The sequence below is a fragment of the Nostoc cf. commune SO-36 genome, from assembly GCF_023734775.1.
Taxonomy (GTDB): domain Bacteria; phylum Cyanobacteriota; class Cyanobacteriia; order Cyanobacteriales; family Nostocaceae; genus Nostoc; species Nostoc commune_A.
In genome coordinates this window covers 1742501-1800171 of the sequence record NZ_AP025732.1, presented here as the reverse complement: position 1 = coordinate 1800171, position 57671 = coordinate 1742501, and the positions used below count along the sequence as shown (strand labels likewise).

The 57671-nt window shown below is 42.1% G+C and carries 54 protein-coding genes and 5 pseudogenes (2 of these 59 running past the window's edge); 37 read left to right on the top strand and 22 right to left on the bottom strand.

From position 1 onward, the window contains the following. The 4 genes and pseudogenes from ANSO36C_RS07915 to ANSO36C_RS07900 all read right to left on the bottom strand — a co-directional run. Window positions 1-509: the 5' portion of a hypothetical protein gene (locus ANSO36C_RS07915; RefSeq protein WP_251959079.1), read on the bottom strand. Its footprint begins 52 nt before the window's first position; the window shows 509 of its 561 coding nt (coding positions 1-509); its start codon is at window positions 507-509; the stop codon falls past the left edge of the window. 114 nt (window positions 510-623) lie between these two features. Continuing rightward, window positions 624-1846, bottom strand: a pseudogene (locus ANSO36C_RS07910) (type II secretion system F family protein). Window positions 1847-1950: 104 nt separating this feature from the next. Continuing rightward, the gene (locus ANSO36C_RS07905) at window positions 1951-3078 is read right to left on the bottom strand and encodes a type IV pilus twitching motility protein PilT (RefSeq protein WP_251959078.1); all 1128 of its coding nucleotides are present in this window, start codon (window positions 3076-3078) and stop codon (window positions 1951-1953) included. Between the two features lie 125 nt (window positions 3079-3203). Then, window positions 3204-5210 carry a GspE/PulE family protein gene (locus ANSO36C_RS07900; protein WP_251959077.1) on the bottom strand — a complete coding sequence of 669 codons (2007 nt, stop codon included), beginning with the start codon at window positions 5208-5210 and terminating at the stop codon, window positions 3204-3206. Window positions 5211-5637: 427 nt separating this feature from the next. On the opposite strand from ANSO36C_RS07900, the gene grpE reads away from it, so the two are divergent. After that, a complete protein-coding gene (gene grpE, locus ANSO36C_RS07895) occupies window positions 5638-6384 on the top strand; it encodes a nucleotide exchange factor GrpE (protein ID WP_251959076.1) in 747 nt (248 codons plus the stop codon). Window positions 6385-6611: 227 nt separating this feature from the next. Beyond that, window positions 6612-8567 carry a molecular chaperone DnaK gene (gene dnaK / locus ANSO36C_RS07890; RefSeq protein ID WP_251960278.1) on the top strand — a complete coding sequence of 652 codons (1956 nt, stop codon included), beginning with the start codon at window positions 6612-6614 and terminating at the stop codon, window positions 8565-8567. 195 nt (window positions 8568-8762) lie between these two features. Here the strand turns inward: dnaK and ANSO36C_RS07885 are convergent, their stop codons facing one another. Further along, window positions 8763-8969: a hypothetical protein gene (locus ANSO36C_RS07885; RefSeq protein WP_251959075.1), complete on the bottom strand. Its 207-nt coding sequence runs from the start codon at window positions 8967-8969 to the stop codon at window positions 8763-8765. A gap of 236 nt (window positions 8970-9205) precedes the next feature. Here ANSO36C_RS07885 and dnaJ point away from each other — a divergent pair, with 236 nt between their 5' ends. The 6 genes from dnaJ to ANSO36C_RS07855 all read left to right on the top strand — a co-directional run bounded on the left by dnaJ (window position 9206) and on the right by ANSO36C_RS07855 (window position 14280). Then, on the top strand, window positions 9206-10336 hold the full coding sequence (gene dnaJ / locus ANSO36C_RS07880) for a molecular chaperone DnaJ (RefSeq protein ID WP_251959074.1): 1131 nt from the start codon (window positions 9206-9208) through the stop codon (window positions 10334-10336). Further along, a complete protein-coding gene (locus ANSO36C_RS07875; RefSeq protein WP_190939555.1) occupies window positions 10336-10593 on the top strand; it encodes a sulfurtransferase TusA family protein in 258 nt (85 codons plus the stop codon). Before dnaJ ends, ANSO36C_RS07875 begins: the two co-directional genes overlap by 1 nt. Continuing rightward, window positions 10590-11729 (top strand): small ribosomal subunit biogenesis GTPase RsgA, encoded by a 1140-nt coding sequence (gene rsgA / locus ANSO36C_RS07870; protein WP_251959073.1) that lies wholly within the window; start codon window positions 10590-10592, stop codon window positions 11727-11729. Before ANSO36C_RS07875 ends, rsgA begins: the two co-directional genes overlap by 4 nt. A gap of 470 nt (window positions 11730-12199) precedes the next feature. After that, window positions 12200-13789 carry a glycoside hydrolase family 57 protein gene (locus tag ANSO36C_RS07865; protein ID WP_251959072.1) on the top strand — a complete coding sequence of 530 codons (1590 nt, stop codon included), beginning with the start codon at window positions 12200-12202 and terminating at the stop codon, window positions 13787-13789. Window positions 13790-13955: 166 nt separating this feature from the next. Further along, complete coding sequence (locus ANSO36C_RS07860; protein WP_181985179.1) at window positions 13956-14099, top strand: DUF6888 family protein; 144 nt, start codon at window positions 13956-13958, stop codon at window positions 14097-14099. Then, window positions 14083-14280: a DUF6887 family protein gene (locus ANSO36C_RS07855; RefSeq protein WP_109011583.1), complete on the top strand. Its 198-nt coding sequence runs from the start codon at window positions 14083-14085 to the stop codon at window positions 14278-14280. The genes ANSO36C_RS07860 and ANSO36C_RS07855 overlap by 17 nt, the downstream gene beginning before the upstream one ends. A gap of 82 nt (window positions 14281-14362) precedes the next feature. Here the strand turns inward: ANSO36C_RS07855 and ANSO36C_RS07850 are convergent, their stop codons facing one another. After that, window positions 14363-15049, bottom strand: coding sequence for a Uma2 family endonuclease (locus tag ANSO36C_RS07850; protein ID WP_251959071.1), 687 nt, complete (start codon window positions 15047-15049; stop codon window positions 14363-14365). Between the two features lie 482 nt (window positions 15050-15531). Between ANSO36C_RS07850 and ANSO36C_RS07845 the strand changes: the two are divergent. Together ANSO36C_RS07845 and ANSO36C_RS07840 are read left to right on the top strand one after the other, a co-directional pair. Beyond that, a pseudogene (locus tag ANSO36C_RS07845) lies at window positions 15532-16428 on the top strand (protein kinase domain-containing protein); the annotation flags it as partial. Between the two features lie 45 nt (window positions 16429-16473). Further along, window positions 16474-17016, top strand: a complete 543-nt coding sequence (locus tag ANSO36C_RS07840) for a GUN4 domain-containing protein (RefSeq protein ID WP_323374599.1) — start codon at window positions 16474-16476, stop codon at window positions 17014-17016. Between the two features lie 171 nt (window positions 17017-17187). On the opposite strand, the gene petA is transcribed toward ANSO36C_RS07840, so the two are convergent. Both petA and petC read right to left on the bottom strand, forming a co-directional pair. Then, entirely contained in the window at window positions 17188-18189 is a 1002-nt protein-coding gene (gene petA, locus ANSO36C_RS07835; protein ID WP_251959070.1) for a cytochrome f, read from the bottom strand. 107 nt (window positions 18190-18296) lie between these two features. Next, window positions 18297-18836 (bottom strand): cytochrome b6-f complex iron-sulfur subunit, encoded by a 540-nt coding sequence (gene petC, locus ANSO36C_RS07830; protein ID WP_229558806.1) that lies wholly within the window; start codon window positions 18834-18836, stop codon window positions 18297-18299. Between the two features lie 228 nt (window positions 18837-19064). Between petC and ANSO36C_RS07825 the strand changes: the two genes are divergently transcribed. Then, a complete protein-coding gene (locus tag ANSO36C_RS07825) occupies window positions 19065-19373 on the top strand; it encodes a DUF3067 family protein (RefSeq protein ID WP_251959069.1) in 309 nt (102 codons plus the stop codon). A gap of 54 nt (window positions 19374-19427) precedes the next feature. Here the strand turns inward: ANSO36C_RS07825 and ANSO36C_RS07820 are convergent, their stop codons facing one another. Beyond that, the gene (locus tag ANSO36C_RS07820; RefSeq protein ID WP_251959068.1) at window positions 19428-19763 is read right to left on the bottom strand and encodes a tRNA-binding protein; all 336 of its coding nucleotides are present in this window, start codon (window positions 19761-19763) and stop codon (window positions 19428-19430) included. Between the two features lie 53 nt (window positions 19764-19816). Beyond that, a complete protein-coding gene (tatC, locus tag ANSO36C_RS07815; RefSeq protein WP_251959067.1) occupies window positions 19817-20611 on the bottom strand; it encodes a twin-arginine translocase subunit TatC in 795 nt (264 codons plus the stop codon). A 142-nt stretch (window positions 20612-20753) separates the two neighbouring features. Here tatC and ANSO36C_RS33840 point away from each other — a divergent pair, with 142 nt between their 5' ends. From ANSO36C_RS33840 to ANSO36C_RS07780, 8 genes are all read left to right on the top strand, one after another. Further along, on the top strand, window positions 20754-20888 hold the full coding sequence (locus tag ANSO36C_RS33840) for a hypothetical protein (RefSeq protein WP_267145360.1): 135 nt from the start codon (window positions 20754-20756) through the stop codon (window positions 20886-20888). Between the two features lie 30 nt (window positions 20889-20918). Continuing rightward, complete coding sequence (locus tag ANSO36C_RS07810) at window positions 20919-21149, top strand: hypothetical protein (RefSeq protein ID WP_251959066.1); 231 nt, start codon at window positions 20919-20921, stop codon at window positions 21147-21149. A 191-nt stretch (window positions 21150-21340) separates the two neighbouring features. Further along, a complete protein-coding gene (locus ANSO36C_RS07805) occupies window positions 21341-22198 on the top strand; it encodes an SDR family NAD(P)-dependent oxidoreductase (protein WP_251959065.1) in 858 nt (285 codons plus the stop codon). 195 nt (window positions 22199-22393) lie between these two features. Beyond that, on the top strand, window positions 22394-24820 hold the full coding sequence (locus ANSO36C_RS07800; protein ID WP_251959064.1) for a GH116 family glycosyl hydrolase: 2427 nt from the start codon (window positions 22394-22396) through the stop codon (window positions 24818-24820). Window positions 24821-25165: 345 nt separating this feature from the next. Beyond that, a complete protein-coding gene (locus tag ANSO36C_RS07795) occupies window positions 25166-25432 on the top strand; it encodes a cysteine peptidase family C39 domain-containing protein (protein ID WP_323374573.1) in 267 nt (88 codons plus the stop codon). 1309 nt (window positions 25433-26741) lie between these two features. Next, a complete protein-coding gene (locus ANSO36C_RS07790) occupies window positions 26742-26951 on the top strand; it encodes a hypothetical protein (protein ID WP_251959063.1) in 210 nt (69 codons plus the stop codon). 225 nt (window positions 26952-27176) lie between these two features. Further along, on the top strand, window positions 27177-27647 hold the full coding sequence (locus tag ANSO36C_RS07785) for a HetP family heterocyst commitment protein (RefSeq protein WP_251960276.1): 471 nt from the start codon (window positions 27177-27179) through the stop codon (window positions 27645-27647). 327 nt (window positions 27648-27974) lie between these two features. Further along, complete coding sequence (locus tag ANSO36C_RS07780) at window positions 27975-28160, top strand: hypothetical protein (protein ID WP_251959062.1); 186 nt, start codon at window positions 27975-27977, stop codon at window positions 28158-28160. A 358-nt stretch (window positions 28161-28518) separates the two neighbouring features. Here ANSO36C_RS07780 and rpe read toward each other — a convergent pair whose 3' ends face one another. Continuing rightward, the gene (gene rpe / locus ANSO36C_RS07775) at window positions 28519-29226 is read right to left on the bottom strand and encodes a ribulose-phosphate 3-epimerase (protein WP_251959061.1); all 708 of its coding nucleotides are present in this window, start codon (window positions 29224-29226) and stop codon (window positions 28519-28521) included. 152 nt (window positions 29227-29378) lie between these two features. Between rpe and ANSO36C_RS07770 the strand changes: the two genes are divergently transcribed. Next, entirely contained in the window at window positions 29379-30974 is a 1596-nt protein-coding gene (locus ANSO36C_RS07770) for a S8 family serine peptidase (RefSeq protein WP_251959060.1), read from the top strand. 442 nt (window positions 30975-31416) lie between these two features. Then, on the top strand, window positions 31417-32748 hold the full coding sequence (locus ANSO36C_RS07765; protein ID WP_251959059.1) for a serpin family protein: 1332 nt from the start codon (window positions 31417-31419) through the stop codon (window positions 32746-32748). Between the two features lie 21 nt (window positions 32749-32769). On the opposite strand, the gene ANSO36C_RS07760 is transcribed toward ANSO36C_RS07765, so the two are convergent. Then, a complete protein-coding gene (locus tag ANSO36C_RS07760; protein WP_251959058.1) occupies window positions 32770-33936 on the bottom strand; it encodes an AI-2E family transporter in 1167 nt (388 codons plus the stop codon). A 223-nt stretch (window positions 33937-34159) separates the two neighbouring features. On the opposite strand from ANSO36C_RS07760, the gene ANSO36C_RS07755 reads away from it, so the two are divergent. Continuing rightward, complete coding sequence (locus tag ANSO36C_RS07755) at window positions 34160-34501, top strand: hypothetical protein (RefSeq protein WP_251959057.1); 342 nt, start codon at window positions 34160-34162, stop codon at window positions 34499-34501. A 285-nt stretch (window positions 34502-34786) separates the two neighbouring features. Then, entirely contained in the window at window positions 34787-36211 is a 1425-nt protein-coding gene (locus ANSO36C_RS07750; protein ID WP_251959056.1) for an LCP family protein, read from the top strand. On the opposite strand, the gene ANSO36C_RS07745 is transcribed toward ANSO36C_RS07750, so the two are convergent. The 6 genes from ANSO36C_RS07745 to ANSO36C_RS07720 form a co-directional block, all read right to left on the bottom strand. Then, window positions 36183-37277, bottom strand: a complete 1095-nt coding sequence (locus ANSO36C_RS07745; RefSeq protein WP_251959055.1) for an anthranilate phosphoribosyltransferase family protein — start codon at window positions 37275-37277, stop codon at window positions 36183-36185. The genes ANSO36C_RS07750 and ANSO36C_RS07745 overlap by 29 nt on opposite strands. 194 nt (window positions 37278-37471) lie before the next feature. Then, on the bottom strand, window positions 37472-38116 hold the full coding sequence (locus tag ANSO36C_RS07740; protein ID WP_251959054.1) for an FHA domain-containing protein: 645 nt from the start codon (window positions 38114-38116) through the stop codon (window positions 37472-37474). Continuing rightward, window positions 38094-40226: a substrate-binding domain-containing protein gene (locus ANSO36C_RS07735; protein WP_251959053.1), complete on the bottom strand. Its 2133-nt coding sequence runs from the start codon at window positions 40224-40226 to the stop codon at window positions 38094-38096. The genes ANSO36C_RS07740 and ANSO36C_RS07735 overlap by 23 nt, the downstream gene beginning before the upstream one ends. 43 nt (window positions 40227-40269) lie before the next feature. Next, window positions 40270-40950, bottom strand: a complete 681-nt coding sequence (locus ANSO36C_RS07730) for a response regulator transcription factor (protein ID WP_251959052.1) — start codon at window positions 40948-40950, stop codon at window positions 40270-40272. A gap of 21 nt (window positions 40951-40971) precedes the next feature. Continuing rightward, window positions 40972-42093: a sensor histidine kinase gene (locus ANSO36C_RS07725; protein WP_251959051.1), complete on the bottom strand. Its 1122-nt coding sequence runs from the start codon at window positions 42091-42093 to the stop codon at window positions 40972-40974. Between the two features lie 381 nt (window positions 42094-42474). Further along, window positions 42475-42714: a hypothetical protein gene (locus ANSO36C_RS07720; RefSeq protein WP_251959050.1), complete on the bottom strand. Its 240-nt coding sequence runs from the start codon at window positions 42712-42714 to the stop codon at window positions 42475-42477. Window positions 42715-42976: 262 nt separating this feature from the next. On the opposite strand from ANSO36C_RS07720, the gene ANSO36C_RS07715 reads away from it, so the two are divergent. The 11 genes and pseudogenes from ANSO36C_RS07715 (at window position 42977) to ANSO36C_RS07665 (ending at window position 52601) form a co-directional block, all read left to right on the top strand. Continuing rightward, entirely contained in the window at window positions 42977-43255 is a 279-nt protein-coding gene (locus tag ANSO36C_RS07715) for a hypothetical protein (protein WP_251959049.1), read from the top strand. Beyond that, window positions 43224-43817: a Pvc16 family protein gene (locus ANSO36C_RS07710; RefSeq protein ID WP_251959048.1), complete on the top strand. Its 594-nt coding sequence runs from the start codon at window positions 43224-43226 to the stop codon at window positions 43815-43817. Before ANSO36C_RS07715 ends, ANSO36C_RS07710 begins: the two co-directional genes overlap by 32 nt. Before the next feature lie 30 nt (window positions 43818-43847). Then, window positions 43848-45509, top strand: coding sequence for a phage tail sheath family protein (locus tag ANSO36C_RS07705; protein ID WP_251959047.1), 1662 nt, complete (start codon window positions 43848-43850; stop codon window positions 45507-45509). A gap of 124 nt (window positions 45510-45633) precedes the next feature. Further along, entirely contained in the window at window positions 45634-46089 is a 456-nt protein-coding gene (locus ANSO36C_RS07700; RefSeq protein WP_251959046.1) for a phage tail protein, read from the top strand. A 192-nt stretch (window positions 46090-46281) separates the two neighbouring features. Next, entirely contained in the window at window positions 46282-46776 is a 495-nt protein-coding gene (locus ANSO36C_RS07695) for a phage tail protein (protein WP_251959045.1), read from the top strand. 11 nt (window positions 46777-46787) lie between these two features. Then, window positions 46788-47135: a hypothetical protein gene (locus tag ANSO36C_RS07690; RefSeq protein ID WP_251959044.1), complete on the top strand. Its 348-nt coding sequence runs from the start codon at window positions 46788-46790 to the stop codon at window positions 47133-47135. A gap of 374 nt (window positions 47136-47509) precedes the next feature. Further along, a complete protein-coding gene (locus ANSO36C_RS07685; RefSeq protein ID WP_251959043.1) occupies window positions 47510-47893 on the top strand; it encodes a phage tail assembly protein in 384 nt (127 codons plus the stop codon). Then, window positions 47836-48039 (top strand): DUF6760 family protein, encoded by a 204-nt coding sequence (locus ANSO36C_RS34180; protein WP_323374572.1) that lies wholly within the window; start codon window positions 47836-47838, stop codon window positions 48037-48039. Before ANSO36C_RS07685 ends, ANSO36C_RS34180 begins: the two co-directional genes overlap by 58 nt. Then, entirely contained in the window at window positions 48036-50228 is a 2193-nt protein-coding gene (locus tag ANSO36C_RS07680) for an FHA domain-containing protein (RefSeq protein WP_251959042.1), read from the top strand. Before ANSO36C_RS34180 ends, ANSO36C_RS07680 begins: the two co-directional genes overlap by 4 nt. A gap of 193 nt (window positions 50229-50421) precedes the next feature. After that, a pseudogene (locus ANSO36C_RS07675) lies at window positions 50422-51374 on the top strand (CHASE2 domain-containing protein); the annotation flags it as partial. 3 nt (window positions 51375-51377) lie between these two features. Then, window positions 51378-52601 (top strand): serine/threonine-protein kinase, encoded by a 1224-nt coding sequence (locus tag ANSO36C_RS07665; protein ID WP_251959040.1) that lies wholly within the window; start codon window positions 51378-51380, stop codon window positions 52599-52601. Between the two features lie 66 nt (window positions 52602-52667). Here ANSO36C_RS07665 and ANSO36C_RS07660 read toward each other — a convergent pair whose 3' ends face one another. From ANSO36C_RS07660 to ANSO36C_RS07650, 3 genes and pseudogenes are all read right to left on the bottom strand, one after another. Beyond that, complete coding sequence (locus ANSO36C_RS07660; RefSeq protein WP_251959039.1) at window positions 52668-53414, bottom strand: creatininase family protein; 747 nt, start codon at window positions 53412-53414, stop codon at window positions 52668-52670. A 459-nt stretch (window positions 53415-53873) separates the two neighbouring features. After that, window positions 53874-54146 (bottom strand): annotated as a pseudogene (locus ANSO36C_RS07655) (cupin domain-containing protein). A 22-nt stretch (window positions 54147-54168) separates the two neighbouring features. Next, on the bottom strand, window positions 54169-54528 hold the full coding sequence (locus tag ANSO36C_RS07650) for a Mo-dependent nitrogenase C-terminal domain-containing protein (protein ID WP_251959038.1): 360 nt from the start codon (window positions 54526-54528) through the stop codon (window positions 54169-54171). An 821-nt stretch (window positions 54529-55349) separates the two neighbouring features. On the opposite strand from ANSO36C_RS07650, the gene ANSO36C_RS07645 reads away from it, so the two are divergent. The 3 genes from ANSO36C_RS07645 to ANSO36C_RS07635 are packed head-to-tail and all read left to right on the top strand — an operon-like array spanning window position 55350 to window position 56669. Next, a complete protein-coding gene (locus tag ANSO36C_RS07645) occupies window positions 55350-56054 on the top strand; it encodes a DUF6444 domain-containing protein (protein ID WP_251955366.1) in 705 nt (234 codons plus the stop codon). A 16-nt stretch (window positions 56055-56070) separates the two neighbouring features. Then, entirely contained in the window at window positions 56071-56520 is a 450-nt protein-coding gene (locus tag ANSO36C_RS07640; protein ID WP_251959037.1) for an IS66 family transposase, read from the top strand. Beyond that, window positions 56517-56669 carry an IS66 family transposase gene (locus ANSO36C_RS07635; protein WP_251960275.1) on the top strand — a complete coding sequence of 51 codons (153 nt, stop codon included), beginning with the start codon at window positions 56517-56519 and terminating at the stop codon, window positions 56667-56669. Before ANSO36C_RS07640 ends, ANSO36C_RS07635 begins: the two co-directional genes overlap by 4 nt. Before the next feature lie 130 nt (window positions 56670-56799). Here ANSO36C_RS07635 and ANSO36C_RS07630 read toward each other — a convergent pair. Next, window positions 56800-57671: pseudogene (locus tag ANSO36C_RS07630) on the bottom strand (protein kinase domain-containing protein) (it continues 576 nt past the right edge of the window).

The following is a 57671-nucleotide window of genomic DNA, read 5'->3' as shown; positions in this document are numbered from 1 at the left end:
AGCGAATCTGGTGTTTGCATAATAAATGGGAGTTCAGCTCCCACAAGTCCTCTTTGGATGTGTTCTAAAGTCTCACTAAAAATGACAAACAAAGGATATATAACATTAGCTCCCTCGCTTAAAATATGACTGTGACGGAGAGGCATCAACCACTCATAATCATTGTCTAGGCAAACTTGGGTTTGTCGCCAACGTCCTAACAAATCAGAAAAGTCTTCATCAGCACGATGAATAAAGATTAAAATTTCGGCTCCAGTTTTGACTTTCCACTCTGGATCGCACATTAAAATTGCCACATCACAGGGTAAGCAAACTGTTTGTGGCGCTGTTGTGGCAGTGTTGCGAAGCCGGACAATTGGCAAGGGTATAGTGATAACACTTTCATCTGGACGGCGCAGACTGGGAATCATCTCCAAGTATGGCCGATATTGCTTTAGTAAGGCGATCGCAGCTAAATGATTGCTGTACTCTGCCAAACTCGCTTCGTAGTGAGATTTTTGCACAGTCATAGTTGATTAAATAGTGACGAATTAAGAATAAAACTAATCAGTTAGAAGTTAAAAGTTAGAAATAAAAAGTTTTAATTTCTAACTTATAGCTTATGGCTCTTAACTTTTAATCCTCTATCCCATCTTTTCAAATACTGCAAACATAGGCAGATACATCGCTAGCAAAATCGTTCCAACCATTCCCCCTAAAACTACAATCATCACTGGTTCTAAAATACTGGTCATTGCTTTTACAGCTTGCTCGACTTCATCTTCATAGAAATCAGCAACCTTCATTAACATTGCATCTAATTCTCCAGTTTCTTCTCCAATACTAATCATCTGAATTGCCATAGCTGGAAAAACTGCATCTTGTTGTAAAGCAAGGCTAATCATACCTCCTTGTTGAATCTCCATACGGGCTGCGTCTATGGCATTGGCAATTACTTGGTTCCCTGATGTATCTCGACAATTTCCAAACAAGTTAAAATTGGTACACCTGAACGAGTCAAAGAACCAAAAGTCCGGCTAAACCGGGCAACTGAAGATTTTTGAATTAAGTCACCAAACAATGGCATTTTCAAGGAAAAACGATCAATTGTGATGCGGCCAACAGGAGTTTTACCATATTGTGTAAAACCAAATTTAAATCCTACAAGACCAGCGAGAAGGAGTAAAGCACTCGGACTTCTCAAAAATTTACTAGCATCCATCAAGAATTGCGTTAGAGGCGGTAATGATATTCCAATTTCTGTAAAAATCTTCGCAAAAATGGGAATGAGAAAAATGGTCATGCCAAGAAAGATAGCAACTGCGATAAAACCCACGACCACTGGATAAGACAATGCTGATTTAATTTGGTTTTGTAGGCGGGCAACATCTTCTAACAACTTAGCTAAACGATTCAATACTTCGTCTAGAACACCACCAACTTCGCCAGCTTGAATCATACTCACATATAATCCATCAAAACAGTCAGGATGCTTCCGCATTGCGTCTGAAAGATTCATTCCGCTTTGAACATCGTTGCTAATTTCCACAAGGGCTTGTTTCAGTTTGGTATTACTACACTGTTCAGAAAGTACACCTAGGCTTCTAACGATCGCAACTCCCGCATTCATCAAAACGGCAAATTGACGCGAAAAAACTGCTTTGTCTTTCACAGAAACCTTAACTAAGGAATTCTGGAATTTTTTGAAGGCAACATCTGGTTGAAATCCTTGAGATTGCTTGAGTTCTTGGATTACAAAACCTTGATCTCTGAGATTAGTACGAGCTTGTACTAAGGATTCGGCAACAATTTTTTCTGTTCGAGATTTTCCTTGCGAATCCCGAACACGGGCAACAAAGTTTGGCATAAATAAATTCAAAATAGTTGTTATTTATTGGGCATGAGACATAAGGGAAAGATTTACTGCAACTTTATCTTTAGTTCCTCATCTCCCTTATTTCCCCAGTTCTTTTAATGCGCTTTGGCAGCCGCCCCAGCTTTCGCACCTGCGGCTGCTTGCGGTGTAGAATTACCAATCAGACGCTGGATTTCATCTGGCTTAGAAGTTTTAGACATCGCCGCTTCAAAGGAAATGGTTCCATTTTTGTAAAAATCAGCTAAAACCTTCTCCAGAGTTTGCATTCCCAATTTGCCGCCCGTTTGAATAGCTGAGTAAATTTGAGATGTTTTGCCTTCTCGAATCAAGTTGGAAATAGCGGGAGTGACAATCAGAATTTCTTGAGCCATCACCCGACCATATTCACCGGGTTTCGGGTTTTTCTTGGACACCAAAGTTTGGCTAAATACAGCCACTAACGAGTTAGATAACTGCACCCGCACCTGGGTTTGTCTTTCATGGGGGAAAACGTCAATAATCCGGTCAACTGTCTGTGCCGCAGAACTGGTATGGAGAGTGCCAAATACCAAGTGTCCTGTTTCTGCTGCGGAAATCGCCAAAGAAATTGTTTCCAAATCGCGCATTTCTCCCACCAGAACAATATCTGGATCTTCCCGCAAAGCTGCTTTCAAAGCATTAGCAAAACTCTTGGTATCTTCACCCAATTGCCTTTGGTGAACCAAGCTTTTAATTGGTTCGTAGACAAATTCAATTGGATCTTCCACCGTTAAAATATGCTCTGCCTTGGTGCGGTTAATCAAGTCAATCATTGCCGCTAGGGTAGTTGTCTTCCCGGAACCTGTAGGGCCTGTCACCAGAATTAGCCCTCTGGGTTTATCTGTCATTTCCCGCACGATATCTGGCAAACCTAATTTTTCAAAGTTAGGAATCTTAGAACTTAATGCTCGTAAGCAAGCAGCATAAGAACCACGTTCTTTATAGACATTGACTCGAAAACGTGCCAAACCCTTAACACCATAAGAACAATCCAACTCCCAGTTCTGCTCTAAGGTTTTACGCTGGGTGTTGTTGAGCATACTAAAAATCAGTCTTTGACATTGATCGGCTGTCAATACATGCTCACCGATGGGGGTGAGTTTGCCACTGATACGGAAGTAGGGAGGCAAACCTGCGGATAAATGCATATCCGAGCCACCCAATTCAATCAATTGCTCCATCAAGTCTTCAATCATCATTTCCATAGTTCTGCTTCCTTTTAATGTTTTATTTGTCCTTTGTCCTACCCTGCGGGAAGCCGCTAAGGCGTCTATGTCATTTGTTTAAAGTTACTAAGCGTCAACTAGTGACCAATGACCAATGACTAGCCTTAAAACCGAGATGTCATACAGTAGGGGCAATCCAGCCATTCTTGTTTCAATGTGGCATCGCAACTCCGGCAGGTAAGACCAGTCTTGCGTTTGGCTTTTAACTCGGCTTCCAAACCAGTATCAGTAAACGTTACTCGTTCTACTTCTTCTAGGGTGGTAGAACCTTCTCGCACTAAGTCCAAACTGTAAGCCAGTAAGGTTTTCATGCCCTCTTCTATTGCCACTTCCTTGATTCGTTCTGTGGGTGCATCTTCGTTGATGAGAGTTTGCAGGTTTTCGGTGACTCGCATAACTTCATAAACACCACAACGCCCTTTGTAGCCGACCCCATTACATTTTGAGCAAAGCTGATTTTTGCCTTTGGCTTCTGCGATCGCATCTAATGTCAAGGTGTTAGCTTTGTAAAAGGTGACTCCTACATCTGAGGAAGCTGATAGACCATAACGAGCTAGTTCCTCGGTTGTGGGAGTGTAGGCAATACGACATTCAGAACATACACGCCGCACCAAACGTTGAGCTAAAACGCCAATTAGGGAACTAGAAACCATGAAAGGCTCAATCCCCATTTCTCCCAAACGAGCGATCGCTCCTGGGGCATCATTGGTATGTAAGGTAGTTAATACCAAGTGACCCGTCAAGGCAGCTTCAATTGCTGTTTTTGCCGTTTCCTTATCCCGCGTTTCACCCACCAGTAGCACGTCTGGATCTTGTCGCAAAAAAGCCCGCAACGCGGTAGCAAAATCTAGCCCTTTTTCCCGAATCACCTGTACTTGAGTAATCCCTGGAAGACTGTACTCAATTGGGTCTTCCACAGTACTGATATTAATTCCGGGATCATTCTTTTCTGAGAGTGCAGAATACAACGAAGTTGTTTTCCCAGAACCAGTTGGCCCAGTCACCAAAATTAGACCAAAGGGACGACTTACCATATCCTTGACAATATTTAAAGTCTCTGGATCGGTAATTAACTTATTTAATCCCAGTTGGGTGGAGGAGTTATCCAAAATCCGCAGCACTACCTTTTCCCCGTAGCGACTGGGTAAGGTATTTACCCGGAAATCCACCTTACGTCCCTCAAACATCCGGCGAATGCGTCCATCTTGGGGCAAACGGCGTTCCGCAATGTCTAGATTGGAGATGATTTTAAATCGGGCTGTAACTGCCGGGATGATTTTTTTCGGTAGGGGATCGAAAGCTTCGCGCAGTACGCCATCCTTGCGAAAGCGAATGCGTAAGTTTTCTTCTTGCGGTTCGATATGTATGTCAGAAACGCCCTCATGTAAGGCTTTAGCCAGGATTCTGTTAACTAGGTTGATGACTGGGGCATCCTCTGCACCCTTCATCGCCGCCCCTAGATCAGCCTCCATTTCTTCAGGAGCATCGGAAAGATCGAGATTTCCGAGGTTTTCTAAATCCTGATTAATATCTGTAAACTTTTCTTGTTCTAGGTGCTTTTGCTTAACAGCCATTTCATCCAGATATTGGTTGATTAGCTGTTGGTAATCTTCCTGGGTAATCACCATGCGCTGCAACGCCAAGCCTTGGGGGCGCAAGATGCGGTTCAGGTCATCGGAAGCCTCTAGATTATCTGGAGCAACCATCGCCACTAAAACTGAGGGCGGGGTCTGGTCTTCGTGTTTTGACAGTGGTACTAAACGATGGCGACGACAGATATCCACTGGGATGAGGGTTTCAATCAGGTTCCCCATCATCGTGTTGCCAATGGAGCTGACTTCAGGATCGAGGAATTCTACACCGTATAGTATTTTGAGTTCAAATAGTTGCTGTTTTTTGTATTGCCTGAGCAACTCAGGTGATAGTTGTTGCCCAGTGATTGACTCTAATACTTCCGTTAGGGGTCTGCCAGATTTGCGGCTTTCAATTAATGCCTGCCTCATCTGTTCGGTATTGACATAGCCAGATTGCACTAGCTTGTTGCCAAAGGGCGAAAACTCTGTTCTGGTAGTTAGAGCGGTACTGCGCCGTTGTGGTGACGAGTAAGTCATAAATGAGCAATTGATTTGGGGAAACCTCTGATTAAAGTATTCCCAGGCTGTAAGACAGAATTCTCATTTCCCAAAAAAGTCCTAAGTTACGTTGTTGCTCTAGGAGACACCAAGGGCGAATTGAACTGGGAATTGAGGACTGGAATAATTTTGATGAAGATTCAAACCCCAACCAAATTGGGAAAAAGACTCTTACCCAGTCCCCAGTTCCAGAGTTAACATTTGCAAATTACTCGTTCGGGTTCCCGCCTTAGTGGCATCTGGGCTAAGGTGTTCACCATTTGTCACAATAAGAGGACGGTTACATCATTTCCAGGAACTTACCACTTGTTGGCAAAAAAATCAGCCCCAGTGGCAAGCCGTGGATGACGACGGTTGCAAGCTGTGGAGATACACTGCCATAAAAAGCATCTGGAATGAATAGACAATGATCGATGAAAATAAACAGATAAACAATACAAGCCAGCAATTGGGTGAACCAACAGAGGTAAAGCAAGCAATGAAGAGTGACTTCCCAGCCCAAGTAAATTTCAATGAATCTGGTAGCGAGGTGACAGAGCCAGTGGCAGCCCAAACAAATGTATCGGGAACGGCTAATCCCAATGTAGAAAATAGCGTCGCTGCAACCGAAAAAACCGGAGTGGAAACAGCAGCTTTGGCAGAACTGACTCAACAAATTGAGTCTCTCAAAACGCAGCTAGAAGAGCGTAGTACTCAATATATGCGGATTGCTGCTGATTTTGAGAATTACCGGAAACGTACTAGCAAAGAAAAAGAAGAGTTAGAGACGCTGATGAAGCGGAACACGATTCTGGAATTGCTGCCAGTGGTCGATAATTTTGAGCGGGCGCGATCGCACCTCAAACCGCAATCTGATGGCGAAATGACCATGCACAAAAGTTACCAAGGCGTTTACAAACAACTAGTAGATAGCTTGAAGCGCTTAGGTGTATCACCAATGCGTCCCGAAGGACAAGAATTTGATCCTAACCTGCACGAAGCAGTAATGCGGGAACCTACGGATGAACATCCTGAAGGAACAGTGTTAGAAGAGTTAGTGCGCGGATACTTCTTGGGTGAACGTGTGCTACGCCATGCAATGGTCAAGGTAGCTGCTCCCAAGGAAGATAGCCCTGCTGCACCAGAAGATCAGTCGAGTTCAGCCAACAGTTAAGCTGTAATTGCTCACCTCACTGACCTCAAGTGCCTGGGTTCTAGCAAGGATGAGCATCGCGTACCTAAAACTTGAACAAGGCTTTGGATAACTCTCTGTGTTTAAACTTCTCTCTTGCTACCAGTAACAGGGATTCCACAGACGTTATCCGCTAGCCTTTGTTCAGAGTAAAAAAGTTAGTCCGCGACACATTACAGCAGAAAGAATCAGTAAAAATACTGCCGAATATGGGAAAAGTTATTGGGATCGACTTAGGCACTACTAACAGTTGCGTCGCAGTTTTGGAAGGCGGTCAACCACTGGTGATCTCCAATTCTGAAGGTGGACGAACTACTCCAAGTATTGTGGGATTTGGCAAGAGTGGCGATCGCTTGGTTGGTCAGTTGGCAAAGCGCCAAGCCGTAACCAATGCTGAAAACACAATTTACAGTATTAAACGATTTATCGGGCGGCGTTGGGAAGATACTGACATAGAACGCGATCGCGTCCCTTACAACTGTGTCAAGGGTCGAGACGATACTGTTGATGTCCAAATTCGCTCAAAAAACTATACGCCACAAGAACTATCCGCCATGATCCTGCAAAAGCTCAAGCAGGATGCGGAAAACTTTTTGGGTGAGGAAGTCACTCAGGCAGTGATCACCGTACCAGCATATTTTACAGATGCTCAAAGACAAGCAACTAAAGATGCCGGCACAATTGCTGGACTAGAAGTCCTGCGAATCATTAATGAACCAACAGCTGCGGCTTTAGCTTTCGGATTGGAAAAGCAAGACCAAGAGCAGCTAATTTTAGTATTTGACTTGGGAGGCGGAACCTTCGACGTTTCGATCCTGCAACTTGGGGATGGCGTTTTTGAAGTTAAGGCGACTTGTGGCAACAACCACTTAGGTGGAGACGACTTTGATAATGCGATCGTGCGTTGGATGATGGAACGTTTCCAGCAACAAGAAAAGATCGACCTTTCCCAAGATAAGATGGCGCTGCAACGCCTGCGGGAAGCAGCGGAAAAGGCAAAAATTGAACTCTCCAGCATGACGAATACCTCCATCAACTTGCCCTTTATCACGGCTGATGACACCGGGCCAAAGCATCTGGAGATGGAACTCAGCCGCTCTAAATTTGAAGAACTGGCAGGAAAATTAATTGAAGGTACCATAGAACCAATGATCCAAGCTCTCAAAGATGCGGATCTCAAACCACAAGCTATAGATCGGATTATTTTAGTAGGTGGTTCTACTCGTATTCCCGCAGTTCAAAACGCGCTAATTAAGTTTTTCAACGGCAAAGCTCCCGATCGCTCTATCAACCCTGACGAAGCGGTAGCATTGGGAGCGGCTATCCAAGCAGGGGTGTTGGGTGGCGAAGTAGATAATCTCTTACTTTTGGATGTCACCCCTCTGTCCTTGGGCATTGAAACCTTGGGTGAAGTGTTCACCAAAATTATTGAACGCAACACCACAATTCCTACTAGTAAGTCACAAATTTTTTCCACAGCAGTTGATGGGCAAACCTCGGTAGAAATTCACATCCTCCAAGGTGAACGGGCAATGTCACGAGATAACAAGAGTCTCGGCAAGTTTCTGTTAGCAGGAATTCCCCCATCGCCCCGTGGTGTGCCACAAATTGAAGTATCCTTTGAAATCGATGTCAACGGCATCCTGAAGGTTTCCGCCCAAGACAAAGGTACAGGTAGAGAACAGAGTATTAGGATTACCAATACAGGTGGTTTGAGTACCAACGAAGTCGAACGGATGCGCCAAGAGGCCGAACTGTTTTCCGAGGAAGATAGAAGACGTAAAGAACTGGTTGAACTCAAAAACCAAGCAGATAATCTGTTATTCAGTTACGAATCCACCATCAAGGATAATAGCAACTTTATCGGCGAGCAGATGAAAACCTTGGCCAGTGAAAAAGTTTCACAACTCCAAGCTGCAATGATTGACTCCAGCATCTCCACTATAGAATTTAAGCAGCGCTTAGACGACTTCCAACAAACCCTGTTTGCAATTGGTGCTGATGTCTATAACCGAGCTAACAGCCAAACAGATGAGATTGAGGAGGCTTCAGCTAATATCTTGACTCCAGAAGTAGACTCACCAAATGGCACACTAATACCACAATTCAACTTTGATTTTGACGAAGAAAGTACTGCCCAGGTTGATTACGAGGCAATAGATTAGGGATGGGGCATTGGCAAGAGGCAGAGGGGAAAGAGTAAATAAAAAGGTAATTCTTTATTCTCTCCCTTGCCCCCTGCCTCTTCCCTATTTCCTAATTTGCAAATTTTTATTAAGAAATTTTAATATATCTAAATATTTAGCGAAGTTTCACAAGACCTCGCGGTTTGCTAGATTGTAGAAGCAAATTACTTTGGGCTAGGCAGTATACCAGTTCAAATCCACTTCCATTGCATAAGGGTGGTTTTCCACACCTAATGGTGCGGCTAGCCCCTCTGGTTGATGGACGGGGTTTTCCTCTCCTACGTAGCACAATTGTAAAAGAGACAGCCGACTCGGCAGTGAGAAGTCTGAGCAAAGGCTTACAACCAGCTCGTAACTTCTATAGCTTTTGTCGTCTCCCACGAGGAAATCACCTGTTGCCCAAAATTTGTCGGTGATTTTTGTAAAAGGTAAAGGGTAAAATCAGTTATTAACAAAAATTAATTTTATCTTCTGCCTATCCTCCCGCAAGATGCTCTCTAAAGGTTACTGTGTTGCTCCTCCATATCTGTAGGCAAAACACTTTTCCGTAGGATAGCAAGTGACTCTGACTTTCTACTGCCTTCTGCTTTCTTCCTTCTAACTTTTACCTTTGCTATATGGCCCGCGACTATTATGAAATCCTGGGTGTCTCTCGTGACACCGACAAAGAAGAAATCAAACAAGCCTATCGCCGTTTAGCCCGGAAGTATCACCCAGATGTGAACAAAGAACCGGGGGCGGAGGATCGCTTTAAAGAAATTAACCGCGCTTATGAGGTACTCTCGGAACCAGAAACCCGCGCTCGTTATGATCGCTTTGGGCCAGACGGTGTATCAGGTGCTGCTGGCGCGGGCTTTCAAGATGTCGGCGATATGGGTGGTTTTGCCGATATCTTTGAAAGCATTTTTAGTGGCTTTGCTGGCGGTATGGGTAGTCCCACACAACAAAGACGGCGCAGTGGGCCTGCGAGGGGTGATGACCTGCGCCTAGACCTGAAGTTAGACTTTCGGGAAGCGGTTTTTGGCGGGGAAAAAGAAATTCGCATTTCCCATTTAGAAAATTGCGAAGTCTGTAGCGGTTCTGGTGCTAAACCTGGAACCCGCCCTCGCACTTGTTCAACTTGTAGTGGTTCGGGTCAAGTCCGCCGTGTTACCAGAACACCCTTTGGCAGTTTCACCCAAGTCTCGACTTGTCCCACCTGTAATGGGACAGGGATGGTAATTGAAGATAAATGTGACGCCTGTGATGGTAAGGGCGCAAATCAAGTCACTAAGAAACTCAAAATTACCATTCCGGCTGGGGTGGATAATGGCACACGCTTGCGGATTTCTAGTGAAGGCGATGCTGGCCAACGCAGTGGCCCTCCTGGAGATTTGTACGTTTACTTGTTCGTGAATGAGGACGAACAATTCCAACGCGATGGCATTAATATTCTCTCGGAAATCAAAGTTAGCTACCTGCAAGCAATTTTAGGTTGTCGGTTAGAGGTAGATACGGTAGATGGGCTGGTGGAACTGATTCTTCCAGCTGGAACCCAGCCAAATACGGTGATGAAGTTGGAAAATCGTGGCGTACCCCGCTTAGGTAATCCCGTAAGTCGTGGAGATCACATGCTGACGGTATTAATTGATATTCCCAATAAAGTGACCCCAGAGGAGAGGGAACTGTTGGAGAAACTAGCTAAAATTAAGGGAGATCGCACTGGTAAAGGCGGTCTAGAAGGATTTTTGGGAAATTTATTTAAGTAATGAAGCCCTCTTCTGTTTTAACTCCCGATGCTCAACTTGATTTACGTGGCACTCCTTGCCCAATTAATTTCGTGCGGACAAAATTACGTCTGGAGAAAATGCCATTGGGAGGTTTGCTAGAAGTCTGGCTAGACCCCGGTGAGCCGATTGAGCAGGTTCCTGATAGTCTGACAATGGCAGGTTATCAGGTGGAACAAATTACAGACTGTACTAGTTATTTTTCTCTGTTAGTGCGCCGTCCACTTAATGGCCAATGACAGGGGAAAATTTTGCTGTAACTGGGCAGTTATTGGGTACGGTGGTAGCTGTACAGGCTAATTTTTACCGAGTACAGATGGATCAAGAGGTAGGGGAGCAGAGGAGCAGGGGAGCAGAGGAGAAACTGGATTTAAATGCCTTTCTGCCCCACTGTCCCACAGCTGCTTCGCCTCCTCTGCTGCTTTGTACTCGTAGAACACGCCTGAAAAAAATCGGACAACAGGTGATGGTGGGCGATCGCGTTGTAGTAGAAGAGCCAGATTGGGCTGGGGGACGGGGAGCGATCGCTTATGTTTTACCCCGCCAAAGTGAGTTAGATCGTCCCGCGATCGCCAATGTTAACCAAATTCTATTGGTATTTGCCGTTGCTGATCCACCTTTGGAACCTTATCAACTGAGTCGATTTCTAATTAAGGCTGAGTCTACTGGCTTGGATGTGCTTTTATGTTTGAATAAAAGTGATTTAATTTCACAGCAGGAACAGCAGCAAGTTAGCGATCGCCTCCTTGGTTGGGGCTATGAACCAATATTTATCAGCGTCAAAGATGGTATAAATACTGACCAAGCAGGCAGATATTTGAACAATAAAATTACGGTAATTGCTGGGCCTTCTGGGGTTGGTAAATCCAGCCTGATTAATACGCTGATTGAATCTGCCAAACTGCGAGTAGGGGAAGTTTCTGGCAAACTAGCTCGTGGTCGTCATACGACTCGCCATATAGAATTATTTGAGTTGCCTAGTGGTGGTTTGCTTGCAGATACCCCCGGCTTTAATCAGCCGGACATCGATTGTATACCAGAAGAATTAATTCATTATTTCCCAGAAGCAAGAAAGCGATTAGCAGTTGCTAGCTGTCGGTTTAGTGATTGTCTGCATCGAGACGAGCCGGAGTGTGCGGTGCGGGGAGACTGGGAACGATATGAACATTATTTAGAATTTTTGGATGCTGCGATCGCTCATCAAACCCAGCTGCATCAACAAGCTGATCCAGAATCTACCATGAAGTTAAAAAGCAAAAGCAAAGGCAAAGGGCAGAGTCAATACGAACCCAAGCTAGAAAGTAAAAAATATCGCCGAATTTCCCGCAAGACTCAGTTACAGGACTTGCAGGAATTATATCGGGATGAAGAATAAGGAGTGCGATGTCTACAACGGGCTGTACGTAAATATTTTAAGTACAAGATAATACAATAAACAAATAGACAAGTTTTACAGAGATTCAAAGCTAGTTAACTACACGCACTGGGGGTACAGCATTGTTCATAGGTGTCAACTTAACGTAAAAGCTATGTCTCGCAAGGAACTGAAGTTCCTTGCTAATAGCGAAAGTCATCTGAAGATGACTAATTAATCCGAAAAATCTTGAGTCTACTTTAGTAGACTTTAACTATTAGCCTTGGAATTGATTCCAAGGCGGGTGTGGAGGCAAAGCGAGAAGCTATTTTTAGCTTAAGTTGACACCAATGAGCAATGTTGTGCCCCTACAAACACTGTATTTAACTCAATTGAAAACTATTCTTACGATCCCCATAAAGTCTTAAAATATTGTTAATTTCAGCCAAACCTCTCGACCTTCAACTTACAAGTATCACCCCAAAATCACTATGGCTATCGGCTACGTCGCGCTTGTACTTCACGCACATCTACCCTTCGTTCGTCACCCGGAAAGTGACTACGTGCTGGAGGAAGAATGGCTCTATGAAGCCATCACAGAAACCTACATTCCATTATTGAAAGTATTTGAAGGCTTAAAGCGAGACGGTATCGACTTTAAAATCACGATGAGTATGACACCACCTCTAGTGTCGATGCTTCGTGACCCTCTGCTGCAAGAACGCTATGACGCACACTTGACCCAGCTAGAAGAACTTATACAACTAGAAGCAGAACATAATGTCAATAACGGGCATCTTCGTTATTTAGCCGAACATTACATTACTGAGTTTAAAGAAGCGCGTCAGCTATGGGAACGCAATCAAGGTGACTTGGTGACAGCTTTTAAGCAGTTCCAAGACAGTAACAACCTAGAAATCATTACTTGCGGCGCTACTCACGGCTATTTGCCGTTGATGAAAATGTATCCAGAAGCGGTCTGGGCGCAAATTCAGGTAGCTTGCGAACATTACGAGCAAACCTTTGGAAAAGCACCCAGAGGCATTTGGCTGCCGGAATGCGCCTACTATGAAGGTTTAGATCGGATGCTAGCCGATGCTGGATTACGCTACTTCCTCACTGATGGGCATGGCATTCTTTACGCCCGTCCGCGTCCGCGCTTTGGCACTTATGCCCCAATTTATACAGAAACTGGTGTTGCTGTCTTTGGTCGAGATCATGAATCTTCCCAACAGGTATGGTCTTCTGAGGTGGGCTATCCTGGGGCGGCGGAATATCGAGAATTTTACAAAGATTTGGGCTGGGAAGCAGAATATGAGTATATCAAGCCCTACATTATGCCCAATGGTCAACGGAAAAATACTGGTATTAAGTATCACAAAATTACTGGGCGTGGCTTAGGTTTATCAGATAAGGCACTTTACGATCCCTATTGGGCTAGAGAAAAGGCAGCAGAACACGCTGATAATTTTATGTATAACCGAGAGCGACAATCTGAGCATCTCTATGGTATGATGCAGCGCCCGCCAATTATCGTTTCGCCTTATGACGCAGAGTTATTTGGACACTGGTGGTATGAAGGCCCTTGGTTCATTGATTACTTATTCCGCAAGTCGTGGTATGACCAAAAAACATATCAAATGACCCATTTAGCAGACTATTTACGAGATCAGCCAACGCAGCAAGTCTGTCGCCCTTCGCAGTCGAGTTGGGGTTTTAAAGGTTTTCACGAGTATTGGTTAAACGAAACGAACGCGTGGGTTTATCCGCATTTGCACAAAGCTGCTGAACGGATGATTGAAATATCGCATTTGGAACCAGAGGATGAATTGCAGTGGAAAGCGCTTAACCAAGCGGCGCGGGAATTGTTATTAGCACAATCTTCTGACTGGGCATTTATTATGCGGACGGGAACAATGGTACCCTATGCAGTTAGACGGACGCGATCGCACCTGATGCGCTTCAATAAGCTCTACGAAGATGTGAAAGTCGGCAAAGTTGACAGTGGTTGGTTGGAAAAAGTCGAGTTAATGGATAATATCTTCCCCGAAATCAACTATCGCGTCTATCGTCCGCTATAGTCTTCACATAAAGTAATCAACAGCAGTAAGGTGGGCAATGCCCACCTTATATTAGTAGTGAGGAGCGTTTACTTCGACACCTTTCGACTTCGCTCAAGGCAAGAAGCTCAGTACAAGTATTTTACCAACAACAGAGCAAGCCTTAGCCTGTGTAAGGGTTTGTCAAATGCTGTCAAATCTTTATAAAGACATCCGCTTATTTCGATTTGACGACAAAATCGGAGAAATTTACATTTTATCTGCGGATGAACTGCAAATCATTGTTTATCGCAATGGCGAATGGGAGTTTGTCAATGAACCCGAATTATGAGCAAATGAGTTTTACAGAGTTGAGAGCTTATGTCGTAGAAAACCGTGAAGATATTGAAGCTCTACGTTTTTTAATGAGTAAACGCGACCCTAATTCTCCAAAGTATCCTATGCCTGTGACAGAAGCTGATATGCAAGCCCAGATGGAAATTATCAGGCGTAAGATTAATGGAGAACTTTGAGAATATTGTCTAATTCAGTAAGCATAATTAGGGTGGGTAAATCATACTCACCCGATTATTTTATTAACACTGCCGGATTTAGCTAAAGGCTATCTGGATCAATATTTAATTCTCGAAGTTTAGCAGCTAATCTTTGGGCTTTCTCTTCTGCTGCTTGTCGTGCAGCTGCTTCCTCTTCATGAGTTAGGAGTATTTCACCCGTCGCTGGATTGTAAAAACGCAGTTTTCCAGCTTCCAGGCGTAACTCTAGTCCTAAAACTTCACTGGGTAGGGAGACTGTACCATCTGGCAAGGTATTGGCTGCTACTGGAAAATAATTCCCATCGACCAAGTGTAAACCCTGGAGTTGGGGATTGAGATAATCGCCTGTGGGGTCATATTGAAAATATTCACGCACTCCCAAAAAAGCGTAAATTCCTTTCTTTGCACCTTGGTCTTTGCTGCGTGTGCTTTTTGACGTAATCTCTAGAACAAAATCTGGGGTTTGATTATTTTCTTCCCAGGTTTTGTAAGAGCGTCTGTCACGGTTTTCCACTCCAAATACTACAAATACATCTGGGGCTACGACTGATTCTGGATAACCTTTTTCGTAGTAAATAAATAGATTACCAGCGACGTATACATCTGGGTGATTTTGAAAATAAATTTCCAGTACAGTGGTAGCGTATACGAGACACTTGCGCTGTAAATCACCTTCAGCCATCGGCTTACCGTCCTCATCTGGGTACTCAATCGGGGTAACGGGGATATACTCTACTGAGGCTGTCATGGGCTAATACCTCAACTCAACTAGGGCTAGGTTTAATTTAACATTTGACTATGGTTAACCAACTAAGATGCGATCGCCATAACTAAGGTGATTTCCAGAATAAAAATTACCACACAACATCATTCATTCGATCTTAGGGGAGAACGGCTGTTCGCCCTCCTAATCGGTAAAGTTATTTTGAGAAATCACCTAAGTAGAACGCCGTAAATAATTAAAGGTTTGTAGTAAGGACTCAGTCCTCACTACAAAATAATTTCAATATTTTTTACATTAGTTAATATAGTTTGAATTATTCTCACCGGCTTACTTAGTACTGCCGTGAATTCAACCTAAATCTATAAATATTATTGTGCTTTCTGTCTATTGAAACAAAATAGGTAAATTCTGTTACAACATTATTAGAATAATTCCGCACAAACCCCATTACTCAGTAGTAGGGGTATAAGTCATGCAGCTTAACCATATTAAACAAAGTAAAAAAGATGCTCTGTTGTCTTAACCCGGATTGTCCCCGTCCCTTAAACCCTGATGTTAACAAGTTTTGCCAAGCTTGCAGTACGCCTCTAGTCTCTTTGCTGCGAAATCGCTTCCGTGTGATGCGGGTACTTTCTAACGAAGGTGGTTTTGGCAAAACCTATTTAGCAGAAGATACGGATAAATTAAATGAACACTGTGTAATTAAACAACTTGCACCAAAAGTGCAGGGAACTTGGGCAGTGAAGAAGGCAATGGAGTTATTTGGTGAAGAGGCAAAGCGCTTACAAGATTTGGGTGAACATCCGCAAATACCAACGCTTTTCGCTTATTTTGAGCAAGACAATTTCCTGTATTTAGTGCAGCAATTTATCGAGGGGCAGAATTTACTGAATGAATTGGAACAAGCGGGAAGGTACAGCGAAAGCAAGGCTAAGGAACTGTTGTTAGATTTATTACCACTGCTCAAGTTTATTCATGAGCGCCAGGTAATTCACCGAGACATTAAACCAGAGAATATTATGCGTCGTCAGAGTGATGGGCGCTTGATATTAATTGATTTTGGAGTCTCAAAACAGTTAACTTCAACAGTTCATACTCAAATGGGTACGACAATTGGCTCACATGGATATAGCCCAATTGAGCAGATAAAGGGTGGTGAAGCTTACCCAGCAAGTGATTTGTTTGCTTTAGGTGCAACTTGTTTTCATCTTTTAACTGGTATTTTTCCTTTTGATTTATGGGTGGAAAATGGTTTTGCTTGGGTTCACAACTGGCGGCAATATTTGCCCAGTCCGCTTAGTGGAGAATTTGGTCAGGTTTTAGATAAGTTATTGAAAAAGGATATTGATGAGCGTTATCAATTTGCCGATAAAGTTATCAATGACTTGGCTGCTCAACAGCTATCATCACCACTGCAATTATCTGTATCAGCATCAACACAGCGAGGGATGCAATTAAAATCAGCAGTGGGGATGGACTATAGCCGATTACGAGACTTACTCGCAAGCAAGAAGTGGAAATTAGCTAATCAAGAAACAGAACGAGTGATGTTCATAATAGCGAAAAGAGAAGAAGAAGGTTGGTTGCGTGTTCAAGATATTAACAACTTTCTCTGTACAGACCTCCGCACCATTAACCAGCTATGGGTAGAATACAGCAACGGGCGCTTTGGTTTCTCTGTGCAAAAGCAAATTTATCAAGGTCTGGGTGGAACTAGGACGCACTCATTTGAGATTTGGGATACTTTTGGCGAGGCTGTAGGCTGGAAGAAAAGAAGCGGGTTATGGAGATGTGGGTGGGTTAATTACAGTGCTATTACTTTTGACATAAAAGCACCAAAAGGACACCTCCCAGTGTGGAAGTGGACATTATATATTCATTCTGTAGATACTTTTAATAGTCTCTACAGTGGTGGAGTGGATTGGGGTAATCGTCATGGGTGGGACTGGATCTCTTCTCTCGCGTTGAGACTTGAAAACTGTAATATCTAAAATTAATGTAATTAAGGTAGCGATCGCCCCATAGTCGATTACGATTAAGTAAATATATTTTTAAAGGAAATTAAATCTCATGTTCTGAGTTTTATATACAGATTTAGAAACATAACGTATAAAAAAGACAGGCAAGATGCCTGTCCTACAAATAATGATTTAGCAAAGAATTTAGAAATTCATTTCAGCAGCTTGAACTTTTTCAACCTGCTTCTTCTTCAGCACAAGCATAACTTGAGCCAACATTACAAGAGCGATGAACGCAATCATCCATTTGACTCTAGAGGCGTCTTGAAGTACGATTTCTCCATCTGCTTGACCGAATCCACCGACATTCGGGTTGCTGGTTAAAGCTTCACCAGTTTTAACTGCTTGCCCTTCGGAAACAACTAGTTCTGGCCCTAAAGGAATCGTATCAACGACAACATCACCAGATTCAGGTTGGATGTTGACTAGATATTTAACGTTACCGTCTCCATCTTCCTCTTTGGCAATCTTAGTAATTGTGCCAGTAGCGGAAGCGTTGTAAACATTGTTGTTGCTCTTTTCGCCAGTGGGATAAACTTGTCCGCGTCCTCGGTTAGCACCTAAGTGAACTGAATATTTACCGAAGTGGATGTTTTTGTCGGTTGCGGGGTTGGGAGAAAGAACAGGGAAGACGATTTCCTGATACTGTTCACCTGGTAAAGGGCCGACGATGACGACGTTTTCTTTGTCTTCGCTGTAGGATTGGAAGGGAGTGTCGCCAACTTCTTCTTTAAGTTCCTCGGAAAGACGGTCTTCAGGAGCAATCTTAAAGCCTTCAGGTAGCATCAGTACAGCACCGACGTTCAAGCCAACCTTAGAACCATCAGCACCAACTTGCTGGGCGCTCAGATCGTAAGGGATTTTCACCACAGCTTTGAATACAGTGTCAGGTAGCACCGATTGGGGAACTTCCACTTCTGCCGGCTTGGCTGCTAGGTGACAGTTGGCACAAACAATCCGCCCTGTTGGTTCGCGGGGGGTTTCGGGATAGGTTTGCTGTGCCCAAAAGGGATAGGCGGCAGCTGATTGGGGAAGGGCTACATCGCTGGTGAAGTAAAATGTCACAGTAGCGATCGCTATGAGCAATGTTTTTACAATCGCTCTAGTGCTGCGAGTTAACCTCGCTCTTAAGAAAACATTTCTCATCTCTAATAAGGGCAACGATTGAATTTAGTCATTAGTCATTGGTCATTAGTCATTAGTCATTAGGCCCTGAACAAAGGACGAATGACTAAGGACTAAGGACAAAATTATTAAGCCCACCAAGCTGCATCACCGGTGCGGAAGTCGGTTTCAGTCCAAGGAGTCAAGACGATTTTGTCGTCGGCTACATTGGTATGAGCCAAAGGCAAAGACAGGGGCGCTGGGCCGCGAATAACCTTACCAGTTTCGTCATACTGGGAACCATGACAAGGACACTTAAACTTGTTCTCTGCAACGTTCCAGGGGACGACACAACCTAAGTGGGTGCAGATGGCGTTAATGCCATAATCTTTGATTGCCTCTTTGCTGTCTACCACAATATAGGTAGGATCTCCCTTTAGCCCTTGGACTAGGTTGCGATCGCCTGCATTCCGGTTTTCTAGAAATTTAGCGACGCTAACATCGTTACCTAGCTCGTCTTTTGCCGTTACACCGCCACCAGCACCACCTGTTGCGGGTGGAATAAAGTAGTTGACAACGGGATACAATGCACCCAGAGCCACTCCAGTGACAGTCCCAAAAGTGAGCAGATTCATGAACTGACGACGCCCCATATCGGGCACGTCTGCTGATTCAGAAAATTGAGCCATAATCTACGCGCTCTTTGTGTATTTTGTTAAGCATTTTGACAAAAGTACTGTACTTGAGGAACTCTTGTCTAAGTCGAAATGCTAGCGCTCACAACGATGCCATACTTCTTTGTTCCAAGATATAAAAAGCATCTTTTCTGTTAGCATTACATTTCTTTATATCCTTATCATACTGGAGTCACGGAACTTAACATCATAACTAAATGTAAAATCTGATTGAGAAAAGCTATGACAGGACAGGAATTACGTCAGATGTTGCTTGAGAAGTGGGGATATTCTTACGATGTGCAGTTTCGGCGGGCACAGGGAAAGATATTTTTGCAAGTCATGTGGAAATACTTGGAGCAAGCTTCTTTTCCGTTGAGCGAGGCGGAGTACCAAGAGCATCTTGACACCATTGCTAATTATCTTCATGCCTTGGGTGGGTCAACGCAAGTACAAACATTTATTAGCCAAACACGCGATCGTCCCCGGCTTGGCAAAGCTGTTAGCATTCCTCTAGATTTGGGTGAACGTTCTTCGGAATGGATATTATGACCCGCTATTGCATTAAAATAAATAATTTTCTCAGCTAAAAAATACCATAATCTGCTATAAAATTCTTTTGCCCACCGCTACATCTCTATCTGGTTGAATTAACACAACTTCTCCACCGTCTAAAACCACTCCCAAAACTAAAACTTCGGAGATGAAATTAGCTACTTGACGGGGTGGAAAATTAGTAACAGCTAATATTAATCTGTTTATTAGTTCCTCTTGCTTATAAAGTTTAGTAATTTGGGCACTAGATTTTTTGATGCCCAAATCACCAAAATCTATCCACAATTTATAAGCTGGTTTTTTCGCTTTGGGAAACTCTTCGACTTTGATGATTTTGCCAATATGAATCTCAACTTTTTCAAAGTCATCATAAGTAACTTGTCCCATTTACTTCTAAGATGAGATTTTTTTGATTTTGAAATTGCAGCAATGCGATCGCATTATTTACCTGTGAGCTTAACCAGTCCCACACCACCGAAATAAAGCCCTAAAACTGCTCCCGCTAAGAGACTTTGAGTTAATGGGTCAGTAGAAGGTGTCAGGACGGCTCCTAAAACCACTGCTCCCATAATCACGTAACGCCAACCAGAAATCATCCGTTCAGACGAGACAATGTTCAAATTACCGAGCAACAGTTGGATGATGGGAATTTGAAATGCTAAACCGGTACTGAATAACAGTAGCAACACAAATTCAAAATATTTATCAATTGACCAAATTTGTTCAACAACATCTGCTCCGTAGCTGATGAAAAAATTCAAAGCTGCGGGAATCAGCAGTAAATAGGCAAATACTAACCCAGCCCCAAACAGCACACTCGAACCCAAAACCACAGGCCCCACTATACGGCGTTCACGGCGAGTTAGTCCTGGAAGCACAAATTGGATAATTTGGTAAAGAATGAAAGGACTAGTAAGTATGATACCAGTGTAGGCTGCAACTTTCAGGGAGACAAAGAAATACTCTCCAGGTGCAAGTTGGAGAAATTTTACTCCTTGTGCTGGAACCTCAAGTAGCTGGACAATCGGCTTAACGGCAAAGAAACAGCCGATAATACCCACAGCTACGGCAATCAGCGAATAGAAAATCCGCTGTCGCAACTCTTCTAGGTGGTCGAAAAGGGACATTTCGATTTCACCTGGCAACTCATCAAGAGGATCGGTGTCTGAGTTGCCATATCCTTCGGAGTCAAGGTTGGGAACGGTTACAGTATCTACGTCTTGTGAAGGTGTCATGAGTTAGCTACTAGGCAACATTTGTTAACTATTTTATCTGGGGAATGCAGCTACCAAGATATGTTTTTGGCTGCTATGGGTTTTTTGTCCTGTTTTTTGGGTTTGCATCTGTATAAAGTAGTAGGAAGCCATCTTGTAGGCAATGCCTAACCTAAAAAAAGGTGGAACCGATAATTTAGAAATTACGTCTCTGCGGCCAGTAGCGCTGAGTAAATTCACACAACATCAACTACTCAGTTTGGAAAATCCGGTTCATCAAGGTGGTATCTATACATAGCGTAATCGGAAATTTTAGCTGAGGTTGGGTATGAACCGGACAATTTGCATTGCCCTAATGTCATTGCCTGTTTATTTAGGCAATTTTGAGCTAGGCAATAGTTGTAGTAGTGAAGTGACAATTGTTAAAAACCAGTTTTCCACAATAGCTGCTCTAATTGCTTACAGTACAAATGCCCAGTCGCGCATACTGCCCTGGCAAATATCGGCTAGAGATGACCAAACCGAAGATTGCCTTCGTGCTGGCACTTGCAAAGATTGATTAGAGAAGGCAGGAGGAAAGAAGTATGAATGAAAACTTTAGTTCTGGGTTATTACCCAGTTTTAAAAGAAGATTGTATCGAGACGCGCAATGCGCTACAAAGCTTCTACAACCTAAGTTACACGCTTTTAAGTGTGGATTAATTCTACCTCTTGTCTGGTGAAGGCAGCCCCATCATAAAAGAAAGTCTAATGGTTGTAGAAAATCAACGTACAGTAGTGGTTACAGGAGCCTCAACAGGAATTGGTCAGGCGTGTGCTTTGCTTTTAGACCAGTTGGGCTTCTCTGTTTTTGCTGGAGTGCGTCAAGATATTGATGCTCAAACACTTAAACAAAAAGGGTCACAAAGGCTCATTCCGATTTTTCTAGATGTTACTGACGCTGAATCGATCGCAGCTGCGGTTGAAAAGGTAACAAATGCAGTCGGCGGTGCGGGGCTTTTTGGTTTAGTGAATAATGCTGGAATTGCTGTCCCTGGCCCCTTAGAATTATTAGCGATCGCAGAATTTGAACACCAGATGCAGGTTAATGTCACTGGACAATTAGCAGTAACACAAGCGTTTCTGAGTCTATTACGCCAGAGTCGGGGTCGAATTGTGAATATGGGTTCCATTTCTGGTAGAAGCCCGGCCCCGTTCTTGGGAGCTTACAATGCTTCCAAATTTGCCCTCGTTGCACTCACTGATGTGATGCGGATGGAGTTACGCCCTTGGGGAATCTCTGTTTCTATTATCGAACCTGGGGCGATCGCTACTCCAATCTGGGAAAAGTCCCTAAGTCAATCGGAAATAGCACAGCAGGATCTATCCCAAACTGCACAAAATCTTTACGGACAGGCGATGAATATTGTCCGCAAGAAAATGCAAATTCTCGCATCTGGGGGAATTTCTGCGGATATTGTTGCTCAGACTGTTGTGCATGCGCTGACTGCAAAGCAACCAAAGACACGCTATCTCGTTGGACAAGATGCCAAAATCGGAGCGTTTCTGAAGCACATTTTGCCCGATCATCTCCATGACCGGATAATTTTATACTCAATGGGTTTGTAAATTACTTCCTAATCGGTTTACAAGGAAGCCAAGGTGTAAATCCAGATATTATCTCAAACATAAGAGGACAAGGGGAAACTTATTCCCTTGTCCTCTTTTTTTATCCACTTTGAACAATACCGTGTTTTTACGTTGAGAAAAATCACACATTGCGCTAGTCTTCATTGACGTAACTGCACGCTGTAACATCAGGTGATGACAAATCAACTCTCCCCAAAAATTCCCTCTTGCACTTGGAGCCGTCCCATCGGTTTAGGCTGGGACAAACCTTATACTGTTCGCTACGCTAGCAATATCGATGATGGCCCTTGGCATGGTATGCCTTTAGGTGGCTTTGGTGCAGGTTGCATCGGTCGTTCTTCACGGGGAGATTTTAATCTGTGGCACATTGATGGCGGTGAGCATACTTTCAAAAACGTTCCCGCCTGTCAATTCAGTGTGTTTGAATCCAATGGTACATCTTCTCAAGCCTACGCTTTGTCTACGCAAGCACCCGATGATGGCACTCTTAAGGCTTGGCAGTGGTATCCAACACTTCCTGCCACTGAGGGAATAGGGAATTATCATGCGTTATACCCACGTAGCTGGTTTGTGTATGAAAATGTATTTCAAGCACAGTTGACCTGTGAGCAGTTTTCCCCAATCTGGGCAGGTAATTACCAAGAAACTAGCTACCCAGTGGCAATATTCCTCTGGAATGCCCATAACCCCACAGATGCACCGATTACTCTCAGTATCATGCTCACTTGGCAAAATATGGTGGGCTGGTTTACAAATGCTCTCAAATCTCCTGAAGTGCGGGTGCGCGATGATGGTAGTCCGGTTTATGAATATCAACCACGCTGGGGCGAAAGTCAAGGGAACTATAACCAAATAGTTGAAGATTCACAACAGTTTGGCTGTGTTTTCGGTCGGGTTGGTGGTGATGAACCTTTACAGGAAGGCGATGGAACTTGGTGTATTGCAACACTGAAGCTGCCCCAAGTGGAAGTATTTCACCACAGCCGATGGAATCCTGACGGAACGGGTGAGGAAGTGTGGCAAAGTTTTGCTCAAGATGGCTCTTTGCCCAATTATCTTGATGGCACTCCAGTGGCAGATAATACACAGCTTGGGGCTGCGATGGCTACGCCGGCCGCAGGCATCGCAATCCGTTTTACTCTCCAACCAGGCGAAACTCTCGAAATCCCCTTTGTCCTCGCTTGGGATTTGCCGATTACAGAATTTGCCGCCGGAGTCAACTATTATCGCAGATATACAGACTTTTTTGGTAAAAGTGGTGATAATGCCTGGGCGATCGCATCTACTGCACTACAAGAATACCAAAGCTGGCGATCGCAAATTCAAAGTTGGCAACAACCGATTCTCGACCGGGAAGATTTGCCCGACTGGTTTAAAATGGCTCTATTTAATGAGCTTTATGACCTTACTAGCGGCGGTACTCTCTGGACTGCTGCATCAGAAATTGACCCCATCGGTCAGTTTGCAGTGCTGGAATGCTTAGATTACCGTTGGTATGAAAGTCTAGATGTGCGCTTGTATGGTTCTTTTGCCCTGCTGATGCTGTTTCCAGAATTAGAAAAGTCAGTAATTCGAGCATTTGCACGGGCAATTCCTCAAGGTGATGATACTCCACGAATAATTGGCTATTACATGACAATTAAGGCAGAAAGCCCGATCGCAGTTCGTAAAGTTGCAGGTGCAACACCCCACGATTTAGGCGCACCGAATGAACACGTTTGGCAGAAAACCAACTACACCAGCTATCAAGACTGTAACTTGTGGAAGGATTTAGGTAGTGATTTTGTTTTGCAAGTATACCGTGATTTTCTGCTCACGGGTGCTGACGATGTAGAATTTTTAGCAGATTGTTGGAATGCGATCGTGCAAACCCTCGACTACCTGAAAACCTTTGACCTTGATGGCGATGGCATTCCCGAAAATTCTGGTGCGCCTGACCAAACCTTTGATGATTGGCGGTTACAGGGTGTCAGCGCCTATTGTGGTGGGTTGTGGTTGGCAGCGTTAGAAGCTGCGATCGCTATCAGCGATATTTTATTAACTTACCAGATTGGTAACACAGCATTAGCGGCGCAAAAGTCCACTTATCAAGCTTGGTTGGAACAATCTCGCCCCATTTATGACGAAAAACTTTGGAATGGCCAATATTACAAACTTGATAGTCAAAGTGGTTCCGATGTGGTAATGGCAGATCAATTGTGCGGCCAGTTTTATGCTCGTCTCCTGGACTTACCTGATATTGTACCGAGCGATCGCGCCCTTTCTGCCCTAAAAACTGTTTATGATGCGTGCTTTTTGAAATTCTGCAATGGTGAGTTTGGTGCTGCTAATGGTGTTCGTCCTGACGGTTCACCAGAAAATCCCAAAGCTACTCATCCTTTAGAAGTTTGGACGGGGATAAACTTTGGGCTGGCAGCTTTTCTCGTGCAAACAGGAATGAAGGATGAAGCATTGAGGTTGACACAAGCAGTGGTAGAACAAATTTATAACAATGGTCTGCAATTTCGCACACCTGAAGCTATAACCGCATCTGGTACTTTTCGCGCCAGCACGTATCTGCGGCCAATGGCGATTTGGGGAATTTACTTGGTTATTGATTAGACATCTACGAAAAAGAATGTAGAGACGTAGCAGTGCTACGTCTCTACAAGGGTTCTGGATAACCCTCTTTGCGTCCTTCTCCCAGGGGGAGACGCTAACGCGAATGGGGTTCGTTAGAAAAAATGACTTTGGCAAAGAGTTTTAGCTTTAACTGAACCGTATTGAGTCTAGATTTGTGGTTTTATTTTCCGAGTGTTTCCGGAAGTGAAGGAAAATTTTAGTAATGGTAAGAGTTAAAGCATTGAGAATTCAAGACTACTGTTTCAAAAAATGCAAATATTACTGGCTTTAGGCACAAATATTGCTAATATTTTCCAGACTATGTTCACAATCAAAAGTTAGGTTATGGCGTACCTATCCTTTTATTTAGCAGATTGTGGCGCTGTGTACTTGGCAATGATTAACCAATACTGCGGCATACACTTGAACCTCTACACTTTGCGTAACTTTGCTACAGGCGCATTTCTCCAGGGTTTAACAGAAGCAGCCCAAACTTTAAGATATGAAGCGCTATTAGTCAGGGCGAGCCTTAGTAAGCTGGACTCATATTATAACCCGTGGATAGCTCGTTGGCAAGTAATTCATTATGTATGTAGTTGTCTAGAGAGTTAAAGGCGATCGCATATTGATTTCTGATCCAGTCATAGGCAAGGCGTGGCTTTCGCATCAAGAGTTTGAAACTATACTTAGGTCGTTATTAGCCAAATACTAAATGTCTTTGCCATCAGCTTCTTAGTTTTGAGTATATGGCGTATTGCCCTAACAGTGCAGTTTTCTAAACCGAAGTATTCTTGTTGAGTAAGGCACTCATCACAAATTCATGCAAATTGGTGGTTGTAACTACCATTTAGCCCAATTGCCACTACATTTATAATCTCAAATTTATAAATTTATTAGATATTAATATACAAATAATTTATTGCTAAATTAACTTAGCAATACTCTTTGTTAATTAGCTTTATATCTATTACTCAATTTTCTAACGTTGTACAGACTTAACCTGCTGCATCTTTCTTCGTAAAAGCATCCATTCAGGTTTGTTTCATTTGACTAAGTTGATGAGCATTAAAACTATCTATCTATATATATATTGTCGCTAACCAATAATTTTATTCAAAACTTCGCTGTTTATGATTACTGGTTGATAATTATAAAATATTCATGCTCAAGTTACAGCAATATATTTAGAGACAATGAAGCTGTAGTTTTTGCCAATCAAGAACTACAAGGCTAACAAGTATTATTATCTCATTGAACCTATTCAAAAAATATGTTCAATCCTATAGCCGTGAACGTTTTTTATTGTTTGTGTTCTACTATTTGGAGAAGTTGTTTTACATTATAGTTAATGGTAATATTTTCTAGTGACTCGACAATAATAAAGCTTTTAAATTGGGATTGGGTGAGGGGTAAGACCCCTCAAGAATTAGCAAAGGGGGACAAAAGTAAAACTTGCACAATGCATAAGTAAGTATCGAAATACATTCAGTAAATTTAACCTATAAATCTGCTAGCTTAGTAGATGACATTAACGTCAAAAAATAGTATAAATACGAATGGTGTTGTTAACGCTCAAAGGTAAATAAATTTTCTCTACTAGCTTAAAAAAATTATGCAAATTTCCCGGAAAATGCCTAATTCAACAGTAGTAAGAAATACAAGCTTGTGAACAGAGAGAATTTATTTAATTAGGAGTTAAGAAAGTTTCAGAAGATAAAATTGCATCTACCAAGAGCCACACTAAGGCTTTTGTCTTATCATTCAGAGGACAAGACAAAAGATAAATTTTTACCTTTCACTTACTTACAAGCTATAAGCAAAGTTTCCTTCATTTATTGGAAGGAATCTGGATAATCAGGACTTAACAGCCAACAAACTTACTTGATTAAAAACTTGGTTGTTTTTAATTAAAGATCAGTTCATGGAAAAAATCATCAGGTCAAATGCAGTCGAAACCTCAAGCCAAGGGGACAGCTTAGGAATGAATCTATATAATTTGTATCCCTACTACGAGCTAGCTCTTGCCAAAACTAGTTTATTAGGGAAGTTATCAGCCAAAATCATTAAAACTCTGCCCAACAGCGCCAAGGTAAGGCTCAAACAGCAGAGAAGTTTCAGCCTGGTTCTTTAACGCTTAAAGCTGCGGGAGCCAATCAGAGTTTGGGAAAGTTATATACGCGGCTGTTGATAAATTTTTATCCTTCGTAAACATCCAACACCGCCTGATTGCTGATAATTTCCCAAAAGCGATTCAACAGCTGCAAAAAGGCTAATGCAGTCTGTACACCTCAATTGAAACACCAACAATCGCAGAAACTGGACTAGTTTACTTCATCCAAGATAACTAAACACTATGATGAACCAAGACATTGCTGGTATTAGTAGCAACTTAGATAACACAGTAAAGGCTCAACAATTTGACAAAGTAGTTGAAGCAATTCTTGCTGGAAAATATTCCTGGGCATGTGTTTTAATGCTGCGATTTGGTGGTTATAATCCTCTCCATTACATTCCATATCGCACCTACAATCGATTGCTGAAAGAAAACTCTCAAGCCAACAGAGCAAAACAACAGCAAAACGAAAATCTAAAAATGCTGAAACATACTAATGATTCCAGGTCTGATAGCAATGTATCATCAACCTGCTTAAGCAAAATTAAAGACCTCGCTTATCTGGAAGTAGTTGGAAAGCAAAAAACAGAAATTCGTAATGGTAGTTTAGACCATAAATTAGGGCAGCACATTAGCGAACATCAATCAATAAAATCGCCATTAAAACCAGAGAAAACTCAAGATATTTCCTTGAAATCCTGTGGATTCAATTAAAAAGTATTTTGAATCAATAAATTCTGTCCTAAAGTTGATTGACTGTCTGAAAGCCTGCTATGCTAGTTTAAAATTTCTAGCATGGCAGGTTTTCTATAGCGATCATTAATTTGATAATTTTTTACAAAAATCTGCCAAAATGGCAAATATATACTGACAGTATTGGTAAACTAATAACAACTACAACTTAAACAAAAATAGAGGTGATTAGCAAGCCAGTTAATTTTAAAAATAAAATCAATGATTAGTTCTGACTATGAAATAAATCAAACTGATTACAAAAGTAGTCAGTATTTCATGGAGTAAATAACTCCTACACCAAGACTAATGATTCAACTGTTGCTACTGGTGGTTCTATTTTTGAGAAAGTCTGAGCAAAGAGAATTTGGGGAGGTGGATTCCCCCAAGCCAAACTTTAGACAGCTTTCACCGACTGCAGACGGTGCGAGTAATGCTTATAAAACTTTCTATCTTGTAGTTGGTGTTGCTTTAGTTAATAAAGCAAACGCTTAACACCAATAACAGGAACGGAAATAGAAAAGTTACGGTTAAATCGTTGTTGTGGATGGTAGAACTAGTAGCTCATACGCTTCTTTTTCGACTATTGTAATCCTAGTCCTCCCAACCTGGATTATCTCTAGTTTCTAAAGTTTCAATCTATATATTAACTACTGGAAGTTCAAAACTTGAATAGCTTCCAGTTTTTTTATGTGTAAATAAAAATAAGGTAGGTAAATTACCCACCTTACTTTTTGTAAAGAATAGACATCTGGTGAAATTATATATGCGTTATCCATAACCCTTCTAGAGACATAGCACTGCTACGTCTCTACATTCTTTTTCACCAGATAAGAGTTAATCCAAAATTGAATTAAACCTTGGCTAGTTCTGGGCTAGGACGCTTGCTGTTGCGAATTGCTGTAATAGCCTCAGCATAATCCTTAGCGTTAAATACTGCTGAACCAGCTACAACTGCATTAGCTCCCGCTTCCAAAACTTGCCAGGTATTATTTGCTTTCAATCCCCCATCTACTTCAATCCAAGGGTCAAGACCGCGTTCATCACACATTTGACGCAACTTGCGGATTTTGGGTAATACACCAGGGATAAAGCTTTGACCACCAAAACCAGGGTTGACGCTCATAATCAGTACTAAATCGCACAAATCTAGAACGTATTCAATTAGCTCTAGAGGGCTACCAGGATTAAGTACAACTCCAGCTTTCTTACCAAGCTCTTTAATTTGTCCCAAGGTGCGGTGCAGATGTGGGGAGGCATTATGTTCGCAGTGTACGGAGATAATATCTGCACCAGCCTTAGCAAATCCCTCTACATACTTTTCTGGCTCCACAATCATCAAGTGGACATCCAGTGGTTTAGTCGTAACCGGACGAATCGCCTCCACAATCAGAGGGCCTATTGTAATATTAGGTACAAAACGACCGTCCATTACATCAACATGAATCCAATCTGCTCCAGCTGCGTCTACGGCGCGGATTTCGTCACCCAGACGACTAAAATCGGCTGATAGGATAGATGGAGAAATTACAATGGGCTTTTGAGATAGGTTTTGGGTCATGGCTAGTGGGTTTTTAAGCGTCCTCGTCTGTACGCATTGTAACAAAGCATTGAGCAAGACTCATAATTTTGGATTTTAGATTTTAGATTTTTCCTTCAATCCCAAATCCAAAATTCAAAATCTAAAATTGAATGACCAATGACAAATTACAAATGACTAAAAAACTAACCTGGATAATTTGGGGATTGAGTGCTTCTTGCCTGAGTGCGCCGGTAATTGCTTTAGTTTTAGAATCTGCGCTAGGAACTAACGGTATTGATGCTTTGAAGGTACACCAAGCTCCTTATAATTTAATCGGCCGTAAGATTGCTATTGGTCAGGTGGAAATTGGCCGACCGGGAATGTTTGGGTGGGATAAGGCGGTCTCTAAAAACCGTGCCATATCTTTAGCGGCGGTGTTCTTACGCAATGTTCCAGCTAAGTCTAATAGCGGTGTTGACCCCCATGCTTACAATGTCGCTGGTGTCATGGTGAGCCAAGACAAGGCTTTGCCGGGAGTTGCTCCGGGAGCGCGATTGTATTCGTCGGCGGTGGGTTCGACTAAAAACATGGGTCAGCCGGAAGAATGCTTATCAGCACAGCACATAGCGTTACAAAATGGTGGTGATGTCCGTGCCATTAACTTTAGCTTTGGTGAACCTTTAAGCCGCGATCCTCGACCAAAGGCTACTTTAGACGGCAATGCTTTACTAACTTTATGTGTTGACTGGTCTAGTCGCGTTCATGATATTTTGTATGCGATCGCAGGCAACCAGGGTAAGGGCGGTATTCCCATTCCTACAGATAATTTTAACGGAATAAACGTGGCTTTTTCATCCCGCCGAGGGGGAGTTTTTAACAAAGTAGACGTGGCTAATCTGGCCGGCGCTAACCAAGGAGTGAGTGGAAGACTAGCTGGAAGGGAATTTAATCTTGATGGGCGACGTGCTATTAGTTTAGTTGCTCCTGGCAATAATATTCCTTTGCTCAATCCTGATGGCAAATTGAATAAGGTTACAGGTACAAGTTTTGCAGCGCCTCAAGTTACTGCTACTGTTGCTCTGTTACAAGAATTTGCTGATAGACAGATGCGGACAAAACAACCTCACTGGAGCATCAATGCTCGGCGTCATCAAGTGATGAAAGCTGTGTTGCTGAATTCAGCAGACAAAATTTTAGATAGCGGCGATGGCTTGCGGTTGGGAATGACCCGAACACTAATTGATAAACAAAATCAAAACTGGCTAGATTCTGATGCTTACAAAGATCCAAAGATTCCTTTGGATGCTCAAATGGGAGCGGGTCATTTAAATGTATCTCGTGCTTATCAGCAATTTAGTGCTGGTCAATGGCAGGCATCAGCTACGGTGCCAGCTATTGGTTGGGATTATCGCACAATCGATGTTGGAGCATTTGTTGACTATATATTAGCAAAACCTTTAAAGCAGGGAAGTTTTGTTGCTGTCACCCTGAATTGGGATCGATTAGTGGAACTCAACGATAGAAATAAAAACCAGCAGTATGATGTGGGCGAAAATTTCCGCGATCGCGGTTTAAATAATCTCGACCTATACTTAGTAAAAGCTGATGCTCAAAATTCCGATTCTGGTGCTATTTGCTCCTCAATTAGCCAAATCGATAGTGTAGAACACATTTTCTGCCCCGTTCCTGCTGCTGGCAATTACAAAATCCGTGTCCAGTTTCGTCAAAAGCTTAATGAAGCGACTCAACCCTATAGTTTAGCTTGGTGGAGTGTACCTATCAATTGAAATAGGGCAGCACAGCCGTACATCTGAGAAATGTTATGGCACTTCTCTCTTTCCTAAAAGGAAAGAGGGCAGAGTCTATTGCATACAAACGAGCGTAGGCGTAGCCCGTCGTAAACATCGCTACATTTTATCTATCAAAATCCAACAGAAGTGGTTATTTTATGATTACGTAGCTTACAATACGTTTATTGATAAATAGGTTGATAAATAGGAAAATTCCTAAAAATCAAAATTTTTCATAATTCGTCTGCATAGCCGCCTCAATTAGGAATTAGCAACTCTCAGAAGTTGTATTGAATTCCTCTAAGCGAATAACTGGCTGTTACAGTTTCTGTAACAGTCCCATTCTTCTATTGGAGCAAATGCAATAGTTAATTATTGACACAGTTTCTGCGTCAACCATGAGCACAGATCGGGAATCTTTGGCAAGTGAGGTAGCAGAATGAATCGGCAAAAATTTAGTGATGCGAAAGAAAATTTCCTGCAAAGACGTTATGGCGTAAGTCTAGGCAGACGTTATGCTCTGGCGGCTGCAAGTGTTGTTCTATTCAGTGTATTAGGGTGTTCTCAACTCGATAGTAGCAAAAATGCCCTTGCACAATCTAGTTTACCTCAGCCTGAAAATCCATTGCAAAAAAAAACAGTCAACACTGATACAAAAATAGTTGAGTCTAGCAATAAGTTTGGCTTCAAACTGTTTTCAGAACTTCTGAAAAATGATCGGGGTGAGAATAATCTTTTTATCTCACCTTCGAGTGTTGCGATCGCCCTTGCTATGACCTACAACGGCGCTAGCGGCTCGACTCAACAAGCAATGGCAAAAACCCTAGAATTACAGGGGATGAATCTACCAGAAATTAACTCTTCTTACGCGGCGGCATTAAAGCAGCTTTTAGACAATTCTGATGCGAAAGTGCAACTAAAAATTGCTAACTCACTTTGGGCAAATCAAGATGTGAGATTTGCGGCAGACTTCCTCAATAGAACCCAGGATTTCTATCAAGCTAAGGTGAGCAATTTAAACTTTAAAGATGCCGCCGCATCTAGTATTATCAATAACTGGGTAAAAGAAAATACTAATGGCAAAATTAATCAAATAGTTGAAAAGATTGAACCCGATCAGGTGTTATTTTTAATCAATGCTATATATTTTAAAGGTAATTGGACTAACGAATTTGACAAAAATCAAACTGTTCAATACCCTTTTTACATCACATCTGGCAGACGAAAACAACACCCAATGATGTCACAGAAAGGTGACTACAGATACTATGAAAGTGAACAATTTCAGGCAGTTAGTTTACCTTATGGTAAAGATGGTAAACTCAGTTTTTATATCTTCCTGCCCAAACAAAACTCTAACCTCAAAGGCTTTTATCAAAACTTGAATGCTGAGAACTGGGAAAAATGGATGGCTCAGTTCAACAAACAAAAAGGGTTTATTCGCCTACCCCGCTTCAAAACAGATTACGAAGTTACACTCAATGATGCCTTGAAAACTTTAGGCATGGGAGAGGCTTTCAGCAACAAAGCTAATTTTTCTGGCATGGGTAAGAATTTTGCCATTAGCCAAGTCAAACATAAAACTTTTGTGGAAGTGAACGAAGAAGGAACGGAAGCAGCTGCGGCTACTTCAGTGGGAATAGTAGCAACATCTTTGAGAGATGAACCAGAACCATTCCGAATGATTGTTGATCGTCCCTTCTTCTGTGCCATCAGGGATAATCAGACGGGAAAAATTTTGTTTATGGGTTCAATCATTGAGCCACAATGAGCAAGCTTCTGCCTGCTGCCATTAGGGTAATGTCGCTTCAGAAATGCTCAAAGTCTTGTTAGCTTCAGCTTTCGAGGACTGGTTTGCTGCAACAGGTGTAGTTATCTCCCCAGTGGTGCTGTCGTTTGTCTCACTGCCAGGACGCAAGGCGCTTAAAGCAGTTTTAATCACAACAGCGGTGGGTACTGCCACAATTACACCCAATAGTCCGCCAATTCTTGCCCCTGTTAAGACCGAAATTAAAATCCAAACTGGATTTAAACCTGTAAAGCTGCCTAAAATTCTGGGGGCAATTAAGTTTTCGAGAATTTGCTGTATAATTACTGCTGCGATCAACACTCTCACACCCATTGAGAAATCTTGCAATGCTACCAATAATGTAGTCATGGCGATGCCTACAGAACCACCAAAGGGGACGAGAGCCATCAGTCCAATAGTTAAGCCAAATAGTAGCCCAAATGGTACTTTCAGCCACAAAAAGGTAGGAATGAGGGCTGAGGCCATGCAGGTGGATAAAATCAACTGGGTGATGAAGAAATTTTGAAAGCTGAGGCGGACTGTTTTGGAGAAAGGATCGCGAAATTTATTAGGTAGCCATTCCACTAAACTTTCCCAGAGTTCGCCCCCATGCTGTAAAAGATAGAAAGTCAAAACCATTGTCAAGAGAATATCTAGCAGACTAGTGACTGTGAGTACAGCTAGATTTAAAACTTGTCCTGCGATCGCTTGTAATTGTCCCTTGACGCGATCGTTGATTTGCACTACCAGAGCATCGAGGTTAATCGGTAAACCATAAGTCTCAGCTTTTTCATTTAATATCATCAACTGAGAGCGTCCAGAGTCGATCAACTCCGGCAGGCGAGCCACCAATTGTTGAGCTTGGGTAAGAGCCAGGGGGAAAAGTGTCACACCCAACGCCAATAAAATCGATAAAGCCAAGAGAAATACTAAAATAGCGACTTGCTCTCGCCTAGCACCATGATGTTCCATCCAGCTCACGGGGTAGTTGAGCAGAAATGCTAGCACTGAGGCTCCGACTAAAATGACTATGAGAGAATGGAAATAATCAAAAAATACCGAAATTGCCCAACCATTGAGAACTAGTAGCGGAACGAATAGCGCGATCGCCCCGATTCGCGCTATTGGAGTGAATGTTTGCCACCAGTCGAGTAGCTTGCGTGTCTGCATTTTGAGCTGATTGCGGAATAGAACTAAGTTAAATCTTTCTTTACAGTTTATTATCTCTAACTATATGAGTCTTATTCATCCTTCTAGTTTAGGAGTTAGACTAACCCCAATGAATAATTTTGAATCGAAAGAGAGTGGAAAGCCGGGAGCAAGTGAGAATAGTAGTTTTCCCCCCTGCCCCCCGCACCCCGCCCCCCCGCCTCTTTTCAATGCCCAATCTCCAATGCCCAAAACACAGTTACTTTTACATTTAGTTCCGATTATCGGCTTTTTTCCGTCCTTGTGGACTCTCTATCGGGGGCAGGGTAGTCGGGAACAACTTGCTATTAGTCGTTTGTCTATTACTTTGGCACTTACTTGGCTGTTGGGTTATCTATTATTAACCACGGGAGCAGCAACTTCAGATTTTTTTCCGCTACGTCTATTTATCCTGAATAGTTTTCTCACGTCGGGTTACTTTTTAGTAAGTGCCTGGTTGATTTTGCGCCTGATGCAGGGCAAATCTGGTCGTTTGCCAGGGTTTAGTAATTTAGCAGAACGAGTACTTGGCAAGTATTTATCTTAATTTTTTAAAGTGACAAATTGCCAGTGTTTTTACTGATTTTCTCAAAAATTACAGTTAATTTATCCATATATCTAGTCAAATCCAGTTATTATTGCCATACTTCAGTAAAACATCTCTAGGTTGGCCCAAAAGAAGGATAAATGCTGCTATAAGTGTTGTGGTTGACACTAAATTAAAAAAGTTAGCACTGATAATTAAGAATTAGCTATTATGGGTTGATTTGTTTGGATGTTTTTAGTCTACAAATTTACCGAATTTGATTAGTGAGTAAGTGTGAGGAAGTCTGTGACCATTCAAAGAAGTTCGGCGGAAGAAAACCAGTCGGGAAAAGCCTCAAAGTCCAATAGAAGAATTCCTCAGAACTCGAAATCAGGACGTTGGCTATGGTTTTGGGTGGGGATGAGTGGTATTGCGATGGTGTCAGCAACTGCGGGGGCGCTTTTGGCAGTATCTTTGACCAGCACGCCTTTGCAACAAGCCCAGCTAAGTCCAAAGGATGAGGCAGTTTTTGATAGCGATCGCATTTCTGGAGGTGTACTGCGATTTTCAGAATTAACCCGCCCGGTAAATCTCTTGGTGATGGGGATGAGCGTACTTCCGCCAGATATCCAAAACCCTCCAGAAGAAACCAAAAATCTCAAATACCTGCCCCAAGTAAACTCCTTTGATGGTCTTTCCGATGTCATGCTCTTGGTCAAATTTGATCCAGAGACGAAAAAAATAAATATGCTCTCCATTCCCAGAGATACCCGCACAGAAATAGAGGGGTATGGAGTGAAAAAAATTAATGCTGCCAATCTTGAAGGTGGGCCAGCTTTAACTGCAAAAACCGTCAGTAATCTCTTAGGTGGGGCAGGAATTGATCGCTATATCCGAATTAACGTTTTGGGAGTTGGCAAGCTGATTGATGCTTTGGGTGGCGTAACAGTATATGTTCCCAAAGATATGAAATACCAAGATGATTCTCAGCATTTGTACATCAATTTGAAAGCAGGTAAACAGCATCTTAACGGCGATCAAACACTACAATTGTTGCGTTTTCGCCATGACGAACTCGGTGATATTGGTCGGATTCAGCGACAGCAAATGGTCATGCGTGCTTTGATGGATCAAACACTCAACCCAGCTACTGTTGCTCAATTACCGAAAGTTCTGGATGTAGTCAAAGACCACATTGATACTAACTTGACTGTTGAAGAGTTAGTGGCGCTGATGGGTTTTGGGGTGCGGACAAATCGCTCTAATATGCAAATGTTAATGCTGCCTGGTCGCTTTAGCGAGAAAGGCGAGTTTGGTGCTAGCTATTGGTTGCCCAGCAAAAATGGTATTGCCAAACTGATGGCTCAACACTTTGGTTTGGAGTCAGAAGAGGAACAACTGGCAACTACAACTGATCCAAGCTCTTTACGTGTAGCAATTCAAGATAGTACAGGTGGCGATCGCTCTAATTTGCGACCGTTAATTAGAGCTTTGGAAAAATCTGGTTATCGGAACATTTATGTGGCCAAGGCATGGGGTGAACCTCTAGATGTAACTCACATTGTCGCCCAACAAGGAGATGGTGACAGTGCCGAATCCATTCGCAATACTTTAGGATTTGGTGAAGTGCGCGTGGAAAGCACTGGCAACCTTGGCTCAGATATCAGTATCCAAGTGGGTCAGGATTGGTTGCAACAAAAATCTATTTTGGAGAATTCGTTGACACCCTAAAGGGTACATCTCCTAATACTAAATTTACTAATTGGATCAGTTCTTGGAGTTTAGCTGCTACCATCCCAGTGGTTAATAATTCTTCTGCTTTAGCTAAACCCTCTGGCATATCTGAACAAATACCACTCCGCCATAGGTAAAATCCACCATTCCACAAGGCTGTTTGCATCAATTCACCTGGTTTACCTGCCAAAACCTCTTGAATCTCCGCCACCAGTTCTTCAGTAGTTCCCAGGGGTACGTTTTTGGTAGTAAAGCCGTAATCACGCGGTACGAGGTGTAATCGTTCTACCTCTTGGGATGTTACGGATGTAGATAAGCTGATGATTGCAGTGCGATCGCGCGGTAAGTCGCAACTACCTTCTAATCCTTTCACTAATGTAAATTTTGTCACTCCTCGCAGACCCAGAGCTATCTGAAACATCCCTTCTGTTGGCGGATGGACAAACCCAGCAATTACATGAGCATCCCCAGCATAAGGACACCAAATTAGCTCCATTGTCGCTAAGGGCGGACGTTTGCCAAGTTGGTCGCGGTATTCCCAAATACTAGTAGTTAAGGGGAAATGCTGAGGTAGATAAATAAAGCCGATTCCTGTTTGCTCAAATATCTGCTGGGTTTTTGCTAGTGGTAGCGTAGTCCAATCGACCCCTAAACCCTGCCAAATATCTATCAGGGGTAAGCCGTATTTAGTTGGTAGGCGATCGCCACCGTGCATGATTATTGGCTGTCCAACTGCGGCGAGTAGTAAAGCTGTTACCGGACTAATTGGTGCTGTGCGTGTTCTACCATCATAAGGGATGCCAAGAGCGATCGCTGGCCGCCCGGAGGCTATTGGTTGCAGTTTTGGCCCCAGTTCATCATAAGCATCTAACATTCCCGCTAACTCTTCCCCCGTGGGACGCTTGATGCGATGAGCAATCAAAAACGCTCCGATTTGGGCTGGTGTCGCTTCACCCAGCAGCATCATTTTAGTTGCGGTGGCTGCTTGGGTGCGAGTTAAATTCTCGGCTGTGTGGTTTCCACTGCCTACTTTTTGCAGGAATTCCCGAAATACATTGCTCATTTGTCCTTTGTGTATAACTAAGGATTTTAGAATTTAAACGCAAAGGTGAGGCAGCGCGTTGCGGGGGTTCCCACGGCAGTCGCTCATGGGGGAAACCCCCAAGACCACGCTGCCTCCCCGTTGTAGCGACTGCCGTCGCGCTGAGGGAAGCGCAGAAGTACGCAGAGAATAGTCACGAGCAAACTAGGTTTTTACTACACTATATATACAGTGAAGTTGACTAGGTTATCTTGACCAAATTTGACTGAATCGCCATTAAGCAAGCGATATTGCATACCAGGAGTTAGAGAGTTGTTGTTTAAATAAATACCATTTGTACTCATATCAACAATCATGTATGCATTTTGCGACCAGTCCCAATCGACTCGCGCATGACGACGAGAGACTATTCCCTCACTGGGAATGCCAGTTAAGTCAATTTCTGGCGGCGCTATTCCTGGACTCTGACTGCGACGGCCAATATAACCTCCTTCCCCAACGAGGTTAAATTCTCTTCCCGTGCTATGAATCAGCTTTAAGACTGGCGCTCTTTGAGGCGGGGGGGTATAAACAGGCGGTGTTGGTGGATAAGAAACCCGTGGCTGATAGACTGTTGAATAATCAACGGGAGCTTGTTGGGGAACTTGGTAGTTAGGTTGTTCTGTTGCTGGCCGTTGATACTGAACAGGTGGTGGTTGACTAGGTTGTTGTTGAATAGGTGGTGGTTGACTAGGCGGTTGTGGTGTAGGAGAAACTACATTACCTATAGGAGTTGAACACCAGGGACAAACCTTAGCATTGTTAGGCAGGGCGCGGTTAAAATATTCGCAACTGGGATTAGGGCACCGATTTGCAGGCATAAGAATTTATATCATCAGGCATAGGTTGTAAAGCGACAAGACCTACTTTACTAAGTAAACACTGACCCTGACGAGTGGTTAGCATCTGGGCAAATGTAGAACCACCAGGCAGGCGGTTGCTGTCTTTAGGGTACACTACAAAAATAGGGTATCCCAAGGGGTAGCTTTGGAAAGTTGTGACATCAACATAATAATCATCATGCTGACATAAATCATCTGAAGGATTTATTGAGCGGCGATCGCGCCTTTGAAATAAAGGTTGAATCGCTGACCTTTTATCATCTGCGATCGCTAGAGGATACCCAGTACACTGATTCGAAGTTTTACTGATAATCCCAAAACTAATAATACCAGTGGTTCGCCCTTGTAGAGTCTCGCTGCGTATTAGGTTTTGGGTTTTTGTTGTATCAAGTTTAGTAACCTTTGCAGTAAATAAAGCTTCGTCCTGGGGAGCATTTTTGAGGACTATTTCTTGAAATTTACTGATTGCTTCTGGTTCAGTAGGGGCAAAAGGTTTGACGGGTAGATTTGGAAGTTTCGGATTAATCTGCTGCCAATTAGTAATTTTACCTGTGTAAATTTGACGCAATTGTTCAAGATTGATTTGCCCCCCAAGAGCATTAGCAAGATTTGAGTCTCTTTTATTAAATGCTACAAAAACAAGTAAACCATCATAAGCAACTGTTTTTTTAGCAAGTTTATCTGTGATGTTGTTTACCAAACTAGTAATTGCAAAATCCTTTTTGCTTGTTTGGACTTCTTCAATACTTTTAATCGGATTATTTAGATTTGATGACAAAACCGATTCATAGTTAAATGTTGCTGTTGCATCTGGCTTTGGTGTGGTCAATAAATCTCTTAAACGACTGTTATCGACTGGTTGCGTTAAAACATAACTCCATGTACTATCTCTTTCTCCTGTGTAAGTAAATCGTCCAGAAGGAACGTTGGTAACTTCTGAGAAATTCCGCACAAGTCTAGACCATTGTATATATTGATTAGCACTATCTGTTTTCTTGCCCAAAAGCCAATACAATATTCCGCCGCTAAGTAGTAATAAAGCTAGAATGCCTAGTAGAATTAAGGGCATTGGCAAAGGCTTTTTTATTTTTTGAGAACCTGGCGATCGCACTGAACTTTTGCCACTATCTTCTTTGGGAAGTTCCAGTAATGCTTTACGTGCGGCTTCCGCATTCTCGAAAGGACTTTCCAGCCCAATTAGTCGATAAATAAATTGCTTTAAATGGCTATCAGTATCCGGCCATTGTTGATTATTTCTAGGATCGAGAGGCTGATTGGATAGAAAATTAGTTGTTTGCCCTACCCATAAAGAAAAGGCTAGCAATCCTAACGATTCTAAATCTTGTTCAGGTCTGGCGGGTGCGGGTTGAGTAATAATGGGTGGAATAAATAAATTTTCCCAGATAGCTAAATCACTAAAGTATATAGAGAACTTTTGATTTTTTTCTAATTTAATTAAAGTACTATCTAAACTTATATTGCCATGAGTGATACCCATCTGTATTTGATTGGAGGGAAAACGCAGCTTTTGAGTGTGGAGAAACTGGAGAGTTTGTAAACCTTGATTTAGTACCTCACGCACATCAGAAGATGTCATTGCTCCCTTTTCTATCACATATTTAGCTAAAGTTTGGGATGACTCTATATCTTGAGTAATTAGATAACAGCGCTCTCCTTTTTCATCAGCGATCGCTTCTTTAGTTTCCACCAGACGGAAGTTTTGAATTCGACTATCGGCTAAACTTACTCCACCCACCCGTTTGAAAGTTTCTTTCCGCTTTTGAGTTTCGCTTTCATTAAAACAACGATTGGGTAATAGATATTCTTTAATGATTACAGGCTGTTTGTCCTTAAGTTTAACACCTGAGTATAAGCGGCCTAAACCCCGCACACCGATAAAACTAGCTATTTGATAAGTCCCTTGATTTCCTTTAATCTCAGCCTCCTGTGGTAAAGTTGCTGGAAAACCACATTCCAAGCAAAACTTAGCGCCCTTAATTTGCTGCGCCGTTTGGAAGGGGCGATCGCAATTTAAGGGAGAATTGTACGAGCAGGGGTATTGTTGATAAAAAGATTCAAATGAGGACATATACAAAGAGTTTCGTGAATTGCACCAATTACTTCTGTCGTGTTCAAGTGTGAACCAATCCTAACTTAAGAGCAGCCACAATCGCTTGAGTCCGGCTAGTAACCTTCAATTTTTCAAAAATACTTGTGAGATGCGCCTTAACAGTAGCGACTGTCACATATAAATGTTTAGCTATTTTTTCATTAGAAGCACCTTGAGTTAACCAATATAAAACTTCTTGCTCTCTTTCGGTCAAATGCACTTCATGACATGCTTTTACACAAGAATCTGAATAAGCCTGAAAAAACCGAAAAAATCGACTAGCAACTTCTGAAGGTAGATAAATTTCCGACCTAGTTACAGTGTCAATAGCTTCACACAATTGTGTTGCTAAACGATTTTTAAACACATAACCTGCGGCTCCCGCCTGCATCGCTCTAAAAATCCAGTCATCTTCTTGATGAGCCGACAATACTAAAACTTTCCCAGTGTAAGCAGTCTCCTTAAGACGTGCCAAAACTGTAATTCCATCACATCCTTTCAATTGCATATCCAGCAAAATTAAATCTGGACACTTCTGGCTTGTAAACTTTAAAACTTGCTCTACAGAATCCGCATCACCTATCACTTCTACAGGTAACGCAGAATTAATACTATAAAAATTCAAGAGAGTACGTAACCCTTGACGAAAACGTTCTTCGTCATCTACAAGCAAAACCGAAAGTTTCTTATTATCATTAATCATGTTTTTATGATGAATTACGAATTAATTCACGCTCCTTGAACGAGGCAAAATCATCGAAAATTGTGCCCCACTTTCTGATAAAACTTGTGCCCAGATACTTCCTTGGTGATCTAAAACAATTTTTTTAGCAATAGTTAAACCCAGCCCTGTACCTCCTTTCCGTCGGGAATAAAATGGGGTAAATATTTTTTGTAAGTCTTCTTGAGACAATCCTGGCCCTTGATCGGAGATTTTAATTAAAACTTCATCTTGGAAAATTTGCCAGCTACAGGTAATAGTTCCTGAATTAGGACTGAAATGAGCGGCATTACTGAGGATATTATCAAATACTTGTTTCATTTGTAATTTGTCTATCTTCAGTATTGTCGATGTATCGGGAATCAATATTTTAAGTTTTTTCTGATTAATTAGAGGTTGCAAATTTGTGAGACTTTCAACCACTAAACTTCTTAAATCTTGAAGTGTTACCCTTAATTTTGCACTTTGACCGCAATCAATTAGTTCATTTAAATTAGTATCCAAATCTTGTATACTTTCGCCGATAATTGTTGCTTGCTCTTGCCAAGGGCTATCCTCTAAACCTAAGCATAAATTATGTGCATACAATCCTATGAGTCCTAGAGAGTTACGTAATTGATGACCGACTCGATGCAAGATATCTTCTAGGAGTTTAATTTCAGTTTTTTGTCTGCCATAGTCCCAGGAAATATCTACATACTTACTCAGCAGCATAGCAGAGCGTTTTACATATAGTTGTAAACTCGACGAGAGACGTTCATGAGTAATGATTTGAATATATTCAGTTTTTTGATTTCTATAGGATATGGGGCAAATGTAACAAATAGATGAAAAGTCTTTAAGCTTAAATTCCTGTAAAGTCAAAACAGGTGGAAAATCCGTAAGCCATGCTTCCGAGCGCAAATAAGCTAAAGTTTTTGGGGAAAAAGGAACTTGGTCTTCACCATAATTTATCACCTCTTGATTAGCTCTCAATAATGAATCATGATAGACAATTCGAGCGAAAAAAATTGGATACTTACTAGTTAACTGCTCAGACTCAAGCTGACAAAAGCTTTGGACGTCTAAGGAACTCAAATAATTAGAGCCATTGTCTAGTTTTTGGACAGAAAAGCCTAGTGTCATAGCTTCACTCGCTTTTTGCAACCAAATGTTTTTACTCTTCTGCTGACCAGTATAAAATTATGCAATTTCAGGAATGTTTATTTTTTTGTTAAGTTCTCTTTTGAGATAATTCATACAAATAATTATTAAGGTTTGTATTGACACGTGTATCAAGCTAACTTTGCTGTGTAAAGAAGTTTGTAGTCAGGACTTTTGTCCTGATGTTTAAGCACTGAAATGCTGACTACGTACCCAAGCTTTCGTTAGCTTAATGGACTACTTGGGTCGGCTTTTCAGCCATTAGTCTCAAGTTAAGATGAAATCACTGGGGTCAACTAGTATAGCTAGGGACTGGGGACTGGATGAAAAGTCTTTTTGTGTTTAGGTTTTGTCCTCCTCAAATTAAAATTGAACAAAAATAATAATCGGCTGCCCGAATTCAATAAACGGCTGCCCGAATTCAATAAACGGCTGCCCGAATTCAATAAACGACTGCCCGAATTCAATAAACGACTGCCCGAATTCAATAAACGACTGCCCGAATTCAATAAACGACTGCCCGAATTCAATAAACGACTGCCCGAATTCAATAAACGACTGCCCGAATTCAATGAACAACTGCCCGAATTTAATAAACGACACCCCGAATTCGATGAATATACCTTTGACATTTGGGCTTCTGCCTTAACTTGACACCAATGCTTTTCAACCCACCCCACAAGAAAAAAATGTAGTGCGTCCAATTAAGAACTGCTCTAGATTAATCTACAAACTGAAGTTGCTACTTTACGGATTCTTGACCCAATACCCCATTTAAAAAATATCGACAAAAGTCTAATTAACTTTAGAAGCCCGATACATATACTGTATAGGCATCTGGATTAGCTACCAGCAGAACACCTTCATGCTTATCTTCGTTCTTCAAACTTTAGCCGAAATTCTCGCTGGAGGAACCTCACTTACCAGTACAGAGCAAATTGACTTTAGCCATCCTGGTAATCGAAGGGAAGAGGGAGCAGGCCCGACTCTCAATTTATACATTTTTGATATACGTGAGAGTAAGCAGGTACAACATTCTGGTAGGCAAGTAGAACGCAAGCTAACACGCGCTCTACAACCTGCCACTGTAAATTGGGCCCCGGCTTGGTTTGATGTTTTCGCTACTCTTAACAGCTTGGGATAGAACAGCTTTAGGTGAGCATCACTTTATTAGTGAGGCGTTGACTGTGCTGTTGCGCCATCGCACCTTGGAAGAGGAGTTTTTGGTTCCTGAATTACGAGGCTATGGTAATTTGAACATGACAGTTGCCCTAGAGCCACCAATTGAGATTGGCTCTTTATGGAGCGCTCTCAATGTGCCGTTGCGTTCAGCCTTGTATTTGACAGTTACAATACCCTTCGAGCCACAACCTACCCCAGTGCCTTTGGTTTGGGAGCGAATTTTCAATTTGCGAAATCAATTGTCTCGCGATAGTGACAGTTTAGTATTAACCAGACGAGTTGCGATCGCGGGTATTGTCAAAAGTGCGGTGACAAATCTGCCGTTGGTAGCGACAGAAGTTGCTGTGATGGGAACTGAAAAGTCCATATTAACTACTAAAGAAGGGCTGTTCTTTTTTGAAGACCTTCATTTAGGTAATTATGTTTTGACTCTGAATCATCCTGGCTATTTACCCCAAAACGTCAATGCATTGGTAGATAACCAAAGTAATACTTTCAAAGAAATATTTCTAACTCCTGAATAATTAGATTTTTACTGACTTGGAGAAACTTTCATGGCTAGACTTGATTACTTTGCTCCTGGTGTCTACATCGAAGAAATTGACCGGGGTAGCCGACCAATTGAAGGTGTTAGCACAGCAGTAGCTGGATTTGTCGGCTTTACAGAAGACGTTCGCGGTGGGGCTGAGTTATACAAGCCCACACTAGTAACCACTTGGACGCAATATTTAAACTATTTTGCCCGTCCCAACTCTGACGGCTTCACCGACTTCAACGCCTATTTACCCTTTTCAGTCTACGGCTACTTTATGAATGGTGGCGGTCGTTGCTGGGTAACAAGCATTGGCACTCAGTTACCAGGCGCACCTAGACCAGCAACTCCAGAACCGGCTACTCTCAGAATCAACTCTAGAGGTAATCGTCCAGCCCTCCGCTTTACTTTGCGTCCTGAGCAAGCAGCAGGCGGATTAGTAAATCTCGTCATTATTGATGGTTCACCCCGCGCCCTACCCGAAGGTACTGAAGGAGAAGCGCCTCCAAATACGGGTGAATATTTCACCATTCAAATTCGTCGGGGAGATGAACTTTTAGAGCAATACGAAAACTTGACAATGAACCGCGAGCCTGCTGCTCAAACAGCGACTTATGCGCTGGCGGCATTGAGAAATTCGCTGTATATCACTGTAGAAGACATAACTCAAAGTGGACAGCCTTTAGCTCGTCGTCCCGTTAATGGTCAATATGAACTAGCGCCGCCGATTGTTGCTGCCACACCCGATAGATTTTCGCAAAATTTAGAAGGGGTTCGAGACGATCGCACCGGGGTACGGGGTATCTTTGAAGTTGATGAAATCACAATGCTGGCCTGTCCTGATGTGATGCGGGCTTATCAAGAGCAGATACTGAATTTAGATCAAGTTCATGGCATCATCGAACTGATGATTAGTATGTGTGAGGGTTCTGCTAGTGGCGATATCCCCAACCCGCCCAACCGCATGGTTGTACTTGATGCGCCACCGGATGCCGTTAAACCTCAACAAGTTGTGGAGTGGTTGAATAGGTTTAACCGTCGTTCGATGTTTGCGGCCCTTTATTATCCTTGGATTAAAGTACCTAATCCACGCGATCGCGGTAATCCAATTTTAGTACCTCCTTGTGGTCATGTGATGGGTGTTTGGGCCCGCACCGACGAAACCAGAGGAGTTTACAAAGCGCCTGCAAATGAAGTTCCCAGAGGCGTAATTGGTTTAGGCTACGACACTAACTTCCGCGAACAAGAACTATTAAACCCCCTGGGGATAAACTGCATTCGCAGCTTCCCCAATCGAGGTATTCGCATTTGGGGCGCACGCACACTAGTTGAGCCAGATAAAACAGAATGGCGTTACATCAGTGTGCGTCGGCTAATTAGCTATATCGAAAAATCCTTAGAATTGGGAACTCAATGGGTAGTTTTTGAACCCAACGACCAAGATTTATGGGCGCGTGTCACCCGCACCGTTAGTAACTTCTTAGAGCGCATCTGGCGTGAAGGTGCTTTATTTGGGGCATCTCCAGCACAAGCATTTTATGTCAAATGTGACGAAGAATTGAACCCACCAGAAACCAGGATTCTAGGACGTTTGTACATCGAAGTCGGTGTTTGTCCCGTTAGACCTGCTGAATTTGTTGTTTTCCGTATCAGCCAATGGAATGGCATTGAAGATAACGAATAGGGCATTGGAATTAGGGGATAGGTTACAGGTGACAGGGAATAACCTATAACCTGTAACCTATAACCTGTAACCCATTCCCCATTCCCAATTCCCAAATTAACTACACACAAAGGAATCTAAAAGTATGGCAGGCGAATTTTTAACCTCTTGTAAATTTTACTTCGAGGCTGATGGTATTACTGATAAATTTATCAAAGAAATTAGTGGGCTAGGCGTTGAAAACACTCCAGCGCAAGAAGTTCACGGTTCATCTAAAGGCGCTAAACTAATGCGCCAAGCTACACCAACTGTTGTGAAATTTACCAACATTACAGTAAAAGTCATCGCTACAGATGATATAGACCTTTATACTTGGTATCAAAAGTGTAACGAAGACATGGGTGATCCTCGTCAGTGGTCACAGAACCGTAAGACTGGTTCGGTGGTTGCTTATGACCAACAAGGCTCTGAAAAAGCACGCTGGAACATTGTCAATTGTTATCCATGTAAATATACTGGGCCCACCTTAACAGCCTCTGGTGGTGATATGGCAAATGAAACAGTTGAATTGGTTCACGAAGGAATTAAACGAATCAAATAATCGTAATTACGTAAAGCTTGCGGCATAGCTTTGCTTAGAGCGTAGCGGTAGCGAGGCCGCAAGCTTCATTACGAATTACGTTAGCGAGTCCGCGTTCGCTTTTAGCGTCTCGTAGAGAGCGTCATTACGAATTACGTTAGCGTAGCGGTAGCGAGTCCGCGAGCGTCATTACGAATTACGAATTATTTAACAGTGGTACAATCCGCAAGCCGAATTCCAGAAGTCCTTACAGCCCATCGGTTCTATCTAGAACTGACACTAGAAGGTCAAAACGATGCCAATTGTTTCTTTTTGGAGTGTCAAGGCTTCAAAAGAACACAAGAGGTAATTGAAATTACTGAAGTCACTTCTCAAGCCTGGGGTACAAAAGGGCAATCAAAAGGTCAGGTCGTGAGAACTAAGCTTCCTAGCAATCCCAAGAGTGGTAATCTCATTCTGCGTAGAGGTACTACCAACTCTATGGATTTTTGGAAGTGGTTCGAAAAAGTCCAGCAGGGTAATTGGTCACAGCAACGTAGGCTGGTTGCTTTATCTATTTATAATCAGGCAAATCAAGAAGTGGCTAGATTTGAATTAGCCGGTGCTTGGCCTGCAAGTTACAAAATTGCCGATGTCAACGCCCGCAGCCATGACATCGAAATTGAGGAAGTGGAGGTTGCTTTTGAGGAATTTAAACGCGTGAAGTAATTAGGAGGATTATGTTTCCCACAGAGTTTGAATTTACACTGCCAAAGGGGTATCTAGACTCTGAAGGCAACCTCCACCGCAAAGGTGTAATGCGGTTATCAACGGCGATAGACGAGATTGCACCTTTGCGTGACCCACGCGTTAAAGCTAATCCCGTTTATGCCACAATTATTATCTTGTCGCGGGTGATTACCCACTTGGGTGCTTTATCAGAGGTGACTCCGGCAATAGTGGAAAACTTTTTTTCCCAAGATTTAAATTACCTCCAAGATTTTTACCGTCGAATCAATGGGTTGGAAGGCGAAACTTCCATCCCAGAAGATACAGTAAATTCGCCCGAAGCACTTCTTCATAATTGAATTGGGCATTGGGGATTGGGATGAGGGACTAAGAGAATAGAAAAAAAACTCATTCACGAGTATCAAAGACTCATTCACGAGTATTAAAGACTCGTTGGCGAGTATAAAAGACTCATTAACGGAGTTCAAAGACTCGTCAGCGAGTATAAAAGGCTCATTCACGAGTATCAAAGACTCGTCAGCGAGTATAAAAGACTCATTAACGGAGTTCAAAGACTCGTCAGCGAGTATAAAAGACTCATTCACGAGTATTAAAGACTCGTTAGCGAGTATAAAAGACTCATTAACGGAGTTCAAAGACTCGTCAGCGAGTATAAAAGACTCATTCACGAGTATCAAAGACTCATTCACAATCCCCAATCCCCAAATTATCTATGCCCCGTAAGAAAGATACTCTCTGCACAGAATTTGCCTTCACTCTTCCTAGAGGATTGAGTGATAATGAACACCGAATACATCGTCATGGGGTGATGCGTTTAGCCACCGCCAAAGATGAAATTTTGGTGCAACAAGAGCGCAAAGTTCAGGAAAATCCTGCTTATGGTGTTTTGGTTATGCTTGCACGGGTAATTACTCGCTTGGGCAGTTTCAACTCTGTTAGTCCTGATTTACTCGAAGGACTCCTCTTACATGACATTGCCTATCTCCGAGAATTTTACAATCGAATCAATCAGCAAGGTAATGTACACATTCCGACACAATGTCCCCACTGCAATACTCAGTTTTCAGTGGAGCTAGAACTAGCGGGGGAGTCGTAAGCTACCCCTCTGATACTTTATATGAGGAGGTAGCTTTTATTGCTTATCATTTCCACTGGTCACAAGATGATATTTTAAATTTAGAACATACTACCCGTCAGCGCTGGGTGGCAGAAATCAATAAAATTAACCAAAAATTAATATGAAAGTAAAAGTTAGCTACTCACCAAATCTAAGTGAAGTCAATGAGGTTGACCTTACCATAGAAACTCCCAAGAGAGGAGAATGGCTAATAGGCCGTTCTCCTGATTCTGATTTACTCCTAGACAGCCCTGATATCAGTCGGGTACATGCTAAGTTTTTTATGAAAGGTGGAAATTACTACTTTTGTGACCTTGGCAGTAGAAATGGGTCAATATTTAACGGGAAACAAGCTGAAAAAGATCGACCATATTCTTTGAGCGATGGAGATGTTATTCGGATTGCAGATTATGTTTTGATTTTGGAAGCAGTTGTTCCCGTTTATGAGCAACCAGAGACAGTCTTTAGAATTATAGATCCTTCACTGTTTTCTCGGCCGCGATCGCCTGAAAATATCAGTGCCGCCAACGTTGCGACTCCACCCCCACAGGTAATCAACGAAGTTCCACAGCCAGTTAGCCAAGAAGTAGCAACACCTGAACTTAATGTTGTTTCCTTGGAAACCAGCGAAGTCTTAGAAGTTGTTTCTGCCCAAACTAATGATGTCATCCCGGTTGTTGAGATAATTGCCCCTGAAAACATAATTGAGTCACCAGAAGCAGCCAGCGAAGTTCCACACAATGTTCGTGATGAAATTGTGGATTTGCGTACATTGGTTGTACCAGAAGTCAGCGCAGATGGTGAGGAAGTAGAAGTTCCAGAAATCAACGAAGCTTTAGAAGTTTCTTTAAGTCAACCAAATGAAGCAGTAGCTGTACCTGAAAACATCATAGAAACTCCTGAAGAGGAAAGTCTTATTCTACAAGCAGCTAATGATGAGCTTGCAAACTTGGAAGCAGCACTGGCAGCAGAATCTACTTTTGTACAACGGCGTGATACAAGTGCTATTCCCGAAGCTACCTACAATGAAAATGCAGAGTTAGAGGCAGCACTGGAAGCAGAAGTTACCTTCGTACAGCCTCGTGATATTTTCGGCGAAGTTCCTGCACAGAGTGCCATTCCCAAAGCTACTGATGCTGAGAATGCATTTGAGGCGGCGCTAGCAGCAGAAGTTACCTTCGTACAGCCTCGTGATATTTTCCACCAAGTATCTGAGGAGGAAAGCGCTGTTCCAGAAGCTACTCATGATGAAACGGTATTGGATACGCTAGTCGTAGAAGGAATTAGTACAGATATTGAGGAGTTGGTCAATGAAGTTCCTGAATACGCCGATATTCAGCCGCAAAAAACATTGAACCAATTATTAGAGGAGAGTCAAGTTACCAACGATGTTAGCGATGAAGCGGTAGATTTAGATACGCCAGTCGTAGAAGGAAGTAGTACAAATGTTGAGGAGTTGGTCAATGAAGTTTCTGAATACGCGGATATTCAGCCGCAAAAAACATTGAACCAATTATTAGAGGAGAGTCAAGTTACCCACGATGTTAGCGATGAAGCAATAGATTTAAATACGCCAATTACAGCAGAAGACACCGCAAATGTAGACGAAGTAGAACTTAGTTACACTGCTGATAATACAGTTAATGAAGTTCCTGAAGCATCTACTGCACCTGATGATAATTTCCCGGAAGTTTTCAGCAATCAATACATTGATTTGACTAATACAAATACTGAAAAAATCAGTGTAGATGTTAATGATGTTTCTACACAAGAAAGTGAAGTTTCTGGGTTAGTTGATATTCAATCTTGGAAAATAATAGAAAGTGGATCTTCTGAGAGCGTCAGTCAAACTATTGAAGATGTTTCTGAAGTAGAAGTAACTCAACCTGATGAAACTCCAGAAGATATAAATGTCAGTGAACCTCCGCAAATGGTCATTGAAAGGAATATAGTACTCATCGCTCATGAAAGCAAGAAATCGGAACTTGCTGAATTTGTATCTCAGCATCAGGAGTTTTTCTCGCAGAGCTTTACAATTACGTGGCCATCTATTAGCGAAGTCTTGCATCAGCAAGCGGGGATAACTATTAGTCAACAAACACCCGCACCAACTTCTGGAGGATATCAAACAATTGCTTCATTGGTAGGAGCAGGAGAAATTTTAGCAGTTATTTTTCTGAGAGATTTGCTGCAACCTCAGACGGGTCACGCAAATGAAGAAGCACTGCTGAGATTATGCACTATTAATCAAGTTTTACTAGCAACTAATTTGCCAACAGCAGAGGCGATCGTGCATTATCTTAAACAGATATAAGCATACTTGATCATGTATAAACAACAAGATTCCCGATTTTTTGCAGAACTCGGGAATCTGAGTTTTGAGATTTTTATAAGTAAAATATGATTAATATATTTTTTGAAAAGTTGCAAATTGCATAGAATAATTTCAATGATAAAAATTAAGCTAAAAATATACGTATATTTTAAAGTAAAACCTATTTAAAAAAATGGTTGCAAATTTTAAAAGTTTATTTAGACAGCCAGTTGTTATTTCAAGTGCGATCGCTACTATTTTACTAGTCGGCATTCAAAAACTGGGGGTTTTCGAGCCTCTGGAAATGAAGGTCTACGACCAAATGATGCAATTACGTGCCGACCCAGGCCCAGACTCTCGTCTGTTGATTGTTGCTTTAACTGAAAAAGATATCCAAAAATGGAATTGGCCTCTCTCTAGTGAACTTCTAGACCGCCTCTTAGGTAAACTTGAAGAATATCAACCGCGAACCATTGGTCTAGATATTTTTCGTGACTTACCAGTACAGCCAGGTCATGAGAAGCTATTGCAACGCCTACAACAGAGCGATATCATCATTCCTATCTGCAAACATTCTGGCTCTAACAATCCGGGAATAGCACCCCCAAAGGGTGTTGAAGCAGAGCGAGTAGGATTTAATGATGTCGTAGAAGATACTGACGCTACAATTCGTCGTAACCTATTACTGGTAAGTGCAGAAGAGTCAGATTCTTGTCAAAGTACTTATTCTTTTGGCTTACAACTAGCACTCAAATACTTAGAAGTCGGAGGCATCCAACTAGAATTTACTCCTAAAAAAGAACTACGACTACGAGATACAGTATTTAAACCCCTACAAAGTAACGCTGGCGGTTATCAAAAAGCAGATACGAATGGCTACCAAATCTTACTTAACTACCGTTCGGGTCATCAGGTTGCCCAGCAGGTACTATTACAGAAGTACTTGCAAATCAAGTTAAACCAGATTTAGTAAAAGACCGCATCGTTTTAATTGGTTCAACAGCCAACAGTTTAAATGATATTTTTAATACGCCATTTGCTAGTGGAAAATCAGATAATTCTGGCAAAAAGGCCGGAATTGAAATTCACGCTCACAGCGTTAGTCAAATTCTCAGCGCTGTTCTTAACAAACAGCCTCTATTTTGGTTTTTGCCTGAGTGGGGTAAAATCCTTTGGATATGGGGATGGACTGTAGTTGGTGGGTTGCTGGTATGGCGAATTCAACATCCACTAGGCTTAGGATTAGCAGGAGCAACAGCACTTGCAGTATTATTTGGAGCCAATTTTTTCATTTTTACCCAAGCTGGATGGTTTCCAGTCATACCTTCGGCGTTGGGGTTAGTATTTACCGCCGGGAGTGCCCTTGCCTATAGTGCTTATCAAACCAAGCAAGAGCAACAAGAAATTACCCAACGGGTTCAAGAACACCAACAATTAATTGTGGAATTGCAAGGTCTTTTACGGCAGCGTGGCAACGCCTCAAATGAAGCGCCAACAGTAATTGTTGATTCCATCGGGCAAGAAATTACATTAGGCACACTACTAAACAACCGCTACAAAATTACTCAACCCTTGGGTTCTGGAGGATTTAGCAATACTTATTTGGCTGATGATATCCAGCGTCCTGGTAATCCGCAGTGTGTGGTTAAACAGTTGCTACCTCCCCACCAAGATGCAGAATATTTAAATGTTATCAGACGCTTATTCAACGCAGAAGCAGAAATTTTAGAAATTTTGGGTAAGCACCCGCAAATTCCCCAACTGCTAGCTTTTTTTGAAGAAAATCAGCAATTTTCTTTAGTCCAAGAATTTGTTCGAGGGCACGCTATGGATAAAGAGTTATCCTCTGGGATGCGACTAAAACAAGCTGAAGTTGTGGAAATGCTCAAAGAAGTTTTAAACGTACTTGTTTTTGTTCATAGCTATGGTGTAATCCATCGAGATATCAAACCTAGTAACTTGATTAGGCGAGAATCAGATCAACACATTGTTTTAATTGACTTTGGTGCTGTCAAGCAGATTCAACCTCAGCAGCAAGAAGCTCAGACAATTTCAATTGGCACTCCTAGTTATGCACCTTCTGAACAAATGAGCGGCTTGCCAAAACTCAACAGCGATATTTATGCGTTGGGAATTATGGGAATACAAGGTTTAACTGGAATAAATCCTAGAGAATTTCGCAGAGATACAAATACCGGTGAAATAATTATTCAAATTGAAGCTGATGCCAATCAACAGATTTGGCAACATTGGCGCGAACTAACTGATGCTACGAACGAGTTAGTTATTATTTTAAATAGAATGGTACATTTCGACTTTAGTCAACGATATCAGTCAGCAGTAGAGGTACTCAAAGCTCTCGAAAGTATCTAAATTCTCAAGATATTTTATGCAGAGACGCAATTTAACTCGCATCTCTACAGCGTCTTTCTACGACTTTTATCCCGCGTTCACAAATTCCAAATAACCACTGCTAAGTTCTTTCACCGCCAAGTCATAAAATTGCTTACCATGTTCAGGCGTTGCTAAGGCCGGATTTGATCCCATACGTCCATCTGGATAATGCACTCGAAAGTCAGCAGCGCTATAAATCCGATGTCCGCTTGCAACTTCTGGTGAAAGATATGCTTGCTTAATCGCATTTGGATAAACATACTGGGTGAGTGCTACTTCACTTGGCGTTGCATGAGAACCTTCTTGATCCCCATATAATTCTTTAGCTAGCTTATATACAGAACCGCACATAAACCAGTTTGCCACTTGACATTGCACCTGTTGAGCATTGGGAATCTGTAAATCTTCTAAATGCGCGTAAGTTTCGGAAAAAGCAGCTTTGAGGGTGGCGATATTACCACCATGTCCGTTAATAAAGTAGAACTTGCTAAAACCAGCTTTGGCTAAACAAGTTACATAATCTCGCACTACTTGAATTAAAGTGCTAGGACGTAGACTGATTGAGCCAGGAAAGGCAGTATGATGCAGTGCCATGCCCACATTGATTGTAGGGCCAACGATCGCACCAGTTGCATCACCTACACCAGCTGCGATCGCTTCTGCACAAATGGCATCAGTGCCAATTAACCCCGTTGGCCCATGTTGTTCTGTGGAACCAATAGGGAAAATAATCCCCTTTGACTGCTGTAAATAAGCTTCGACTTCTTGCCAAGTACTTAAATGCAGTAACATTTTTGATGATTTTCCTCAATAAAATTGCTGTGGGACAAAACCTTTCTCTGCTAAACTCCCACTAACATGATTATGAACTCTCTAGATTTTTTGTGGTGGCATAGCCTCTTGTAGAGAAGCGGCTTGTCGTAGACATCGTTATGATAAATTTCAATAATAAGATCCCCGACTTCTCAAACTAGTCGGGGATCAATGGCTTTCACATTTTTAGTTATCAGCCACCAACCTGGCAATAATTTTCTGCAAAATTTGGAGGAAATAAAACTATTTATTTCTATGAATATTCTTTAGAGAATAAAGTTGCAAGGAGTTTCGATAGATATATATAATTTACCGATTCTGCCACTTTCTCCTACGACAATCGCTGCGAACCTCCGCATAATACAAATCTAAATTTTCTTATGAGATGTTTTCTTCAGGATCATCAACTAGACAACGGGGATCAATCTTTTCTGTTAACTAATCAAAGTAATAATGTTTTTTACGTTGCTTGTAATTTCCCAGGTGCAGGACATGCCAGCAGGAAAAGTCACCAAATCGCCTTTACCCATTTGCACTGGCTGTCCACCATCAGGAGTAACAAGAACATCGCCTTCCAAAAAGTAGTAAGTTTCTTGAAAATCATAAGTCCAAGGAAATTTTGAGACTTACTTTTTCCAAATATCCCATTTAGAAACACCCAATTGATTGAGGCGTTCAAGTCTGAGGTTGATGCTCAATTTTAATTTCCATATTGTGTTTTCTCTAGTTATCTTCAGCAGTAGGATTGAATATCTTCTCCACACTGATCTACTAAATAACACAAAGCGCGAAAACGCAAGTAAACAAGTTCGTTATAAACCGGATTAAGTTTGCACATTGGCGGAATGTGCCCTATTTTGCGACCAAACAGCATGAGATCGCGCTCAAATGGACATTGAGCAGGAATCAATTTAACAATAAGTTTGGCTGATTTCCGATTCTGAATCTCAATTTTGTCCAGCCATTGACGTAATGGTTGCAGTAAATCTAATTTAGGTCTGGCAAATCGCTTTTTACTACCTTTTTGATTCTTTTCTTCTGAAAGGCTAACAAAAGCAGGCAGAAAAATACGTTGATTAATTGTTTTAAGCATAGTGGTAGGCAAGGTTTTCCTTGTGTAGATGAACTATTCGCCGATTGGCAATATTAATATGTAATCTGTTTAACTAATTTGCATTGTGCTTGTAAATTTAGGAACAAAAATAAGCACAAGGCAAATAATTTACATACATCTTTGGGGGGAAATTGTTTAACTAATTGTTATTTAAGCCCACCAAATCGGGAAGAACTGTCCCGTTAAATACAAAATAACAAAGAAAATATAAAAATGGCATTTCTTTAACTTATAGATTGCTAATCTACGAGATAGCAATCTTATATATTATATATAAATGCTTGGTTCCAAAACTGCCTAGTATCTAGAGATGGAGTTTGGGTAAGAAAAGAACAGTTTAGTTCTAACTCCATATAGACTTCGCTAGGATTAACCTCTAATATCTAGCGATTTTACGCTATTAAATATCTAATAATCTGTCTGGTATGTTACACTAACTAGCCTAGATATTATCTAATAAGTAGCAATAAATCCTTCGATAAGTTCCAGCTAACATACTTAGAATTTATACCATTTATAAGAATATTTTGTAATAAATGTATCGCGTGTAAGGACGTACAGTAGTATGCCCCTATCAATGTAGCGCTTCTCACTTGGGCGCAATACAATCTGAACCTCACTCCGTATTTGAGGCGTGCAAATATTCTCTTCTCCTTTGTAAGAAGAGGAGTTAGGGGCGAGGTTTAAAAAAGTAGTTTATGCAAAGGAGAACCGTTATATATATGAGATATTTTGTAACTGCCCAGGTAGGAAAGTCAGGGATATTCCCGTGAAGGGAGGAAAGATGGTAATGTTCAAGAATGAGTCCAGAAGAAAAAGATCAAAAAATAGAAAGGCTAGAGCTAGAGGTTAAGGCACTGCTGGAAAGGATAGCAGAGCTAGAGAGAAGTTTGGGACTAGATAGCCAAACAAGTTCAAAACCACCAGCCAGCGACGGACTCAAAAAGTCAAATCAAATACGGACAAAAAGTTTAAGAGAAAAAGGGAAGCGGCCATCAGGGGGGCAGATAGGTCATCCAGGGCAGACATTAAAACAAGTATTAGAGCCAGAGAAAATAGTAGAACATCCAACACCATGCTCATGTCCTGGATGTGGAAGTGATATTGGGGATGTAGGAATCAAAAAAATCATCAAGCGACAAGTATTTGATATACCAGCCCCACGCATCATCGTCACAGAACACAGAGTGGCAGTCAAAGAATGTCCAGAATGTAAAACTCTCCTACAAGGTAGTTTTCCAGAATCTGTCACAGCACCAGTACAGTATGGAGCCAGAATTAGAGCAGTTGCAGCTTATCTAAATCATCAACACTTTATTCCCGAAGACCGATTGAGTGAAGTGCTGCTAGATTTATTTGGTTGCCGAATGACACCAGGGACAATCGCAAAGACAACTTTGACTCTGGCTCAAATCATAGAACCAGTAGTAGCAGAGATGGCCTCTGAGGTAAAAGCAGCAGCAGTTAAACATTTAGACGAGACTTTCTTTGAGGATTGGTGGTAAAACCAATTGGCTGCACGTGGTTGCCACTAAAACACAAACTTGGTATCGAGTTTCTCCTCAACGTAAAGACATAGAAGTATTAGCTGATATCAAGGGTGTAGTAGTCCACGACCATTGGAAACCCTATTATCAACTCCTTGATGTCAATCACGCTTTGTGTAATGCCCATCATCTTCGAGAACTCAAAGCAATAGATGAAATCGAGCAAGAACCTTGGGCTAAATCCATGAACAAGTTGTTGCTTTTAGCTTGCAATTACAAGCATCGTTATCAATCAGGTATTCCCAAAAATGTTGTTGCTCGTCTGACTCAACTGTACGAGCAAATTCTACAACGAGGGCTGAGTTTTCACTCCTCTCAATCACCCCTAATCCGCAAAGGTAATCGTGGGCGGGTGAAACGACGTGTTGGTCATAACTTGTTGTTGCGGCTTCAAAATTTCAGAGTGATGTTTTACGGTTTCTGACACAACCTGATGTTCCCTTTACCAATAATCAGGCAGAACGTGACTTGCGGATGATGAAATGTAAGCAGAAGATTTCCGGTGGTTTTCGCTCCTTCGAGTTTGCGGTTTCATTCGCTAATATCCGTTATGCATCTTTCCACTGCTTCTAAGCAGGGTCTTAACTTACTGGAAGTTATTACTCAGGCGCTACTTGGTAATGTCTCTGTTTTTCTCGCCTCAATTACTACTAGCTAGGCAGTTACGATATTTTATGAAATGGTATAATTACAAAAATCTTTCTTATTTCTTAAAATATCTCAAGCCGTAACGATCTTGATATTTGCTGATATAGTCTACATTCTGTTGCTCTAATTTTGACAGTAATTTAGGTGGAAATGCTTTGCTGAATATATAGGACGATACCAAGGTTGCTTATTAAAGTAATCTTGTATTTCAGAAGTATCAAAACGGCGACCGTGATTAGCAAAAATCGAATTTCGCATAATATCTAGTTCAAAACCGTCTTTACCATCCAAATCTGCATCAGTTACAAGTCTTTGGGAAAGCCAGAAATAAGTACTGACAGCCGTGGTAGCATCTGCATTTAGGGAAGATGTAGATTGAGTTGGAAATGGGGTGGTTGGTATGAATTTAGGAGTTTCTATCACGGGGCTTGTGCCAGTTGACGGTGTTTCTAAAGGTAATACCGTTTTGTCTGCTGTAGGTTGAGAAGATTTTGTTAATACCTGGCTAATAATCACAGATGCACCGATTAGCCCACCTGCAATCAAACTACCGAAAAGGATATTATTCTGACTACTGCCTTGAGGGTTAGACTGTGGCTTGACAGGTGCTGTCTGAGGTGGCGGTGCAGAGACTATAGTCGGTTGAGTTAAGAGGGGTTGCGTCGGTGGAATTGGATTTGCTATGTTCTGCAAAGTATCCAGCATTGCTCTGGCTGTGGGGAAGCGATCGCGTGGATGATATGCGATCGCCCGATCAATTACTCCTGCCATAATTGGGCTAACATGACTCGCGTACTGTCGCCAAACAATTTCACCCGTCTGGGAATCCGTTTCTAGTTGTTGCGCCTGTTTACCAGTCAGCAAATAAATTACCGTCATTCCTAAACTGTATAAATCACTCGAATAAACTGGTCTACCTGCGGCTTG

Excerpts from the sequence above, each read along its gene's own strand:
- grpE (WP_251959076.1), top strand. The coding sequence starts at position 5,638 with ATGATCGATGAAAATAAACAGATAAACAATACAAGCCAGCAATTGGGT.
- ANSO36C_RS07770 (WP_251959060.1), top strand. The coding sequence starts at position 29,379 with ATGACTAAAAAACTAACCTGGATAATTTGGGGATTGAGTGCTTCTTGC.
- ANSO36C_RS07810 (WP_251959066.1), top strand. The coding sequence starts at position 20,919 with ATGAACCGGACAATTTGCATTGCCCTAATGTCATTGCCTGTTTATTTA.
- ANSO36C_RS07745 (WP_251959055.1), bottom strand. The coding sequence starts at position 37,277 with ATGAGCAATGTATTTCGGGAATTCCTGCAAAAAGTAGGCAGTGGAAAC.
- ANSO36C_RS07840 (WP_323374599.1), top strand. The coding sequence starts at position 16,474 with ATGCAATTAAAATCAGCAGTGGGGATGGACTATAGCCGATTACGAGAC.
- ANSO36C_RS07705 (WP_251959047.1), top strand. The coding sequence starts at position 43,848 with ATGGCTAGACTTGATTACTTTGCTCCTGGTGTCTACATCGAAGAAATT.
- ANSO36C_RS07825 (WP_251959069.1), top strand. The coding sequence starts at position 19,065 with ATGACAGGACAGGAATTACGTCAGATGTTGCTTGAGAAGTGGGGATAT.
- ANSO36C_RS07685 (WP_251959043.1), top strand. The coding sequence starts at position 47,510 with ATGCCCCGTAAGAAAGATACTCTCTGCACAGAATTTGCCTTCACTCTT.
- tatC (WP_251959067.1), bottom strand. The coding sequence starts at position 20,611 with ATGACACCTTCACAAGACGTAGATACTGTAACCGTTCCCAACCTTGAC.
- ANSO36C_RS07760 (WP_251959058.1), bottom strand. The coding sequence starts at position 33,936 with ATGCAGACACGCAAGCTACTCGACTGGTGGCAAACATTCACTCCAATA.
- dnaK (WP_251960278.1), top strand. The coding sequence starts at position 6,612 with ATGGGAAAAGTTATTGGGATCGACTTAGGCACTACTAACAGTTGCGTC.
- ANSO36C_RS07715 (WP_251959049.1), top strand. The coding sequence starts at position 42,977 with ATGCTTATCTTCGTTCTTCAAACTTTAGCCGAAATTCTCGCTGGAGGA.
- ANSO36C_RS07790 (WP_251959063.1), top strand. The coding sequence starts at position 26,742 with ATGGAAAAAATCATCAGGTCAAATGCAGTCGAAACCTCAAGCCAAGGG.
- ANSO36C_RS07755 (WP_251959057.1), top strand. The coding sequence starts at position 34,160 with ATGCCCAAAACACAGTTACTTTTACATTTAGTTCCGATTATCGGCTTT.
- rpe (WP_251959061.1), bottom strand. The coding sequence starts at position 29,226 with ATGACCCAAAACCTATCTCAAAAGCCCATTGTAATTTCTCCATCTATC.
- ANSO36C_RS07805 (WP_251959065.1), top strand. The coding sequence starts at position 21,341 with ATGGTTGTAGAAAATCAACGTACAGTAGTGGTTACAGGAGCCTCAACA.
- ANSO36C_RS07850 (WP_251959071.1), bottom strand. The coding sequence starts at position 15,049 with ATGACAGCCTCAGTAGAGTATATCCCCGTTACCCCGATTGAGTACCCA.
- ANSO36C_RS07855 (WP_109011583.1), top strand. The coding sequence starts at position 14,083 with ATGAACCCGAATTATGAGCAAATGAGTTTTACAGAGTTGAGAGCTTAT.
- ANSO36C_RS07650 (WP_251959038.1), bottom strand. The coding sequence starts at position 54,528 with ATGCTTAAAACAATTAATCAACGTATTTTTCTGCCTGCTTTTGTTAGC.
- petA (WP_251959070.1), bottom strand. The coding sequence starts at position 18,189 with ATGAGAAATGTTTTCTTAAGAGCGAGGTTAACTCGCAGCACTAGAGCG.
- dnaJ (WP_251959074.1), top strand. The coding sequence starts at position 9,206 with ATGGCCCGCGACTATTATGAAATCCTGGGTGTCTCTCGTGACACCGAC.
- ANSO36C_RS07860 (WP_181985179.1), top strand. The coding sequence starts at position 13,956 with ATGCTGTCAAATCTTTATAAAGACATCCGCTTATTTCGATTTGACGAC.
- ANSO36C_RS07645 (WP_251955366.1), top strand. The coding sequence starts at position 55,350 with ATGAGTCCAGAAGAAAAAGATCAAAAAATAGAAAGGCTAGAGCTAGAG.
- ANSO36C_RS07690 (WP_251959044.1), top strand. The coding sequence starts at position 46,788 with ATGTTTCCCACAGAGTTTGAATTTACACTGCCAAAGGGGTATCTAGAC.
- ANSO36C_RS07875 (WP_190939555.1), top strand. The coding sequence starts at position 10,336 with ATGAAGCCCTCTTCTGTTTTAACTCCCGATGCTCAACTTGATTTACGT.
- ANSO36C_RS07660 (WP_251959039.1), bottom strand. The coding sequence starts at position 53,414 with ATGTTACTGCATTTAAGTACTTGGCAAGAAGTCGAAGCTTATTTACAG.
- ANSO36C_RS07680 (WP_251959042.1), top strand. The coding sequence starts at position 48,036 with ATGAAAGTAAAAGTTAGCTACTCACCAAATCTAAGTGAAGTCAATGAG.
- ANSO36C_RS07765 (WP_251959059.1), top strand. The coding sequence starts at position 31,417 with ATGAATCGGCAAAAATTTAGTGATGCGAAAGAAAATTTCCTGCAAAGA.
- ANSO36C_RS07820 (WP_251959068.1), bottom strand. The coding sequence starts at position 19,763 with ATGGGACAAGTTACTTATGATGACTTTGAAAAAGTTGAGATTCATATT.
- ANSO36C_RS07725 (WP_251959051.1), bottom strand. The coding sequence starts at position 42,093 with ATGACACTAGGCTTTTCTGTCCAAAAACTAGACAATGGCTCTAATTAT.
- ANSO36C_RS07735 (WP_251959053.1), bottom strand. The coding sequence starts at position 40,226 with ATGTCCTCATTTGAATCTTTTTATCAACAATACCCCTGCTCGTACAAT.
- rsgA (WP_251959073.1), top strand. The coding sequence starts at position 10,590 with ATGACAGGGGAAAATTTTGCTGTAACTGGGCAGTTATTGGGTACGGTG.
- ANSO36C_RS07730 (WP_251959052.1), bottom strand. The coding sequence starts at position 40,950 with ATGATTAATGATAATAAGAAACTTTCGGTTTTGCTTGTAGATGACGAA.
- ANSO36C_RS07795 (WP_323374573.1), top strand. The coding sequence starts at position 25,166 with ATGGCGTACCTATCCTTTTATTTAGCAGATTGTGGCGCTGTGTACTTG.
- ANSO36C_RS07905 (WP_251959078.1), bottom strand. The coding sequence starts at position 3,078 with ATGGAAATGATGATTGAAGACTTGATGGAGCAATTGATTGAATTGGGT.
- ANSO36C_RS07865 (WP_251959072.1), top strand. The coding sequence starts at position 12,200 with ATGGCTATCGGCTACGTCGCGCTTGTACTTCACGCACATCTACCCTTC.
- ANSO36C_RS33840 (WP_267145360.1), top strand. The coding sequence starts at position 20,754 with ATGCCTAACCTAAAAAAAGGTGGAACCGATAATTTAGAAATTACGTCT.
- ANSO36C_RS07800 (WP_251959064.1), top strand. The coding sequence starts at position 22,394 with ATGACAAATCAACTCTCCCCAAAAATTCCCTCTTGCACTTGGAGCCGT.
- ANSO36C_RS07700 (WP_251959046.1), top strand. The coding sequence starts at position 45,634 with ATGGCAGGCGAATTTTTAACCTCTTGTAAATTTTACTTCGAGGCTGAT.
- ANSO36C_RS07710 (WP_251959048.1), top strand. The coding sequence starts at position 43,224 with ATGTTTTCGCTACTCTTAACAGCTTGGGATAGAACAGCTTTAGGTGAG.
- ANSO36C_RS07785 (WP_251960276.1), top strand. The coding sequence starts at position 27,177 with ATGAACCAAGACATTGCTGGTATTAGTAGCAACTTAGATAACACAGTA.
- ANSO36C_RS07900 (WP_251959077.1), bottom strand. The coding sequence starts at position 5,210 with ATGACTTACTCGTCACCACAACGGCGCAGTACCGCTCTAACTACCAGA.
- petC (WP_229558806.1), bottom strand. The coding sequence starts at position 18,836 with ATGGCTCAATTTTCTGAATCAGCAGACGTGCCCGATATGGGGCGTCGT.
- ANSO36C_RS07740 (WP_251959054.1), bottom strand. The coding sequence starts at position 38,116 with ATGCCTGCAAATCGGTGCCCTAATCCCAGTTGCGAATATTTTAACCGC.
- ANSO36C_RS07780 (WP_251959062.1), top strand. The coding sequence starts at position 27,975 with ATGATTCAACTGTTGCTACTGGTGGTTCTATTTTTGAGAAAGTCTGAG.
- ANSO36C_RS34180 (WP_323374572.1), top strand. The coding sequence starts at position 47,836 with ATGTCCCCACTGCAATACTCAGTTTTCAGTGGAGCTAGAACTAGCGGG.